Here is a 55,353-nt window from a genome sequence, read left to right as displayed (position 1 = left end):
TCTGGCGCGATGGCGACGGGTCGGCCGTCCAGCGTCAGCGTGCGCGTGCCCTGGGGCGCGGTGCCGAGCGCCAGCCCGCCCTGGGTCAGCGTCGCGGGCAGGCCGAACGGGCTTGCCGCCTGCGGCGAGGCGGCGGCGGTGAGGACCAGCGCCGCGAGCGAAGCGATCACCCCCGGCTCAACCTGCCATCGCGCGCGTGGCGTGCTGGGCCGTGGCATAGGCCTGTTGCTGCGCCACGCTCCAATAGCGCAGTTCGTCGAGGGGGATATGCTCGCCGCTGACCGCGCAGGGAACATAGTCGCCCCGGGTCAGCACGCGAAAGCTGTTGGCAAGATAATGGAGGCGCGCGGCGCGATCGGAATTGGACATCAGCATCGGGCAGGCTCCGGGTTGGGGTCAGAGCAGGCTGGGCTGCTCGGGCTTGGGCGCAGTGTAGGATTTGCCGCCGCTGCGCTCAACCCGCGCATCGACCGGGCCGTCCTGGAAGTGGAGCGTCACGGCCTGGGCGGCGCGCGCGCCCTCGGCCGTGCCGATCACCTTGCCGCTGCCGCGGGCTTCCACCCAGGCATAGCCCTTTTTGAGCGGCAGCTCGGGGTGGACGAGTTCCAGATGGCGGGCGATGCCCGACAGCCGCTCGGTCGCGGCGCGCAGGCGCTGGTCGAGCATTGCGGGGCGAAGCGCGCCGGCCGAACGGTCGAGCTGTGAGCGGGCGACGGTGACGCGGCGCTCCAGCGCACGGTCGAGGCGGGCGCCGAGATCGTCCATGCGCTGGCGCTGCGGGCCGAGCAGCGCGTCGCGGCGCGGGAGTACGCGAACCAGCGCGGCGAGGCGCTCGCCGGCGCGCTCATGGTAGCGGCGGACGCAGCGATCTGTGCGGTGGGCGAGCGTCGACACGGTGTGGCGGACGTCCGCCAGCACCGGAACGGCCATCTCGGCGGCGGCGGTGGGCGTCGGCGCGCGCAGGTCGGCGGCATAATCGCAGAGACTCGTATCCGTTTCGTGCCCGACCGCCGAGATAACGGGAATTGTGCAGTCGGCGACCGCGCGGACCACCACTTCCTCGTTGAAGGCCCACAAATCCTCGATCGAGCCGCCGCCGCGCGCGACGATCAGCAGGTCCGGGCGGCGCACCGGGCCGTCGGCGGGCATCGCGTCGAAGCCACGTACGGCGCGCGCGACTTCGGCGGCTGCGCCCTCCCCCTGCACCTTGACCGGCCAGACCAGCACATGGCTGGGGAAGCGGTCGGCGAGGCGGTGGAGGATGTCGCGGATGACGGCGCCGGTGGGCGAAGTGATCACGCCGATGGTGCGCGGCATGTACGGGAGCGGCTTCTTGGTCTCGCGGTCGAACAGCCCCTCGCCCGCCAGCTTGGCCTTCAGCTTCTCGAACAGCGCCATCAGCGCGCCTTCGCCGGCAAGCTCCAGCCGCTCGATCACGACCTGGTATTTGGAGCGACCGGGATAGGTGGTGAGCTTGCCGGTGGCGACGACTTCCAGCCCATCCTGCGCGGCGAAGGGGATGGTGGCGGCGGCACCGCGCCACATCACGCCGTCGATCACGGCGTCGGCATCCTTAAGGCAGAGATAGGCATGGCCCGAGGCAGCGCGTTTCCATCCCGAAATCTCGCCGCGCAGGCGGACATGGCCGAACTCGCCCTCGACCACGCGCTTCAAGCGCTGCGAGAGTTCGGACACGCTCATGGCCGGTGCGTTGTCCCCGGCGACCGGCTCGGCTACGAGCCGCCCGAATGACGTATCAACAAAGGGGTCGGGCATGAACGTCCTGCTATTGGGATCGGGGGGCCGCGAACATGCGCTCGCCTGGAAGCTGGCACAGTCGCCACTCCTGGAAAAGCTATACGCCGCGCCGGGCAATCCGGGAATAGCGCAGCACGCATCGCTGGTCGACATTTCGGTCGGCGATCAGCGCGCGATCATCGATTTCTGCCTGCGCAATTCGATCGGCTTCGTGGTGATCGGGCCCGAAGCGCCGCTGGTCGACGGACTGGCCGACAATCTGCGCACCATGGGCATCGGCGTGTTCGGACCGAGCAAGGCGGCAGCCCAGTTGGAGGGGTCGAAGGGCTTCACCAAGGATTTGTGCAAGCGCGAGAAGATCCCCACCGCAGGCTATGTGCGGGTGCAGTCGCGTGATGGCGCGCTCGCCAGCCTGGAGGATTTCCCGCTGCCGGTGGTGATCAAGGCCGATGGCCTGGCCGCGGGCAAGGGCGTGACGGTCGCGTTCAGCCGCGAGGAGGCCGAGGAAGCGGTGCGCGGCATCTTCGCGGTGCCGGGCGGCAGCGCGGTGATCGAGGAGTTCCTCGACGGTGAGGAAGCTAGCCTGTTCGTGCTGACCGACGGCACGCACCTGATGCCGTTCGGATCGGCGCAGGACCACAAGCGTGTAGGCGACGGCGACACCGGCCCGAACACCGGCGGCATGGGCGCATACAGCCCGGCCCGGGTGCTGACTCCGGCGCTGGAGCAACAGGCGATCGACGAGATCGTACGGCCGACGGTGGAAGCGCTGGCGCGGATGGGTTCGCCCTATTGCGGGGTGCTCTATGCCGGGCTGATGCTCACCAAGCAGGGGCCCAAGCTGATCGAGTATAATGCGCGCTTCGGCGACCCCGAAGCCCAGGTGCTGATGATGCGGCTGGAGGACGATCTGCTCGAGCTGATGGTCGCCGCGGCCAAGGGCGAACTGGGCGACCGCCCTGCCCCGCGCTTTTCGGACGCAACTGCGCTGAGCGTAGTGATCGCGGCGAAGGGCTATCCAGGGACGCCCGAGACCGGCGGCGCGATCGGCGGGATCGCAGCGGCGGAGGCAACTGGCGCGCGCGTGTTCCAGGCGGGAACCCGGATGGACGGCGCGCAGCTGGTGGCGAGCGGTGGGCGCGTGCTCAATGTGACGGCGACCGGCGCCACCGTGGCGGAAGCGCAGGCGGGGGCGTATCGCGCGGTGGATGCGCTGGACTTCCCCAGCGGCTTTTGCCGGCGCGACATCGGCTGGCGTGAGGTGGCGCGCGAGCAGGGTTGAGGCGGGCGCGCCTGGCCGGTAGACGCGTACGTCTTGCCGGCCGGGCGAAGCCCCATAGCTATGAAGCCCCATAGCTATACGGCGAAGGAGTTCTCGAAATGATCCAGCGTCACCGCTGAAGCGGCACGACATCCACGGCGGAGCGATCCGCGCACTGGACTCCTGTTTCGAGAACATCATGCAAAGACTGAACAACAAGACGTGCGTCGTTACCGGCGCGGCGCGTGGCATCGGCCGTGCCATTGCTGTGCGCTTCCATGCCGAAGGCGGCATCGTCATCCTGACAGATGTGGATCAAGCGGCGGGCGCTGAAGCGGCCGAAGCGATCGGGTGCCGCTTCGAGCCGCTCGATGTCGCGAACGAGGCCGATTGGGCGCGCCTGGCCGAGCGGGTTCCGGCAGCCGATGTGGTGGTCAACAATGCCGGTGTTACCGGCTTCGAGACCGGCATGGTGGCGCACGACCCCGAACATGCCAGCCTGGATGACTGGCGGGCGGTACACCGCGTCAATCTGGACGGGACCTTCCTGGGCTGCCGTTACGCGATCGGCGCGATGAAGGGGCGCGGGACCGGATCGATCATCAACATATCCTCACGCTCGGGGTTGGTGGGCATCCCGCTTGCCGCCGCTTACGCCGCTTCCAAGGCTGCGATCCGCAACCACAGCAAGACCGTCGCCCTCTATTGCGCGCAGCAAGGCTGGCAGATCCGCTGCAACTCGATCCATCCAGCGGCGATCCTGACGCCGATGTGGGACCCGATGCTGGGCACCGGCCCAGAGCGAGAGGCGCGGATGAAGGCAGTGGTGGCGGACACGCCGTTGCAGCGATTCGGTTTGCCCGAAGAGGTGGCGGCGCTTGCCGTCACGCTGGCCTCGGATGAGGCGACCTATGTCACGGGCACCGAGATCAACATCGACGGAGGATTGCTCGCGGGCTCCGCCGCAGCACCCGGCTGACCGCTCGCGCGACCGCCATGCTCAAGACCCAGAGGATGGCGGTCGCGCAGGATCGTTGCATTACGGCCACAGCTTCCGTAATTTCGTTGCGCCGCATCAATGTGTCTCTTTCGTTGCAGAATGTCTCGGGCATGATGGTCCTTCCGGGGAGGGGGCTCCCCGACGGGAGGAACGTTCATGCGCCGTTCGATCACCACGCTGCTTTCGCTCACCGCTTCCACCTTGGCCTTCGCCGCTTCGGCGCAGGCCCAAACCGCGGCGACGCCGCCGGTGTCTGACCCGGTGGAGGGGGCGACGCCGCAGGACGCGGTGCCCGACGACGATCCCGCCAACACCGTGGTCGTCACCGGCACCCGCGCCGCGAACCGCACCGTGGCGGACAGCCCGGTGCCGATCGACGTGATCTCGTCCGAAGCGCTGCAAAGCTCGGGCTTGGGCGAGGTCAACAAGATCCTCAACAACCTGGTGCCCTCTTTCAACTTCCCCCAGCCATCGATCACCGACGGCACCGACGTGATCCGCCCGGCGTCGCTGCGCGGCCTGGCACCAGACCAGACGCTGGTGCTGGTGAACGGCAAGCGGCGCCACGTTTCGGCGCTGCTCAACGTCAACGGATCGGTCGGGCGCGGTTCGGCGGCGGTAGACCTTAATACCATCCCGTCGCTGGCGATCGACCGCATCGAAGTGCTGCGCGATGGTGCGTCCTCGCAATATGGCTCGGATGCGATCGCCGGCGTGATCAACGTCCAGCTCAAGCGCGCCAATCATGGCGGGCGGGCGCAGGTCAGCTACGGCAAATATGTCACCACCATGGAAGGCGTACCCAATGTCACCGGGCTGCTGCTGACCGGCGGCCAGCCGACATTCGACCCCGCCGACACGCGCATCCTGGCTGCGTCGCGGAACGGCGAGCGCAAGGCGAACGACGGCGACCTGTGGACGCTGGGCTTCAACATCGGCCTGCCGATCGGGGCCGAGGGCTATGTGAACCTGACCACCGAATATCGCGACCGGCAGAACACCAACCGCGCCGGGTTCGACCTGCGCCCCAACTACAACCGCCCCGGCGCCGCGTTCGACGCGCGCGAGATCGGCTTCAACCGGCTGAACTTCCAATATGGCGATCCGCAGACCGAGGACGTCAACGTCTTCGTCAACGCCGGGGTGCCGCTGGGCACGTTCGAGCTCTATGCCTTTGGCTCCTATTCCACCCGGGACGGGTTGAGCGCCGCGAACTTCCGCCAATCGTCCTCGGCGAACAACCGCGACTGGTCGACGATCACCCCGGCGACCACGCCGAACGCGGGCAATTTCGTGCCGCTGCGTCCCGATGGTTTCCTGCCCTTCATTCACTCGAAGCTGGAGGATTACTCCGCGGCGATCGGCATCCGCGGCGATGTCGGCGGCTGGTCGACGGACCTGTCGGTGGTCTATGGCCACAACCAGTTCGATTACCGGACCGAGAACAGCCTCAACACCTCCTACGGCCCCCAGTCGCTCAGCAACTTCGATTCGGGCGGGCTGGCGTTCGGGCAGCTGACCGCCAATCTCGACGTGAGCCATGAGTTCGAGCTTGGTCTGGCCAAGCCGCTGACCTTCGCGCTGGGCGCCGAGTACCGTAAGGACGACTTCAACATCCGCCCGGGCGAGACCCAGTCCTACGCGATCGGACCCTTTTTCCGCGCGGCGTTCGCGACCACTGCGGCGAACTGCGCGACGCAGGGCGGCGTCTATGCCGCAGCGACGGGCATCTGCAGCTTCCCCGGGCTCGGGGCGCTGGTCGGCGCGCAGGGCTTCCCGGGCTTCCCCGAATCGGCGGCGACCGATGTCAGTCGGCACAGCTATGCCGGCTATGTCGAACTGGACACCGACCTGTTCGACGGGTTCACGGTGACCGCGGCCGGGCGCTACGAGCATTTCTCAGACTTCGGCGAAACGTTGAACGGCAAGCTGGCCGCCCGGTACGAATTCACCCAAGGCTTTGCGGTGCGCGGATCGGTGTCGAACGGCTTCCGCGCGCCATCGCTGCACCAGCAATATTTCACCACCACCTCGACGAACTTCATCGGCGGCGTGCCGGTGGAGATCAGCACCCAGCCCGTCACGAGTCCTGTGGCGCAGGCATTGGGCGCGCGCGAGCTGGAGCCGGAAAAGTCGTTCAACTGGACCGCGGGCGCGACGCTGAACCCGTTCCGCGGCTTCAACCTGACCGCGGACTACTACCACATCAAGATCGACGACCGGGTGGTGCTGACCGAAAATCTGGGCGCGGCTGGCAGCGGCACCGCAGCGGTGAATGCGGCGGTGAAGGCGATCCTGGACGCCAATGGCTTCCAGTCGGTGGGCGCGGCCCGCTTCTTCATCAACGGGCTCGACACCACCACCGAAGGTGTCGACGTGGTCGGCACCTATCGCTTCGGGGTGGAGGGCCTGGGCAACTGGTCGCTGTCGGCGGCGTATAACCGCAACACCAACAAGATCACCCGGCGCATCAGCGACCTGGGCCCGCTGGCGCAGATCCCCGGGCTGATCCTGTTCGGGCGTGTGGAGGGGATCCGCTTCACCAACGGCCAGCCTAAGGACAAGGTCGTGCTGAGCGCCGATGGGTCGCTCGGCGCGTTCGGCATCACCGCCCGGTCCACGCGCTATGGCCAGGTGATCGCGCCCGGCGCGGCGACGCCGCTTACCGCGCCGACCAGCCTTACCGCTTATGGTCCGGACGACCTGTTCCTGGAGCCGAAATGGGTGACCGACCTGGAAGTGCGTGTGACGCTGAAGGAACACGCGACCTTCGCGTTCGGCGCCAACAACCTGTTCGACGTGTACCCGACCGCGCGGCCGACGGGCGCACGGCCGAGTGGTGTCGGCGGCTTCTATCCGGTCGACGCCTATTACCAGCCCTATAGCGGCTTCTCGCCCTTCGGGTTCAACGGGCGGTTCCTGTACGGGCGTTTCTCGACGCAGTTTTGACCGGGGCGCCTCCCTTGCGGGCAACGCAAGGGAGGGTCAGCGGCTGGCGAGCTGGACGCCGTCGCGGTTATAGACGTCGTCGCGCAGGACCAGCCGCCCGCCTTCGACGCCGGTGGTCAGGTAGGTGATGTAGACCGGCACCGGATCGGGCAGATCCACGCGGCGCTCGGGCTTGCCGGTGCCCATCGGCACGGGCTTGCCGAACAGCCAGCGGGCGAGACGCGGCGCATCCTCCAGCCGGACGCATCCGGCGCTGAACATGCGCGAATCTTCCTTGAGCAGCGTCTTCTGCGGCGTGTCGTGCAGGTAGATGCCCAGCTTGTTGGGGAACATGAACTTGACGCGGCCCATCGCATTGCTCGGTCCGGGCAGCTGGCGGACGCGCAGCTGCTGGGCGTTGCTGGCGACCGCGTTCCAGTCGACCTGGGTAGGCGGCACCACCGTGGCATCGTCCGACCAGTCGGACAGGACCTGATACCCCTTGGCCTTGAGATAGGGCACGCCGTCCTGGAGCACATTGGGTGCGACCCGCTCGGCCACCAGGTCGGGCGGCACGTTCCAATAGGGGTTCACGCTGGCATAGCGGATCAGCGCCGCCATCATCGGCGTCTGCTGGTCGGGACGGCCGACCACCACCTTCATGGTGCCGGCGACGCGGCCTTTCTCGTACATCCACAGCCGGGCAGCCGCGACATCCACCAGGACGTAGCGGTCGCCCATCTTCGTCGGCAGCGCCCGGGCGCGGTCGAGATTGAGGCGGACGAGGCGCATATCGGCCTCGGGCGAGTCACCATTATATTCGGCCGCCGCGGCGTTGCGCAGGCGGGCATAGACCGGGTTCATCCAGCCGACCGATTCGAGGTGTTCGCGCAAGGAAGGCGCACGCGCAGCCTGGCTCAGCAGGGTGTCGGCAGTGGTGCGTTGCGGCGCGAGCTCGGCGTCGTTGTACAGCATGCCGACGTCGCGGGGCCGCTGCATGTCGCGGGCAAGCGTCACAAAGGCGCGGGACAACAGCATCTCGGCCCTGGCAAGGTCGCGCGGAGACCCGCTCATTGCGCGGTCGAGCGCCTTGGCGATGGTGCGTGGGCGATAGGTATCGGGATCGAGGCCGTCGAGATCGGCAGTCTCGATCAGGGTCAGCAGCGTCGCGGCTTCCGGGCCGACCATGTCGTCGCGGATCCACAGCGGCTCATAGGCGCGAGCGCGGTAGAAGCTGCGGATCTCACGCGATCCGGAGTCCGCGCCCTCCATTGCGTCGATCAGCGCGGGCGAGGTCTGCGCGGCGGCCGAAGATGGCGCCAGCGGAACCGCGGCGGCAAGGAGGATGGCCAGGAAAGGTGCGCGCACCCGGATGGACCGGGCGCGCGCGAAGTTGGTGTTGGTCATGTTTGGACCTTTAACGGCCCCGCTCGCCCGCGCCGGCCGGAGCGGGCATGGGTGCCGGCGCCGGTGCATAGTCGGGAAGCATCTGTGCCTGGTCGAGATGGCTCTGGATGATCGGCACGGTGCGCGAGGCGGCCATGCGGAACGGCTCCATGTCACCCTGCGACGCGTAATTCTGATGCAGCATCAGTGCCTGCTGGTGGGCGGCGATCTGCTCACGCTTGTAGGCGGCGTCGAAATCCATCGGGCCGGCCGACTGCAGGCGCGCCATGGCGTCCATGTGCGGCGGCAGCATCTGCGGCGGCGGCGGGTTCATGCCGGTCTGGCGGGCGACGGCCATCAGGTCCGCGGTGGTGCGGGTGTGATGGTCGATCATCATCTGCGCGAATTGGCGAACCTGCGGGTTCTGCGAGCGCTGCAGCGCGAGGCGGCTCGATTCGATTTCGAAGAGGTCGCTGCTCGCAGCCATGGACATATAGCCCGGCGCGCTCAGCGGCGACATCGGATCCGCCGCAGCCACGGGCTCATCGACATCGTTGGTGGACGTACATCCGGCTAGCATTATTGCGGCACCCGCCGCGACCAGAAGGGCTTTCATCTAAAATCTCCCTGCGTTCCCACCCGCGGCCTGACTACGCGCTCAAAACGGGGTGGTTCCACCTCAGCAACAGAATCAAACAAGCGCGCCCGCGACGAACGGAGGCGCTGGACGGGCTCTTTTGGGCCGCTATGCAGTTGTGACGCTACGGAATTGCTTGAGCCTGGAGGGGCATGTGAACGAACAAATGGCTTCGCCGACGCCGGCGTCGATCCTGAACGCGGGGCAGGACTGGCTGACGCTGCCGTTCGTGCTGATCGGGCTGGGGATTGTCCTGGCGCTGCTGATCCTGTGGTGGGGCGCGCGGCTGGCGTCGCGACGGCGGCAGGGCCGCGAAGAACTGGAGGAGCGCGGCGAAACGCATTATGCCGGCAGCCCGGCGCCGGCCCCACCCGCGCAGCCGCCCGTCGCCCCTTCCCCGCCGCCCATCGACGACACCGGCCTGCCGGCAAGTCCGCCCGTGGCGGAGCCCGTGCGCGACCCCGCCCCGGCGCCGCAGGGGCAGCCGCCGGTTGCCTCCGGCCCGCCTCCGATCACAGCGGCAGAGCTGCCGGCGAGCCCGCCTGCCGCAGAGCCCGTGCGCGAGCCGGCGCCCCTGGCCGACGAGCCGATCGCAGCGGCAGCCGCAATGGACGCCTCGCCCGCAAGCGTCGCCGCATCGGGTCCGGCGCCGGTGTCGAGCGACGATGCGGACGATTTCACCCGCATGAAGGGCGTCGGGCCCAAGCTGGCCGAGCGGCTGCGCGCGCTGGGCATCACCCGGTTCGCGCAGATCGCCGCGCTTACCTCGAGCGAAGCAGCGGCGCTGGATGCGCAGCTCGGCACCTTTCAGGGCCGGTTGCAGCGGGACCGCTGGATCGAACAGGCCGGGTTCCTGGCGGCGGGCGACACCGCCGGCTATGAGGCGCAGTTCGGCCGGTTATAAGCCGCCGACGGAGCGTAACGCGCGGCTCCGGCCGCGCCGTCAGTCTTCCTGACGGACCAGCAGCTTGTCGATCTTGCGGCCGTCCATGTCGACGACTTCGAAGATCCAGCCCTGCTCGGTGAAGGTCTCACCTTCCTGCGGCAGGTGCTTGAGGATCGCGAGCGCGAGGCCGGCGACGGTGGCATAGTCGCGGTCCTCAGGCAGCTCGAGGCCGATGCGTTCGGCCAGCGCGTCCGCCGGCATCTGCCCCGAGACCAGATAGGAGCCGTCCTCGCGCACGATCAGGTTCGGGTGCTCGCCGGGCTCCGCGTCCGACGCGAACTCGCCAGCGATCGCCGCGAGCAGGTTGGCCGGCGTGACGATGCCTTCGAAATGGCCATACTCGTCATGGACGAAGCCCATGGGAACCTCGGCACGGCGCAGGGCACCCAAGGCGTCCATCGCATCGACCTGGTCGGGAAGCACCGGCGCGGGGCGCATCAGTCGGCGCAGATCGAGCGCCTCGCCCCGGAACAGCGCGGCGGCGATGTCGCGCGCCTGCACGACGCCGATCACCGAGTCGATCGACCCTTCCGCGACGGGAAGGCGGGTGTGCGGCGTCTGCAACAGCGCCTCGCGGATGCCGGCCGCGTCGAGATCGACGTCGAGCCAGTCAACATCGGTACGCGGCGTCATCACTTCGCGAACCGGGCGGTCGGCCAGTCGGACCACGCCCGAGATGATCGAACGCTCATGTTCCTCGATCACGCCGGATTTAGAGGCTTCGGCGACGAGCAGGTGAAGCTCCTCGGCCGTGACGCGGTTCTCCGATTCGCGCTTGAGGCCGATCAGGCGGAACACCAGCGCGCTGGAGCGGTCGAGCAGCCACACGACCGGCGCAGTGATGCGGCTGAGCCACAGCATCGGCAGCGCCATGACGGCGGCAATCGGCTCGGGCGAGCGCAGCGCGAACTGCTTGGGCACCAGCTCGCCGACGATCAGCGAGGCATAGGTGGTGATGGCGATCACCAGCGCGATGCCGGCGGTTTGCGCCGTCTCTGCGTCCAGCCCGAGCAGCCCCTGGAGCCGCTGCGCCACCGGCGTGCCGAGGCTGGAGCCGGAATAGGCGCCCGCGACGATGCCGATCAACGTGATGCCGATCTGCACGGTGGAAAGGAACTTGCCGGGGTCAGCCGCCAGGCGGATCGCCGTGGCTGCGCCCTTGCTGGTACGCGCCATCCCCTCCAGCCGCGCCGGGCGGGCGGATACGATCGCCAGCTCCGACATCGAGAAAATGCCATTAATGGCGATCAGCACGAGGATGATCGCGACGTCGATCCAGGGAAAGGGGGCGTCCATGATGTGCGGACGCCATACAGGCAGAGTCGGGGGCTTCACAACAAACTTGTAGCGGTCTTGCTGGTTGTGATGCCGGAACAAGCGCCGCGAGCGGCGGGTTGGACGAAGATCCAAGCGAAACAAAAAGGAATGCAGGAATGATGCGCAAGGCATGGCTGATGGCTGGACTCGCGGCCGCAACGCTGACGACGGGCTGTGTGACCGATCCCGTCACAGGCGAGCGGCGCGTGTCCAAGGCGGCGATCGGCGGCGGCGTGGGCGCGGTCGGCGGCTATCTGTTGGGCGACCTGGTCGGCGGGCGGCGGGACCGTACCGAAAAGATCCTGGGCGCCGGCATCGGTGCGCTCGCGGGTGCCGGCATCGGCGCATATATGGACCGCCAGGAGCAGGAACTGCGCCGCCGCACCGCGGGCACCGACGTACAGGTTATCCGCCAGGGCGACGATCTGGTGCTCAGCATGCCCTCTGGCATCACCTTCGCCACCAACCAGGCGAGCGTCCAGCCGCAGTTCCGACCGACGCTCGATCAGGTCGCCGATGTGCTGCGCGAATATCGCCAGACCTATGTCGATGTGTACGGGCACACCGATTCGACCGGCAGCGATGCTTATAATCTGACGCTGTCGGAACGGCGTGCGACCGCAGTCGCCGATTACCTGGCCGGGCGCGGCGTCGAGACTGCACGCCTGGCGACCCGCGGCTTTGGCGAGACCCAGCCGATCGCCAGCAACGAAACCGAAGACGGCAAGGCCGCGAATCGGCGCGTCGAGATCAAGCTTGTCCCGGTGACGCAGGGCAATTTGGGCTGACGTTTCCCAATCCTCCTCTGAAAGGGGAGGATTGGTGCTCCACTACCGCCGCGCCCGGAAGAACGCTCGCAACAGCCCGCCGGCCTCGGCCTCACCAATGCCGGGATAGAGTTCGGGCCGGTGGTGACAGGTCGGCTGGGTGAAAAAGCGCGGGCCGTGCTCCACGGCGCCGCCCTTTGCGTCACCGGCGCCCCAATAGAGCCGCGCGATTCGGGCATGGGCGATCGCTCCGGCGCACATCGCACAGGGCTCCAGCGTCACCCACAGGTCGCAGTCCTCCAGCCGCTCGCGTCCAAAGATGCGTGCCGCCTCGCGGATGGCGAGCATTTCGGCATGCGCAGTGGGGTCATGCAGCGTGCGCGGCGCGTTGGCCGCTACCGCAATGACCCGGCCGTCCCGCACCACCGCCGCGCCAACCGGCACTTCGCCGCGCGTGGCGGCATCGGCAGCGGCGGCGAGCGCCAGGCGCATCGGTTCGGGCAAGGGAAACATGGCCCCGGCCTATCGCGCCTGGGCCCGCGCGTCACGCCTCAGGCTGTGACCGGACGCGGAGCCTCCCCGCGAAGCACGCTCCACAGCGCGAACGCCATGCCGGGCAGATAGCCGAGCACCGTCAGGCCACAGGCGATGGCGAAGTCACGGCCTGCGCCCCTCGCCAGGTACACGCCCAGCGGCGGCAACAGCACCGCCGCTGCGATTCGCCCCGGCGTCGCGCCGCTCACTGTGCCGGCACCGGCGTTGGCGCAGGAGCCGCTTCCGGCGCCTTTTGCACTTCAATGGTCGGCAGCGAGACCGTGGTGTTGCGCATCTCCACCGTGGGCACTTCCATCGTGCGGTTGCTGCTGCCGATCGCGACCTTGCCAGTTTCCGCCGACACGGTGGGCAGGCGCCCGCCATAGGCGTCCAGGCTGATCATGCCGGTGGCAAGCAGGCCCACCACGACCAAGGCCGCCAGCCCGAGCAGGACGAGGATCAAGCGCATGATTCAGGTTTCCTTTCAAATCGGCTGCGTAACCAACGCATGGCGCCCCGCCTGGTTGCCTGCGCCGCCCCACCGCCCTATTTGGACCTTATCGCATGGGGTGACAGGGCACCTTCATGCGGAGAATCGGTTGACGCCCCACCGCTTAGGCGGTACTGGCGCGGCCTTTCCGGCTTAGGCCGCAACTCAGGATCTGAAGCGATGTCGCGCATTTGCGAGCTGACCGGCAAGGGCCGGCAGGTGGGACACAACGTCTCCCACGCCAACAACAAGACCAAGCGTACCTTCCTGCCCAACCTGCAGAACGTGACGCTGATCTCCGATTCGCTGGGCCGCAGCATCCGCCTGCGCGTGTCGACCCACGGTCTGCGTTCGGTCGAGCATAACGGTGGCCTGGACAACTGGCTGCTTAAGACCCGCGACGAGGACCTCTCGCTGCGTGCACGCCGCCTGAAGCGCGAAGTGCGCAAGGCTGCGACCCAGACCGCCGAAGCGGCCTGAGTGGCGGGGCACCGAAAGGTGCCCTCCCCATTCGCCGGTGCCTGAGTGCACCGGAGGCGCACCCCCGCCCCTGCGGGAGTTTACGCGTTTGTGCCTCGGGCGCTCGCAGGAGCGGCCGGGGCTTTCGTCGTTGCGCGAGGGTTAGGCTCAGAGCGTAAGCTTGAACTTCAGCAGCAGCGACTGCTCCCAGATCTCGCCATTATCGTCCGACGCGATCCATATGATCGTGTCCGCCCCTTCCTGGCTGACCGCCAGCGCTTCGTAATTGTCGTGCAGCAGCGGCGGGGCGAGCGTGGCGAGTTCGCGGCCGCGCAGCACCTGTCCGGCGCGCAGGCGGCGCGGGTCGATCAGCGTCAGCTTGGCGGTGAACAGGTCGGGGATGGAGAAGCGCCGGTTGAGCACGAGCACGCGGCCGTCGGGCAGCTCGGCCATGTCGACCGGATCATAGCCCGCCGGCGGCACATACAGGAAGGACATCGGCTCCCGCCCCTTATCCGTGGGATCGCCGGCAAAATGCAGCCCGCGACGCGCAGCGGAATGCTCGTCGTCCTTGGGCCGGGCATCCTCGCTGATGACCAGGAAGCTGCCGTCGCGCCGCCGCAGCATCGCCTCTGGCCCTCCGCCGGTCGGCCAGTCGCGCATGGCCTTTGGCATGGCATGCGCCTCGGCACGGCTGAACGCGCCGTCGAAGCGCCAGATGGCGTTTGCCCATTCGAAACCGACCCAGACCTGACCGGTCGCAGGATCTGCGGTCATCGACTCCGCGTCGCGCTGGCGCTTTTCCCAGCCGGTCCCCGGCCCGCCGGGCAAGTCGGCGAACGACACCTCCCGCGGGCGCCAATCGGCTCCCATGCGAAACTGCACGAGGTTGCCATAGTCGCTGAGCAGAGTGAACCGGTCGCCCTGGATCAGCATCGCTGAAAAGCTGCCGAACACGGGATCATCGCTCGTCAGCCGCACCCCGCCCAGCCAGGTCAGCGCACCCACTTGCGTGCGTTCGGGATGGCCGGGGTCCAGCACCACCGGGTGCGCGGCCATGTTCGGGCGATCGCCCAGCATCTGGCGGATGCTCGCCGTCGAACTTGTCTGCGTGAACAGGGAAACCACGGCCAGGAGCGGAAGAACGCCACGCATCGGCGCGGTCATAGCCCTTTGCGCGGCCCGAGCCAGCGCTTTGAAGATGAACAGGAGATAACAGTTCTGTTCAGGAACGCGTCAATGCAACCAATCCATGGGTGGCGCATTGTTCGAACGAGCAGTTTCCCTCGCGTAGCGTATCGAGGGGATAGGGGTCGGTACCGATAGGCACCGGCCCCTTTTCCGTTGACCCTGCCGAGCGGCAGTAAGCGGGGATCGAACGACCCCCGCCCGCACCGTCAATACATGTGCTGCCCGCCATTGATCGACAGCGTCGATCCGGTCACGAACCCGGCCTCTTCCGAGCAGAGGAACGCGACGCCGCGGGCGATCTCGCTCGCTTGGCCCAGGCGCCCGACCGGGATCTTGGCGACGATCTTGTCCAACACATCGGCGGGAACCGCAGCCACCATGTCGGTGTCGATATAGCCCGGCGCGATTGCGTTCACGGTCACGCCGAACCGCGCGCCTTCCTGTGCAAGTGCTTTGGTAAAGCCATGAATGCCGGATTTGGCGGCGGCATAGTTCACCTGACCATATTGGCCCGCCTGGCCGTTAATCGACCCGATGTTGACGATGCGGCCCCATTTGCGCTGGCGCATGCCGGGGAACGCCGCATGCGCCATGTTGAAGCAGCCGCCCAGGTTGATGCGGATCACGTCCTCCCACATGTCGCGGTCCATCTTCAGGATGGTGCCATCGCGGGTGACGCCGGCATTGTTGACCACGATGTCGACCGGGCCGAGATCGGCGGCGACCTGCGCCACGCCCGCTGCACAGGCATCGAAATCGCCCACGTCCCAACGATAGGCCGCGATCCCGGTGCGCTCGGTAAAGGCCCGCGCCTTCTCCTCATTACCCGCATAATTCGCAGCAACGGTTACGCCCAGTTCGTTGAGCGCCAGGCTGATCGCCTCTCCGATGCCGCGCGTGCCGCCGGTTACGATTGCTACGCGTGCCATATCTGCATCCCTCTCTTGATCCCACCGACGCTACGTAGCGTCGGTCCAGCCTGCAAGTTCCCGTTGCAAAATGTTGCGCAGCATCGCGACGCCGCGTTCCGTAGCGTTTAGGCACGGCAGATAGGCAAAGTCGGTGCCGCCGGCCTGCTCGAATGTCTCACGCCCGCGGATCGACAGCTCTTCCAGCGTTTCGACGCAATCGGCGGAGAAACCGGGGGCGACCAGCGCAACGCGCTTGATCCCCTTGGCCGGCAGCTCGGCAAGCACGGTGTCGGTGGCGGGCTCGAGCCACTTGGCCCGGCCGAACCGCGACTGGAAGGTGACGATCAATTCGCGGTTCAGTGCCTCGCTCAACAGCCTTCCAGTCTTGCGGCAGTGGCAGTGATAGGGATCGCCCAGGTGCAGCGTCCGCTCGGGCATGCCGTGGAAGCTGGCGAGGATCGCGTCGGGGGTGAAATCGAGCCGGGCGAGCGACTCCTCCACCGAAACGGCAAGCGCCTGGATATAGGCGGGATCATCGTAATAGGGCGGCAGGGTGCGCAAAGCCGGCTGCCAGCGCATCTTGGCGAGCCCGGCAAACGCCATGTCATTGGCGGTCGCAGTCGTCGCTGCGCAATATTGCGGGTAAAGCGGCGCCACGAGGATGCGTTCGCACCCCTGCGCCTTCAGTGCGGCAAGCCGGTCCTGAATAGCCGGATTGCCGTAGCGCATCGCATAGTCGACGATGACGCCGTCGCCGAACGCGCCTTCCAGCTTCTGCGCCTGCTCGCGGGTGATCGCGGCGAGCGGCGACCCCTGCTCGCTCCACACCTGGGCATAGGCGTGCGCCGACTTCTTCGGCCGCGTCGTCAGGATGATGCCGCGCAGGATTGGCTGCCACACGATCTGCGGGATCTCGATAACGCGCCGATCGGACAGGAACTCGCCCAGATAGCGGCGGACCGACCGCGCGTCGGGCGCGTCGGGCGTTCCCAGATTGACCAGCAACACGCCTATGCGCGGCGCGGGGATCGGCGGGTGGTCGGCGGGGCGTTTCATTCAAGGTCCGATAGCAAGGGGAGGCGGCGGAAGCGTATGCCGGTAGCCGCTTGCAGGGCGTTGGCAATTGCGGGCGCCACCGGAGCCACGGCAAGCTCGCTCACCCCGCCTGGATCCTCCGCGCTGGGCACGATCTCCACCGTGATCTCCGGCGCGTCAGCGAGCGTCGGCAGGCGGAGTTCCGACATGTCGCGCACATCGGCGACATTTTCGCTGAAGCCCGTCGAGGCGCCGATTGCGGCGGCCAAGCCGAACAGCAAGCCACCTTCGATCTGCTGCGTGACGAGGTCCGGGTTGATCACCCGGCCACAGTCCACCGCGGCGACGATCCGGTCGACCTTTACGCGGCGTTCGCTGGTGAGATGCGCCTCGGCGAGCACGGCGATGTACGATCCGCGGAAGGCGTGGCAGGCGATCCCCTGCGCGCTGCCGGGCTGCCCGCCCTGCCAGCCGCCCAGCTGCGCGGCCATTTGCAGGCAGCGGGCAAGGCGAGGCTGCTGGCCGAGCATCGCCATGCGGAACGACACCGCCTCCTGTTGCGCGACATGGGCAAGTTCGTCCACGAAGCTTTCGGTGAAGAAGCAGGTGTAGCTATGTGCGCCCGACCGCCAGTATCCGGTGGGCACGCCGATGTCGGCGGAGTGGTGGTCCACCGCCAGGTTGGGAATGGCATAGGGCGGCACGGCGCCAGCCACCGCTGCCGGATCGCCCGAGTGGAGCTTGAGCGAGGCGGCGGCGAGCGGCTGTTCGCCAAGCAGGCGCTGCGAGAGTTCGCGGCTGGTCTCCGGCGCGGCTACCTTGGCGAGCCAGCCGGTAAGGCGGTTCGCCTGGTCCAGCTTCGCCGCCATGCGTCCAGCAACGGCGGGGCGGTAACGGTCGTGGCGGAAGTCTTCGCCGCGCGGCCAGGTGAGCTGCACCGGCCGTTCAAGATGCCTGGCGAGGCGGGCGGCCTGGCGGGCGATCTGCACTTCCAGCTTGGCGCCGAACGACCCGCCGGCAAGCGTCGGATGCACGGTGGCCACGTTCTCGTCGACGCTGATTTCATGCGCGGCAGCGGCGCGGGCCAGAGCGGGTGCCTGGGTCGGGAGCCAGAGGGAAAGGCGTCCGTCCTTCCACTGCGCGGTGCAGGTCATCGGCTCCAGCGTGGCGTGGAGCGCAAGGCCGACGCGGTAGTCGGCGGTGATCAGGCGAGCGCCGCGGAAGTCGGCGGCAAGGTCGCCCGTCGAGGCGAGACGGGTGCCGTCGCCGTTGAGCGCGCCCGACAGGGCATCGTCGATCGTGTCGCTGTTCACCACCCGCGCAGGGGTGCGGAAGCGCGGGCGCATCGCGTCGAGCGCGCGGTCGGCGGCCCACCAGTGATCGGCTACCGCCGCGACCCAGTCGTCGGTGGTCACCACTGCGCGCATGCCCGGAATCTGGTCGGCGGCGGCGCGGTCGAGCTTGAGCAGCGCAGTGTCGCCGGTCGGACCCATGCGGATCGAGGCATGGAGCATGTCGGGCAGGCGTATATCGGCGGCGAACAGGGCGGTGCCGTCGACCTTGGCAGGCGCGTCGAGCCGGGGCACGGCGCGGCCGGTCAGCCGGTCCTCGCCAGCACGCAGCGGCAGCGGATCGGGCAGGCTTTCGCCCGCTGCATCGGCAGCGAGTTCGCCGAAACCGAGCTTCTGGCTGCCATTCACCACGAAACCGCGGCTGGTGGTCAGCGTCTGCCAGTCGGCGTTCCAACGCGCCGCCGCGGCCTTTTGCAGCAGCACGCGGGCGGCGGCACCGGCCTGGCGCAATTGATCCTCGAAGCTGCGGATCGAGGTGGAGCCGCCGGTCAGCATCAGCGTGTTGCGCGTAGCATAGCTGCGGCGCAGCGAGTGCGGGACGCGGGCGAACGCCGCTTCGAACAGGGTCTCGGCGGCGAGCGGATTGGCGTATAGCGGATTGAGCGGCGCAGGCTCGACCCCGACCAGCTTCCAGTCGGCGCCGAGTTCGTCGGCGACGATCTGGGGCAGCGCGGTATAAACCCCCTGCCCTTCCTCCAGCTGCGGCACGGCGACGGTGACATGGCCGTCGGTGCCGATCTTGATCCAGGCGCCGAACAGCGTCTCGCCTTCAGCCGCGGTCAGATTGGGCAGATAGGTGCGTGGCCATGCGGCCCAGGCAACCAGCAGCCCCGCGCCCACGCCGCCGCCGATCAGCAGCGTGCGGCGGTCGATCCTCCCCGAGGTGCCATGGTCTGGAGCCATGCAGCACGCTCTATCGCGCCGCCCGCGCGCTTACCAGCGCTTCGGCCTTGGGTTTGACGCATGGCTGTTCTATCGCAGCCCGACACCCATCAACGGGGAACCGACGATCGTGCTTTCAACCATTCTTGCCGCCGCTGCCGGCAGCCATATCCATTATCAGGACCTAGGGCTCGATCCCGTAGCGCTGTCGCTCGGCTTCTTCACGATCAAATGGTATTCGCTGGCGTACATCGCCGGCATCCTGATCGGCTGGTGGTACCTGCTCAAGCTGCTGGACCAGCCCGGCGCCCCAATGGCGCGGCGCCATGCCGACGACCTGGTGTTCTACGCGACGCTCGGCATCATCCTGGGCGGGCGGCTGGGCTATGTGATCTTCTACGCCCCCGACATGCTAACCCGGCCGATCCAGGTGTTGAAGCTGTGGGATGGCGGCATGTCGTTCCATGGCGGCGTGATTGGCACCACGGTAGCGATCATCATCCTGGCGCGGCGGCACGGGCTCAACTGGCTGCGCGTGCACGATTATGTCGCGTGCGCGGTGCCGTTCGGACTGTTCTTCGGGCGGCTGGCGAACTTCGTGAACGGCGAACTTTGGGGCAAGCCCGCCGACCTGCCCTGGGCCATCGTGTTCCGCAACACGGTGGAGCCGGGCATGATCGAGCCTGCGCGCCATCCCAGCCAGCTGTATGAAGCCGGCCTGGAAGGCATCCTGCTGTTCGTGGTGCTGTGGTTCTTCTTCTGGCGCACCGATTCGCGCTACCAGCCGGGCAAGCTCGTCGGCATCTTCGTGCTGGGCTATGGCCTGTGCCGCTTCTTTGTCGAATTCTTCCGCGAGCCCGATCGCCAGCTCGTCTGGCTGGTCGAGCAGACCGGGCTGCACATGGGCCAGTGGCTGTGCATCCCGATGATCGCGGGTGGCGTGTACCTGATCGGCACGTCCAAGCGCCGGCGCCAGCGGGTGGAGCCGATCGCGGGATCGGAGAGCGTGGCCTGAGCCGAGCGATCCGATGACCGACACGACCACCCCGCCCGAGCCTTTGCTGCCCGAACGCCTCGCCCGCGCGATCACCCTGGGCGGGCCGATCCCCCTGTCGCAGTTCATGGGGGCGGCGAACGCGCATTATTACGGCACGCGCGATCCGCTGGGCACGCGCGGCGACTTCACCACCGCGCCCGAGATCAGCCAGATGTTCGGCGAACTGGTCGGCGCCTGGCTGGCCGACCTTGCCGCGCGGGCGGGCGTCCAGAACCCGCGCTACGTCGAGTTCGGTCCTGGGCGCGGCACCCTCGCCGCCGATGCGCTGCGGGTGCTGGGCGAGGCTGGCATGCAACCCCCCGTGCATTTCATCGAGAACAGCCCGACCCTCCGCACCGCGCAGGCCGAACGGGTGCCGGACGCCGAATGGCATCTCGACCTGGTCGGCGTGCCCGAGAACGGGCCGCTGCTGGTGGTTGCCAACGAGTTTTTCGACGCCCTGCCGATCCGCCAGCTGGTGGCGACCGGCGATGGCTGGCGCGAGCGGCTGGTCGCCTGCCAGGACACGTTGTTCCTGCCGATCGCCGGCGACCGCAGCTTCGACATGATCATCCCGCCCGATCTGCGCGAGGCGGCGCCTGGATCGATCCTGGAAACTTCTCCGGCAAGCGTCGCGGTACTGCGCGGGCTGGCGGCGCGGCTGGAGAAGCAGGGGGGCGCCGCGCTGATCATCGACTATGGCTATGTGGGCCCCGCGATCGGCGACACGCTCCAGGCCGTGCGCGGGCATCGTTATGCCAATCCGTTCGACGCGCCCGGCGAGGCCGACCTGACCGCGCATGTCGATTTCGGCACGCTGAAGGAAGCGGCGGAGGCCGAGGGGCTGGTGGTGCACGGCCCGGTGACGCAGGGCGCTTTCCTGTGTGCGCTCGGCATCGAGGCGCGCGCCGAGGCATTGTCGCGGGCGGCGCCCGAGCGCGCGGAGCAGCTGGCAATCGACCGCGACCGGCTGATCGGCGACGAGGCGATGGGCGAGTTGTTCAAGGTGATGGCCGTTACGGCGCCCGGCTGGCCGGTGCCGGCGGGGTTCGCATGATCCGCTACCGCGACGCCGAGGCGGGCGACGTGTCGGCGATCGATGCCGTCTTCCGCGAAAGCTTCGTCGCCACCTTCGGCCACCTCTACAAGCCGGAGGACCTGGCCGCTTTTCTAGGCCAGTTCACCCTCGAAGCCTGGACGAAGGAACTGGCGACGCCGGGGATGGCCGTCCGACTGGCCGAGGACGATGCGGGCGTGGTCGGCTTCTGCAAGATCGGGCCGGTGACGCTGCCGGTGGAGGCAGGGCCGCCGACGACCGAGCTGCGCCAGCTCTATCTACGCGAGCGGGGCAAGGGCACCGGCGCGGCGCAGGCATTGGCCGCCTGGGCGATCGCGTCGGCGCGGGCACAGGGCGCCACGCGCATGGTGCTGAGCGTCTATGTCGACAATCACCGCGCCCGGCGCTTCTACGAGCGCCACGGCTTCCAGGAGATCGGGCGCTACGAATTCCGCGTCGGCGATCATATCGACGATGATCGCATCATGAGCCTGGACCTGTGAGCGTCGAGGTGATCCGCGCGCGGGCACTCGATGGGGTGGCGCATGGCTTTCTGGGGCGGCGCGGTGGCGTGTCGGACGGCGTGCATGCCGGGCTGAACGTGGGCGTGGGATCGCAGGACGATCCGGCGGTGGTCGAGGAGAACCGCCGCCGCGCGCGCGACGCGGTGCTGCCGGGCGGACAGTTGGTGACGCTGTACCAGGTACATTCGGCGGACGCGGTCACGGTGCTGGAGCCCTTTGAGGAACGGCTGCGGCCGCGCGCCGATGCGCTCGTCACTAATCGGCCTGGCCTGGCGCTGGGCATCCTCACCGCCGATTGCGCGCCGGTGCTGTTCGCCGACCGCGAGGCGGGCGTGGTTGGCGCCGCGCACGCCGGGTGGAAGGGCGCAATCGGCGGCGTGACTGACTCCACTTTGGCGGCGATGGAGGCACTGGGCGCCCGGCGCGAGCGGGTGGTCGCGGCAGTGGGGCCGTGCATCGCGCGGGCGAGCTATGAGGTGGATGAAGGTTTTTTTCGCCGCTTCGCCGAAGCCGATCCGGAGAATGAGCGCTTCTTCGCCGACGGCCGCCCTGAGCATTTCCAGTTCGACCTGGAAGCTTATGTCGCGCACCGCCTTGCCGCGGCGGGGGTTCGCACGGTCGAAATGCTGGGGCTCGACACCTATGGCGATGCCGACCGCTTCTTCAGCTACCGCCGCGCGACGCATCGCGGCGAGCCCGATTATGGGCGGCAGATTTCGATCATCGGGCTCACCTGAATGTTCCCCGGCGAAGGCCGGGGCCCAGTCGCCACGTCTTCTCGAGGGCAGACCATCCTCAGTTAATGCGCCGGCGCTGGCCCCGGCCTCCGCGGGGGAACTGCTGAGGGGCTGAACAAGTAGTATCCTCAGGCGACGCCGCCCCTCCCGCGCAGCGAGGATTGAGGCGCCAGCGAATCTGGTTACACTTGTAACCAACAATCAATCGGAGACCAGCATGACCGACGAAACCGAAGCCGACCTGACCGGCGGCACTGCGCGCCGGCGGCCCAAGGCCAATGTCGAGCAGGTCGGCGGGCGCAAGCTGAAGCCCTCCACGCTGATGATGGGCCATGGCTATGATCCGGTGCTTTCGGAAGGATCGCTCAAACCCCCGATCTTCCTCACCTCCACCTTCGTCTTCCCCAACGCCGCGGCGGGCAAGCGCCACTTCGAGGGCGTGACTGGCAAGCGTCCGGGCGGTGCCGAGGGCCTGGTCTATTCGCGCTTCAACGGCCCGAACCAGGAGATTTTGGAGGACCGCCTGGCGCTGTGGGAAGAGGCCGAGGACGCGCTCGCCTTTTCATCCGGCATGTCGGCGATCGCGACACTGTTCCTGTCGATGACCAAGCCCGGCGACACCATCGTCCATTCGGGACCGCTTTATGCCGCGACCGAGACGCTGATCGGCCGCATCCTCGGCAAGTTCGGCGTGAAGTGGCTCGACTTTCCGGCCGGCGCGACGCGCGAGGAGATCGACGCCGTGCTGAGCGAGGCGGCAAGCGGCAATGTCGCGCTGATCTATCTCGAAAGCCCGGCGAACCCGACCAACGCGCTGGTCGATGTCGAGGCGGTAGCGGCGAGCCGCGACGCGATCTTCACTGGCGAAAACAAGCCGCCGATCGCGATCGACAACACCTTTCTGGGCCCGCTTTGGGCCAAGCCGCTCGATCAGGGCGCCGACATCGTCGTCTATTCGCTGACCAAATATGCCGGCGGGCATAGCGATCTGGTCGCGGGCGGCGTGCTGGGGTCGAAGGAGCACATCAACACCATCCGGCTGATGCGCAACACCATCGGCACGATCTGCGATCCCAACACCGCCTGGATGCTGCTGCGCAGCCTTGAGACGCTGGAACTGCGCATGAGCCGGGCGGGCGAGAATGCCGCCAAGGTGTGCGAGTTCCTGGCCGCGCACCCGAAGGTGGAGAAGGTCGGCTATCTCGGCTTCCTCGACCGCGGCGACGATGCGCGTCAGGCCGACATCTATCGCCGGCACTGCACCGGCGCGGGATCGACCTTCTCGCTGTACTTGAAGGGTGGCGAGAAGGAGGCGTTCGCGTTCCTCGATTCACTCAAGATCGCCAAGCTGGCGGTGTCGCTGGGCGGCACCGAGACGCTGGCGAGCCATCCTGCGGGGATGACCCACCTGTCAGTACCCGAGGCGCGCAAACAGGCGCTGGGGATCACCGACAATCTGGTCCGCATCTCGATCGGCGTTGAGGATGCCGACGACCTGATCGCCGACTTCGAGGAAGCGCTGAAGGCGGTGTAACCAGTCCCGCAGCTGTTCCCCGGCGAAGGCCGGGGCCCAGTTGCGGCGCACTCTGGGAGGGGGACTGACCTTTTCTCCTCGTCATCCCGGCCTTGAGCCGGGATCCCGCTTCTTCTGCGGCTCAACAGGCAGCGGGACCCCGGCTCAAGGCCGGGGTGACGGATATGGGAAGGTCACTCCACCTTCCGGAGTTCACCGCCTTACCCCCCGATCACTCCAAACAGCAGGTCGGCCATCGCCGCATCATCCTTCACCGAAGGATGCCCATGGCACCCCGTCAGCGCCAGTGGCCCAAACTTCACCGGCGTCGCTCCCGTTGCCTTCGCCACCGCTTCCACATCGGCATAGAAGCGCTCCGGCGCCATGAGGATCACCCGCGCCTGGCGCTGCCGCGCGCGCAGTTCCTTGACGAACGCCACATAGCGAGCCCGGTAATCCTGGCGCAGCGCGGCGTCATCCTTCCACGCTTCCCCCGGCTTCAGCGCAGTCGAGAAGTCATTGGTGCCCAAATTAATGACGATCGTCTGGGGCCGCCATGCCGCATCCGTCGCCGCGGCGGCCGCCTCGCCCGGGATAGCGCGAGGGTAGAGCACGGGCAGGCTCATGCCCGGCGCGAGACCGCTATAGTTGCGGACGATGCCACGCCCGGAAAAGGCGACGATGCGGTAGTCGGCATTGAGGCGCCGGGCGAGGACGGGACCGAACGCCGCTTGCGTGTCGGTGCGGTCGTGGACCTGTTGTTCGGTGCAGGTCTGGTCGGCGGAGATGTTGCCATAGCCGACGGTGTAGCTGTCGCCGATGAATTCGATCTGCCGCGGATTGGCCGCGCGCCGGGCAATGGCGTGGCCGGTTCGCGTGAAGAACCCCAGGAAGCGTGAGCTCCCCTCCTGGCTTTCGGTCAGCTTTTCGAGGCGGACGATGTGTTCGCCCTGCCCCAGTTTGGTGAACGAAACCCGCGCTTCGCCAGCCTTGGTGAGGGTGGCGCGTTCCTTGCCGTCGATCAGCACGCGGAAATGGTCGTGGCTGGTCTCGACCGCGACGCTCACATCGTCGCCGGTGAAGCGCCCCTCAAAATAGACGCCGGGCCAGCCGAACCGCCCGTCGGCGGTGACGCGCCCCGCGCTATGGGCCGGGATCGGCATGTCATCGGGGATGGCGAGGAAGGTGGCGAGCAGGGCGAGGCTGAGCATGCGACGATGCTAGCTCCTCGCCGGTACGCGCGCCACCTCCCTCGCTTTGCAAGAGGGAGGTGGGTGGGGTTCAGCCCCAGAGGTGAGTGCGGTACGCTTCGAAGCAGCGCTCGCCGCATTTGAGGCGGATCAGCGCGCCTTCGGCCATGGCGGTGGCGCGGCGGGGGTCTTCCTCCACGGCAGGGCGGATAGCTTCGCGGTTCCAGTCCTCGCTGTGCTTGACGTCGAGCACAGCGTGGAGCGTGAAGTAGCGCGCTTCCTTGGCCGTGAGGCCGACGCGCTTGAGGCCTTTGGCGACCAGATCTGCGCGGATCGGAGCGGTGAGTTCGATCACGCCGAGCGCACCGACCGAATGCCAGGCATAGCGGCGGTTGGTCGCCATCGCCGTCATCGCGTTGGCGAGCGACAGGCTTTCCCAGACGGTGTTTTCGATCACCGGTTCGACCTGGAGCGTGTCGACCAGCGCGTCGAGCATCGGGCCATGCATGCCCTTTTGCGTGCCATGGCCCATCTCGTCCCAATAGTTGCGGGCGAGTTCGAGCTTGGGGCGGGTCGGCAGCTTGACCTGCGTCATCGCGACCAGATCGTCGAAGCCCGCTTCGCCCGCGGCTTCCTGTTCGAAGAACCAGCGCAGTTCTTCCTTGTCGGCGCTCTCGGCGAGCCAGGGGAAGAGCGGATCGCCCTGACCTGGGCCGACCTGCTTCAGATTTTCGAACCAGGCGATGAAGCCCTCGACATCGGTCGGCGCGGCGGCGGCTTCGTCGGCGACTTCGGCGCGCAGTTCTTCGAGGAACGCGCCTTCCAGCCGCTGCATGCGCAAGTCGCGGTCGAAGGTGCGCTGCCAGTCGTCGCTGGGAAAACCGGGCTCGAGGCGCTCGCGGTTCCAGTGCGCCAAGCCGCGTTGAAAGCTGTCGGTAAGGAATTGCGAACCCGACGTCAGTCGGAGGTCGCGAATGCGTGTAGCCATGTGAGTTTCTCTCTCCTGCGGTAAGTCAAACCGGCAAAGGAGGAAGATGGTTCCGCAGAATGACATGGGCGGCGAGCCAAGTCACTGTAACGTAACTGCAATGTGGCGGGCTTGGAACCCAGCGTCTGCCATGCTCTAACTCCTGCATGCACCAGCAGTTCCGCCGCGCCGCGACCGCGCTTGCCGCCCTAGCCTTCGCCGCCGCCCCCTTGCGGGCCCAGGAAACCGAAACCGCGCCCTATGCGGCAGCGGACCCGTTCGTCGGCACCGGTGGCGAAGGGCACACCTTTCCCGGCGCCGTGGCGCCATTCGGCATGGTGCAGTTGAGCCCGGATACCGACACCGGCTGCCGGATCCGCGAATGCTATGGCCACGCGGCGGGCTATCGCTACGACGATCCCACGATCCAGGGCTTCTCGATGACGCACTTTTCGGGTGCGGGGCATTCGGACTTGGGCGACTTCCTGATGATGCCGGTTTCCGGCGACACCGTGCCGCTGGAGCCCGGCGACGCCAAGCAGCCGGGGTCGGGCTATCGCTCGCGCTTCGACCATAGCAGCGAGACCGCGCGGCCGGGCTATTACGCCGTGACCCTCGCCGACAGCGGCGTGCGCGCGGAGATGACTGCCGGCACGCGTGTCGGCGTACAGCGCTACGCCTTCCCAGCGGGCAAGGCGGCGCACCTGCTGCTCGACCTACGCAGTTCGCTGTACAACTATCCCGGCAAGATCCTGTGGTCGAGCGTGCGGCTGCGCGCGGACGGCACCATCACCGGCATGCGCGAGACGCGTGGCTGGGCGCCCGGGCGCAAGCTCTATTTCGCGATCCGTCCTTCCGCCCCGCTAACCGGCCACGCCTTCTTCAACCGCGAGGAGAAGGTGCCGTACAAGGGCTTTCAGGGACCGAGCCGCGGCGCCGACGATACTGCGCAGCTGCACGGGCAGGCGCTGGTGGCGCGGCTCGACTTCGGCGTGCTCGACCAACCGCTGGAAGTGAAGGTCGCAATCTCCAGCGTCGACGAGGACGGGGCGATCACCAACCTCGACAGCGAAGTCGGCGGCTTCGACGCGATCCGGACCAGCACGAAGGCGGCGTGGGAGCGGGCGCTGGGGGCCATCGAGGCCGAAGGCCCTGCGCCGATGCGCAAGACCTTCTACTCCGCGCTATACCATACCCTGATGGCGCCCAGCGTGCTGTCGGATGCCGACGGGCGATATCGCGGGCCCGACGATCAGGTCCACCAGGCCAGGGGGTTCACCTTCCACTCGACCTTTTCGCTGTGGGACACGTTCCGTGCCGAACACCCCCTGCTGCTGCTGGTCCAGCCGGAACAGCGCAACGCCGACTTCGTCAACTCGCTGATCGCCAGTCGGGAAGCGAGCCCGTTCGGCATCCTGCCGGTGTGGCAGTTCCAGGGACGCGAGACCTGGACGATGATCGGCTATCACGCGGTGCCGGTGATCGCCGACGCGTATCTGAAGGGCGTGCGCGGGTTCGACGCCGCCAAGGCGCTCGACGCGATGGCGGCGAGCGCCCGCTACGCGCCCTATGGCGGCTTGGGCGATTACATGAAGCTGGGCTACGCGCCGATCGACCGCGAGCCCGAGGCGGCGTCGAAGACAGTCGAGTACGCCTATGACGACTGGACGATCGCCCGGATGGCGCGGGCGATGGGCAAGGCAGACGTCGCCGCCGAGTTCGAGAAGCGCGCCGGATATTGGCGCAACAGCTTCGACGCGAAGACCGGCTTCCTGCGTGCGCGGAAAGCCGATGGCAGCTTCCGCACGCCGTTCGATCCCACCGCGATCAATTACGGCAGCGACTATACCGAGGGGAATGCCTGGCAATATAGCTGGTTCGTGCCGCAGGATCAGGCCGCGCTCTTCCGCACGCTAGGCGGCGACGCCGCGGCGGTGAAGAAGCTCGACGCGATGTTCGAGTATGACAATAGCAAGGTGGATTACAGCCATGCCGAGGACATCGCCGGGCTCATCGGCCAGTACATCCATGGCAACGAACCCAGCCACCACGTGGCGTATCTCTACAGCTACGCCGGCCAGCCCTGGCGCACGCAGGAGCGGTTGAAGCAGATCGTCGACAGCCAGTACAAGCCCACCCCCGACGGCCTGTCGGGCAATGACGATCTGGGGCAGATGTCGGCCTGGCTCGTGTTCACGTCGCTGGGCTTCTATCCGGTTGCCCCGGGATCGAACGAATATGTGATCGGACGCCCATTCCTGAGCCGCGCGACGTTGAACCTGCCGAACGGCAAGCGCTTTGCGGTGGTGGCGGAGGGACTGTCAGAGGCGAACCGGTATGTCGTGCGGGTGACGCTGAACGGGAAGCCGCTGGAACGCAGCTACCTCCGGCATGAGGAGGTGGTAGCGGGCGGCGAACTGCGGTTCACGATGCAGGCGGCGCCGAACAAGAGCTGGGGCACGAGCCAGGCGGCGCGGCCTTATTCGATGAGTACACGCTGAGGGTCAGCCGGCGGGTAACCCCCGTTCCCCGGCGAAGGCCGGGGCCCAGTTGCCGAGTTCCTAGAGAGGCAGGACATAACCGCGAATGCGTCGAAGCTGGGCCCCGGCCTTCGCCGGGGAACTTGTTTAGTTTCCTTCGTCACCCCGGCCTTAAGCCGGGATGACGGGGAGACAGCCTCAGCCGTCGCCGACGCGTTCGATGTCGGCGCCGACGCCCTGGAGCTTTTCCTCGAGCCCTTCATAGCCGCGGTCGAGATGATAGACGCGGTTGACCTGGGTCTCGCCCTCGGCGGCGAGGCCGGCCAGGATCAGGCTCATCGAGGCGCGCAGATCGGTCGCCATCACTTGCGCACCGGTCAGCTTCTGGACGCCGTGTACCTTTGCGGTGCGGCCATGGACCTCGATATTCGCGCCCATGCGCGCCAGTTCGGGAACGTGCATGTAGCGGTTCTCGAAGATCGTCTCGGTGAAGGTGCTGACGCCGTCCGCCATGCACTGCATCGCCATGAACTGCGCCTGCATGTCGGTGGCGAAGCCGGGGAACGGGGCAGTGGAAAGCGTCAGCGGCTTGATGCCGTTGGGCGCGGCGATGCGGATTGCGTCGGGTTTTTCCTCGACCGTGATGCCCGCCTCCACCAGCGCGTCGAGCGTCGCGCGCATGTCGTTCGCCGACGCGCCGACCAGGTCGAGATCGCCGCCGGTGATCGCCGCGGCACAGGCATAGCTGCCCGCTTCGATCCGGTCGGGCATGACGCTGTAGGTCGCGCCGTGCAGGCGGTCGCGCCCTTCGATCACCAGCCGGTCGGTGCCGATGCCGTCGACCGAGGCGCCCATCGCCACCAGCAGGTTGCACAGGTCGACGATCTCGGGCTCGCGCGCAGCGTTATCGAGCACGGTGGTGCCGCGCGCGGTGACGGCGGCCATCAGCACATTCTCGGTCGCGCCGACCGACACGACGGGGAAGCGGTACTCGCCACCCTTCAGCCGGCCGCCGGGCGCGGAAGCCTTCACATAGCCCGCGGCGAGCTCGATCTCGGCGCCGATCGCCTCCAGCGCCTTCAGGTGCAAGTCGATCGGTCGGTTGCCGATCGCACAGCCGCCGGGAAGCGACACCGTCGCCTCGCCTGCGCGGCCGACCAGCGGACCAAGCACGAGAATCGAAGCGCGCATCTTTCGCACGATGTCATACGGTGCCACCGTCGAGCTGAGATTGCCCGCACGGGCCGTCATGACTCGGCCGAATTCGTTGGGCCGCGTTCCTTCGACCGAGGTCGACGCGCCAAGAACATTCAGTAGATGTCCGAAGCTGTCGACATCTGCGAGACGTGGCAGGTTTCGCAGCGTAAGCGGTTCATCGGTCAGCAAGGCACAGGGCATCAGCGTCAGCGCGGCGTTCTTCGCGCCCGAGATGGTGATCTTGCCGGAAAGGCGGTTGCCGCCGCGAATAAGGATACGGTCCATGGCCGGCTTCTACTCGCTCCCGGGCGCGGTGCAAGCGGCAGGCCGTTGGTGGGGATTGATCGACTTTAATGCATTGATTCCAAGGTACTGCTTTGCACGGGGCCGGTGGGGGGTAGCGAACGCGTGGCGATTAGTTGTTTCGCTGAAATCTTGAGTGCGCTTGTCGAACTGACGGCAGGCGAGCGCGCGACTCTCGATAAGCTCGAGTCACGCCAGCGGCAGGTACGCCGCGGGGCGGTGTTGCAGCGCGAGAATGAGCCGTGCGGCGAGATGTTCATCCTCCGCAAGGGGCTGATGATGAGCTATGTCCTGCTGGACGATGGCAGCCGGCAGATCCTGCGCTTCCTGTTCCCCGGCGACATGCTGGGCATGTCGAGCGCGATCTATCGTGAGGCGCCAGAAACGCTGGCGGCACTGTCCGACTGCACCGTGGCGCCGTTCGACCGCACCGCGCTGGCCGACATCATGATCGCGCATCCCCGACTGTCGGCGCTGATCATGGTGCATGTCCAGATCGAGCGCGTGGCGCTGACCGACCGGCTGGCGGCGCTGGGTCGCACCAGCGCCAAGGCGCGCGTGGCCGCACTGCTGCTCGAACTTCGCAACCGGCTGCGTGTGTCGGACAAGGGCATTGTCAATGCTTTCGCGCTGGGGCTGACCCAGGAAGAAGTGGGCGATGCCACCGGGCTGACCGCGGTGCACGTCAACCGCATGCTGCGCCAGCTGGAAGAAGACGGCCTGATCGCGCGCGAGGCAGGCAAGGTCACCATCGTCGACGAACGCGCGCTGACGCGGGCCGCGAATTACGTGAACCGGTATGAAGGGTTGGACCTGAGCTGGCTGCCGGCGGCTTGAGAGCGCGGGCTCGCACCAGGCACTGAACACTTCCTCCGTCACCCCGGCCTTGAGCCGGGGTCCCGCTGCCTTGCCCCACAGAAGAAGAAGCGGGATCCCGGCTCAAGGCCGGGATGACAGAAAGTATAAATGAAACCAGTTCCCCGGCAAAGGCCGGGGCCCAGCTTCGGCTCAGTCAGCGAGCGAAGACGTCCCTCGCGGACGGCATTGCAGCTGGACCTCGGCGTGCGCCGGGGAACGGAAAGACGCAAACCAACGCCAATCTCGGCGACGCTGAGCGTTCAGCCTGCAGCGCGAACCGCTAAACCCTCACGCCTTCTCCAGCGTGCACTGCAACGGGTGCTGGTTCTGCCGGGCGAAGTCCATCACCTGGCTCACCTTGGTCTCCGCCACTTCATAGGAGAAGACCCCGCACACGCCCACGCCGCGCTGATGGACGTGGAGCATCACCTGCGTCGCCTCTTCCATCGTCATGCGGAAGAAGCGCTGGAGGACCAGCACGACGAACTCCATCGGCGTGTAATCGTCATTGAGCATCAGCACGCGGTACGGCGTCGGCTTCTTGGTGCGGCTACGGGTGCGCGTCGCCAGACCGACCGAGCGGTCGCGGCCGTCATTGCCATCGTCATGGTCGCCGTCTTCGGCCATCTGGATCACGGAATTTCCTGGTTCGACCATCACGTTGCGGAAAATATGGATTTGCCTGGCGGGAGGCAAGCCTGCGCGCGTGCGCGGCACGGCTTGCAAAAGGAAAAGGGGCGGTCGCCGCGTGGTGACCGCCCCTTTCAATGTTCAGACGCGAACGGCTCAGGCCGCGGTCTTCACCTTTTCGACGGCAACCGCCACGCGGTTCGACAGCGGCTGGGCCGCGTCGCTGGCGAGCTTGATCATCGCTTCGGTGTTCTTCGAGGTTTCGGCGACATAGGCGTCGAACACGCCGCGCACGAAATCGCTCTGGAACTTGAAGAAGTCGGTCGGCGACTTGATGGTCGACAGCGTCTTCATCGCCGAGGTGGCGTTCTCGAACGAACGGCGGCCATAGTCGGCTGCGTCCTGACCGAAGCTTTCCAGGCCCTTGGCGGCGATGCGGCTCGATTCGACCAGCGCTTCCAGGTTGCCCTTGGCGAAGTCGCCGGCTTCCTCAGCGAGCTTGGTCGACTTCTCGACGGCGGCGCGGGCGCGGTCGTTGAAATCGTTGAAAAGTGCCTGCGCCTTGGCGCCGTTCTCGATCGTGGTTTCCATGGTGCTGACTTCCTTGACGATGCTCTCCCGCGTCGCCTCGCTGGCGGATGCGGATTCGTTGACGATGTGCGCGGCGGCGGCTTGTGCCGGCGCTTCCGCGGCTTGCGTTTCGACTTCCTGCGACGCTGCTTCCACTGACGGTACCGGTCCCGACTGGTTGATCGGGGCGCCTGCCTCGATCAACGACACCGGCTCGGCCTTCTCAACAGTGGCCGCAACAGCCTCAGCCACGAGCGCGCTCGGCTGGGTGGTACGCACTGCGGGCTTGCCCGCTTTGGGTCCCTTGGTTGCCATGCGAATCGTTCCCTTGGATGATTGCTGCACTGCAATATGTAAGGGTTAATTGCATGCGCCGCAACCCCTCTTGTGCAGTGCAGCAACATCAGATTACTCTACGTAATCAATAGGATTAGCGCGTGCGCACATAGCTTCCAGGCGCGTCCTCGATGGCCGGCAGCGCACCTTGCCCGGGGATACGTGCAGCTTCTGCATCTACCTTTTCGGGATCGATCGTGGTCAGCCATGCGGCCCAGTCCGGCCACCAGCTGCCCTTCACTTCGGTCGCGCCCTCGATGAACTCCGCGAGCGTCTCCACGGGCGCGTCGTTGGTCCAATACTGGTATTTGCCGGCCGAAGGTGGGTTCACGACGCCCGCGATATGACCGGAGCCCGCAAGCACGAAACGCAGCGGCCCCTTGAAGTGGTGCGTGATCTTCCACACCGATTGGGCCGGCGCGATATGGTCCTCGCGCCCCGCCTGGACATAGGTCGGCGTGCTGACCTGCCCCAGGTCGATAGGCGTGCCGCTGACCGAAAGCCCGCCGGGCGTCACCAGCTTGTTGTCGCGGTAGAAGTCGGTGAGGTAGCTCAGGTGCCAGCCTGCCGGCAGGTTGGTGACGTCCGAATTCCAGTGGAGCAGGTCGAAGGGCACATAGTCCTGCCCCAGCAGGTAGTTGTTGGTGACATAGTTCCAGATCAGGTCGCGCCCGCGCAGCAGGTTGAAGGTCGCGGCCATGTAGCGCCCGTCCAGGAAGCCCTCGGCGCCCAAATTCTTGATCAGCGCGAGTTGGTCGTCGCCCACGAACATGCGCAGATCGCCGGCTTCGCTGAAATCCACCTGCGCGGTGAAGAAGGTCGCGCTCTTGACCTTTTCCGCCTCGCCCCGCGCGGCGAGCAGCGCCAGCGTTGCCGACAGCGTGGTCCCGGCAACGCAATAGCCCACGGCATGGACGCCCTCTACGCCCAGCAGTTCGCGCACCGTGTCGATCGCGTCGATCTGGCCGCGCTCGACATAGTCGTCCCACACCACGTCCTTCATGGTCGCGTCCGCGGACTTCCACGACACCACGAACACGGTGATCCCCTGCTCCACTGCCCAGCGGATCAGGCTTTTCTCCGGCGAAAGGTCGAGGATGTAGAAGCGGTTGATCCAGGGCGGGAAGATGATCAGCGGGGTGCGATAGACCTGGCTGGTGGTCGGCGAATATTGGATGAGCTCGTAGAGGGGGGTTCGCTTGACCACCTTGCCCGGGGTCGCCGCGATATTGCGCCCGATCTCAAAGGCTTGCGCGTCGGTCTGGGTCAACTGCCCCTTTGCGAGGTCGTTCAGCATGTTCTGAAGACCCTTCAGCAGGCTCTCGCCTTTGGTCTCTACGACACGCTCTAGTACCTGCGGATTGGTGGCCGGAAAGTTGCTCGGGCTCATCGCGTCGATGAAGCCCTTGGTCGCGAAGCGGATCTGCTCCTTCTGCTTGGGATCAACGCCTTCCAGCGCGTCGACACCCTTCAGCAGATGGTCAGCAACGGTGAAGTAGCTCTGGCGCAAGAAATCGAACACCGGCTGCTCACGCCATTGCGGCGCCTTGAACCGTTTGTCCTTGGCCTGTTCGGGCGTTTCCTCGAACGGCTGCGCATTGGCCGGGTCCAGGAAGCGCTGCCACAGCTGCATGGTATCGGCCCAGAAGCCCGCGCTCGCCCGCATCGCGGCCGTGGGATCGAACATCGCCGCCATCGGACCGGCGGCCGGCTTGGCGCCCATCAGGTCAAAGCCGTTTTCCAGCATCATCTGCTGCGCGCGGCCAAGCACCCAGGTCCAGTGCTGGAGTTCCTCCAGGCTGGGTTTCGACGTGGTGGTATCGGCCATGCGTTCCTCTCTCGCGTCGCTATCTGCGCGACCCATGCAACTCGGCGTTCCCGAAGCTGCGCATATGCCCTATCAACGCAAGGGCGGCGCGTTCGGGTGCCGCCCCTCTAACGAAGAGATGGACATGTCCGAAGAGTTCTACCGCATCAAGCGCCTGCCGCCCTACGTCATCGCCGAAGTGAACGGCATGCGGGCCGCGGCGCGAGCGGGGGGCGAGGACATCATCGACCTGGGCATGGGCAATCCCGACCTGCCGCCCCCGCAGCACGTCATCGACAAGCTCTGCGAAGTCGCGGCCAAGCCCGACGCGCATGGTTATTCCCAGTCCAAGGGGATCCCGGGGCTGCGGCGCGCGCAGGCGAACTATTATGGCCGCCGCTTCGGCGTCGAGGTCGATCCCGAGACCGAAGTGGTCGTCACCATGGGATCCAAGGAAGGCCTTGCCAGCCTCGCCACCGCGATCACCGCGCCCGGCGACGTAATCCTGGCGCCGAACCCGAGCTATCCGATCCACACCTTTGGCTTCATCATCGCCGGCGCGACGATCCGCGCGGTGCCAACCACGCCCGACGACGCGTATTTCGAAAGCCTTGAGCGGGCGATGAACTTCACCGTGCCGCGTCCAAGCATCCTGGTGATCAATTATCCGTCGAACCCGACCGCCGAGACGGTCGACCTGGCATTCTACGAGCGGCTGGTCGCCTGGGCGCGCGAGAACAAGGTCTGGATCATCTCGGACCTCGCCTATTCCGAGCTTTATTATGACGGCAAGCCGACGCCTTCGATCCTGCAGGTGAAGGGCGCCAAGGACATCGCCATCGAGTTCACGTCGCTCAGCAAGACCTATTCCATGGCGGGGTGGCGAATCGGCTTCGCGGTCGGCAACAAGCATCTGATCGCGGCGATGACGCGGGTGAAGTCGTATCTCGACTATGGCGCGTTCACCCCCGTCCAGGCCGCCGCAGTGGCCGCCCTCAACGGCCCGCAGGACATCGTCGAAAAGAACCGCGAACTCTATCACAAGCGCCGCGACGTGCTGGTGGAGAGCTTCGGCCGTTCGGGCTGGGATATCCCCTCACCCCGCGCGTCGATGTTCGCTTGGGCGCCGCTTCCCCCGGCACTCGCCCATCTCGGCAGCCTCGAATTTTCCAAACAGCTGCTGACCCACGCCAAGGTCGCAGTCGCGCCAGGCGTTGGCTATGGCGAGAATGGCGAAGGCTATGTCCGCATCGCCATGGTCGAGAACGAACAGCGCCTGCGCCAGGCCGCGCGCAACGTGAAGAAGTATCTCCAGTCGATGGGCGTCAACGTACCCTCGACCAAGGCAGGATGAACGTGCGCGAGGGGTTCCGTTTCTCCACCCGGTTCCGCGTGCGCTATTCGGAGATTGACGGGCAGAAGATCGTCTTCAACGCCCGCTATCTCGATTATGCCGATGTGGCGCTGACCGAGTTCTGGCGCTGGGCGGAGCTGGATGCGCTGGGCGCCGAGTGGAGCGACGCGGAGTTCAACGTCGTGCGCTCCACCGTTCAGTACAAGCAGCCCTTCCGCTTCGACGACATGGTCGAGGCGTTCGTCCGCGTGGACCGCGTCGGCACGTCCAGCATGACGCTGCGCATCGATCTGTGCCACGCCGACACCCGCGATCTGCATGCCGAAGTGGAGATCGTCAGTGTCCATCTGGACACCGCCGAGCGCCGCTCGGTACCGCTGCCCGATCAGGTACGCGCACGACTGACGGCACTGAACGGCTGAACGCCGCGCTATTTCGTTGCAAATCAGCGGCTCGCGGCCCCATTTAGGAGCCGTGCTGCGCCAGTATGAACTTGTAGACCGGGTCCTGTCCTACGACCCCGACGCCGATGAGGCATTGCTCAACCGGGCTTATGTCTTTTCGGTCAATGCCCATGGCACGCAGAAGCGGGCCAATGGCGACCCATATTTCAGCCATCCGATCGAAGTCGCGGGCATCCTGACGGACCTGCACCTGGACGACGAGACGATCGCCACCGCGATCCTGCACGACACGATCGAGGACACGGTAGCGACGCCGGAGGAAGTCGAGCGGCTGTTCGGCGCCAATGTCGCGCGCATGGTCGACGGCGTCACCAAGCTGAGCAAGATCGAGGCGCAAACCGAGAGCGAGCGCGCCGCGGAGAATCTGCGGAAATTCCTGCTGGCGATGTCGGACGACATCCGCGTGCTGCTGGTCAAGCTGGCCGACAGGCTGCACAACATGCGCACGCTTCACTTCATCAAGAACGAGGACAAGCGCCGGCGCATCGCGCGCGAGACGATGGAGATTTATGCCCCGCTCGCCGAGCGGATCGGCATGTACGAGTTCATGAAGGAGATGCAGACGCTCGCCTTCAAGGTGCTCGAGCCCGAGGCGTATGAGTCGATCACCCGGCGCCTGGAATCGCTGAAGATCGAGGGCGAAGACCGCATCGCCAAGATTTCGTCCGGACTGAAGCTGCTGCTGGGGCGCGGCGGCATCGAAGCCGATGTGACGGGCCGCGAGAAGCATCCTTATTCCATCTGGAAGAAGATGTCAGAGCGGCATGTCAGCCTGGAGCAGCTCTCCGACCTGATGGCGTTCCGGGCGATCGTCGACACCGAGGAGGAATGTTACCGGGCGCTGGGCGTGATCCATCGCCGCTGGCCGATGGTGCCCGGGCGCTTCAAGGATTACATCTCGACCCCCAAGCGCAACGGCTATCGCTCGCTGCACACCACGATCATGCACGCCGGCGACACCCGCGTGGAGATCCAGATCCGCACCCGCGACATGCATGCCCAGGCCGAGTTCGGTCTCGCATCGCACTGGGCGTATAAGCAGGGCGCGGTACGGCCCGACACGCAGGTCAGCTGGATCCGCGACCTCATCGAGATCCTGGAACATGCCGAGAGCCCGGAAGAGCTGCTCGAGCATACCCGCATGGCGATGTACCAGGACCGGATCTTCGCCTTCACCCCCAAGGGCGAGCTGATCCAGCTGCCCAAGGGGGCGACGCCGATCGACTTTGCCTATGCGGTCCACACCGACCTGGGGGACCAGGCGGTAGGCGCCAAGGTCAATGGCAAGGTCGTGCCGCTGCGCACGGAGATCGCCCAGGGCGATCAGGTCGCGATCCTGCGATCCAAGGCGCAGGAGCCGCAGCCCAACTGGCTGAACTTCGCCATTACCGGCAAGGCGCGGGCGGCGATCCGGCGGCACATCCGCCACAAGGAACGCGACGAGACCATCGCGCTGGGCCGCAAGCTGTACGAGGAAATCGTCCAGCGCCTGCCCACCCCACCGGGCGAAGCGGCAATGGGCGACGCGCTCAAGCGGCTCAAGATCGCCGACGAAGCGGCGCTGATGGAAGCGATCGCGCGGCGCCAGGTCACCGATGCACAGGTGATGGACGCGGTGATGCCGGGATCGGCCGATGGCGCGGAGCATGAGATGCCGCCGCAGAGCCACGCCATCGACATCAAGGGGCTGACCCCAGGCGTGGCATTCCGCTTTTCCGAAGGCTGCCGCCCGGTGCCTGGCGACCGGATCATCGGCATCCGCCGCGCGGGTAAGCCGATCGAAGTGCATCGCATCGATTGCGCGGCGCTGGCCGACACTGGTGAGGAAGACTGGGTCGACCTGACCTGGGGTGACAAGGCCGAAGGAGGCACGGCCACCATCCTGGTCACGCTGAAAAACGAGCCAGGCGCGCTCGGCGCGGTCGCGACGCTGATCGGCCAGCACAAGGCGAACATCCTAGGCCTGCGCATGGACAGCCGTGACACGACCTTCCACACGAACACGGTCGACCTGGAGGTGCGCAACGCCGCGCACCTGATGCGGCTGTTGGCTGCATTGCGGGCAGCGGACGCCGTAAGCGACGCCGAACGGGTATAGTGACGCGCGGCATCGAGCGCGCTAGACACCGCGCCCATGAAGCGGCCCAAACTTTCCGTCGTCGTCCCCTGCTACAATGAGGAAGGGTGCCTCGACATGCTGCACGCGCGGATCTCCGCTGCGGCGCGGGATGTGGTGGGCGAGGATTACGAGATCGTCCTGATCAACGACGGCTCGCGCGACGGCAGCTGGAGCGTGATGCAGCGGCTCTCCGCCTCCGATCCGCATCTGGTCGCGATCAACCTGTCGCGCAACCATGGCCACCAACTGGCGCTGACCGCTGGTCTCGACCTGTGCGCGGGCGAGGAGATCCTGATCATCGACGCGGACCTTCAGGATCCGCCCGAGCTGCTGGGGCCCATGCGCGAGCAGATGCGCGCCGAGGGTGCTGACGTGGTCTATGCCGTGCGCCGCAAGCGCGAGGGCGAGAGCCTGTTCAAGAAGCTCACGGCTGCCGTGTTCTACCGCATGCTGGACCGGATCACCGACACACCGATCCCGCTAGACACCGGCGACTTCCGGCTGATGACGCGGCGTGCGCTCGACGCCTTCCTGTCGCTACCCGAGCAGGCGCGCTTCATTCGCGGCATGGTCGCCTGGGTGGGCTTCCGCCAGGTACCGTTCGTGTACGATCGGCACGAGCGGCATGCCGGCGAGACCAAATATCCGCTGGGCAAGATGGTGCGTTTCGCGCTCGATGCGATCACCGGCTTCTCCACTGCGCCGCTGCGCTTCGCCAGCCATGTGGGGCTGCTGCTGACCGGCGCTTCGCTGCTGCTGATGCTCTACATCCTGGTCGGCTGGGTGATGGGCAATGCCGTGCAGGGCTGGACCTCGACCATGCTGGTCGTGGTGTTCCTGGGCGCGGTGCAGATGTTCGTGCTCGGAATGATCGGCGAATATCTCGGCCGGCTGTACGTCGAGTCCAAGCGGCGGCCGCTGTACCTGGTCGCCGATGTGGCAGGGCCGGTGAAGGGCCATGCCTCGCTCGGCTACCGCTTCGAGGATTCAGGCGAAGTGCGCGTGTCGCCGCAATCGGTGCGCAGCGACGCTGCGGAGTAGCGCGCCGAAGGTTACTTCGGCGAAGCCAGCACGATCAGGGAGAGCCCCGGCGTCAGCGGGACCCGGCCAACCAGGTGGCGCTCCAGACCGAAGATCTTTTCGAACACGGCATTGAGCGGCTTGGGCGGCGGTGAATCGTCGCTGTCGTCCTTGCCCATCAGCTTGCCGGCAAAGCGCGCCGCGACCGCCACCGGAAACAGCAGCGAGTTGAAGTAGCCAAGCTTGTGCGGACGAAGGCCCGCCGCATCGAGCGCCTTGGCAAGCGACGCTTTGGAATAGCGGCGCTTGTGGTGGTTCACCACGTCGTGCGCGCTCCACATCCATTGATGCGCAGGCACGGTGATCAGGATCTTGCCGCCCGGCTTCAGCGCACGGGCGATGGCTTGCAGCGCAGCGACATCGTCCTCGACATGCTCGACCACGTCGAGCACCGCGACCATGTCGTAGCTGCCGGGCTCGACGCCATCGAGCTCGGGCAGCGGCGCGGAGCCAACCTGCTTGCCCAGTCGCTCGCTGGCCTTTGCCGCAGCGGCCTCATCGATCTCGATCGCGTCGACTTCGCCATAGCTGGCGAGCATTGGCAGGTTGTGTCCCGTGCCACAGCCAATCTCGAGAATGCGCGCCTGCGCCGGCAGCTTTGCCTCGCGCGCGAGGAAGTCGGAAAGAATGTCGCGGCGGGCGCGATACCACCAATGGGTGGTGTCATGTGCAGCCATGCGATCGTAGACGACGCGGTCCATATCAGCCGAATACCCAGAAGCGGTTAAGTGCAAAGGTGACGAGCGGCGTCACGAACAGGATCGGGACCAGCGGCCACCACCAAGGGCCCGCCAGCATCGCATCGTCGGTCAGGATCCACACGAACATCGTGTTCAGCCCGAAGCTCACCAGCGACACGGTGAAGAAGCGCCAGCTGGTCTTCGACGCCTCCGCGCCGTGCCCGCGGAAACTCCACTTGCTGTGGAGCAGATAGCCCGAGGTCATCGCGACCAGATAGCCGCAGATATTCGCCACCTGTTCGGAGGTAATCCCAAGCCCCGCGAGCGGCGAATAGACCAGCGTGTAGAGGCCTGTGGTGATCCCACCGGCGATGACGAATCGGATCAGCTGGCCGAGCAAACCGCTCTCCACCAGGGTTTCCATCCGTCGTTGAACCGCGCTCACTTCAGCTTGCCCTCGCCCAAGCCGCCGCCCTAATGCGGGACACGGAGCGAGGAAAGTCATTTTGAAGCTGAAGGCAGTGGGCGGGTTCCGCCTGGATCATGAATTGAACCGCCATTGGCTCGGCTGGATGCTCGCCTTCTGGGGCTGCGTCGTCGCCTGGTACCTGATCCAGCGCGAGGGCAACATTCATTGGCTCGTCCTCACCGATACCGACGACAATCTGCGGCTGGCGCAGGTACGCGCGCTGCTGGCCGGCCAGGGCTGGTATGACCTGCGCCAGTACCGGCTCGACCCCGCGCTCGGCGGGTTCGACATCCACTGGTCGCGCCTGGTGGACCTGCCGATCGCCGGACTGATCCTGTTGCTCCGTCCCTTCCTGGGCGTGGAAGCGGCAGAGCGCTGGGCGTGCGGATTGGCGCCGTTGCTGCCGCTCATCGTGACGATGACCGCGCTCGCGCTGACCGTTCGCCGGCTGGTGTCGCCTTATGCCTGGCCGATGGCGATGCTGGTGCTGATGAGCTGCACCTCGACCATGGCGATGTATGCGCCGATGCGGATCGACCATCATGGCTGGCAGCTGGCCTGCCTGGCGATGGCAGTGGCGGGGCTGGCCGACCCGAACCGCGCACGCGGCGGCGCGACGGTGGGCCTGTCGAGTGCGGTGTCGCTGACCATCGGGCTGGAGATGCTACCCTATTGCGCGATGGCCGACGGGATCATCGTGCTGCGCTGGATTTGGGACCGTGCGGACGCGCGCCGCATGGCGGTGCATGGCCTTACCCTGGCTGGGGGATCGGCGATCGGCTTCGCGCTGTTCGCCTCCGACGCCAACCAGGTGCTGCGGTGCGACGCGCTCACCCCGGTCTGGCTCAGTGTGATGGTGGCGACCGGCAGCCTGTTGTTCGCCATGTCGCTTGCCCCGGCGAACAGCCGCTGGGTCCGCTTCGCACTCGCCGCAGTGGTGGGCGGCGCCATTGTCGTTGGCTTCGCGCTGTTCTTCCCGCAGTGCCTCGGCCGGCCCGAACAGGTGTCGGACGAACTGGCGCGGACCTGGCTCAACAATGTCCGCGAGGCGCGGCCGATCTACAAGCACCCGCTCAAGAACGTCTTCCCGATGGCGGCGCTGCCGGTGGTGGGGATCATCGGCGCGCTGCTCGCGACCTGGCGGGCGCGGCGGACCGCCGCGGCGTCAGCCTGGGCGGCGATCGCGCTGTTCACGACCTTCGCCGGTGCGATGCTGCTGTGGCAGGTGCGCGCAGGCCCGGCCGCGCAGATGCTCAGCGTGCCCGGCGCCACCGCGCTCGCCTGGATCGCGATCCCCTGGTTCCTGAAGCGGACCAATGTGGCAGTACGCATCATCGGTGCGCTGGTGGTATTCCTGATCGCGACCGGCCTGTTCGCCGGACTGACGCAGAAGCTGCTGCCGGCCGACAAACCGGCCAAGGGCGTGCCGAGCAAGGTGGGCAAGGCCAACGCGGCATGCGCGCGCCTGTCCTCGCTGCTGCCGCTCAACGCCTATCCCAAGGCCACTCTGTTCAGCCATGTCGACATGGGACCGCGGCTGATCACCACCACCCATCACGACGCGATCGCCGGTCCATATCACCGCAACGGCGCGGCGATCCTGGACGTGCACCACGCCTTTACCGGCCCGACCAGCGAGTTCCGTGGCATAGCAGCCCGGCACAAGGCGCAATATCTGCTGATCTGCCCCGATATGTCGGAAACCACGATCTACCGCTCACGCGGCCCCCGGGGCTTCTTCTCGCAACTATATCGGGGGCAGGTGCCGAACTGGCTGGAGCCGATGGCGCTGCCCGCCAACTCACCCTTGAAGCTGTGGCGGATACGCTATGACCTGCCCGACGCGCCGGTCAGTGGCCGGTCGCGGCCCGCCCAGCGACCAGCGAGGCCGTGATCCCGTCGATCACGAACTGAGCGGCGAGCGCGGCGAGCAGCACCCCGAGCAGCCGTGACACCACTGCCTCGATCTTGGCGCCGACCAGCCGCATGAGCGGACCTGCGGCAAGCAATGCGACAAGGGTGAGCAACAGGATCGCGATCATGGCCGCAAGCACCACGATGCTATGGCCCAACCCCTGCGTCTGCGACATCAGCAGCATGACCGAAGCGATCGAGCCGGGCCCGGCGATCATCGGCATGGCCATCGGGAAGATGGAGATGTCGGTGATCTCCTCATCCGCCTTCACCTTTTCGGCACGGTCCTCGCGACGTTCAGTGCGGCGCTCGAACACCATCTCCAGCGCGATCAGGAACAGCATGATGCCGCCGGCGATGCGGAAAGCATTGAGGCTGATGCCAAGCGCACGCAGCAGCGCTTCGCCGAACAATGCGAAGCCGAACAGGATCGCGGCGGCGACCAGCACCGCGCGAACCGCCATGGCGCGGCGATGTACCGCGCTCGCCCCCGTCGTCAGCCCCGCAAAGATCGGCGCACAGCCGGGCGGGTCGATCACCACGAAGAACGTGATGAAGGCGGAGACGAACAGCTCGATCATGGGCGAACAGGCCGATCGATGCTGGCGAGAACATCAGCCGCCAGCGGCACGCCCGCATTGCGGTGCGCGGCGACCAGCGTGTTGCGCAGCAGGCAAGCGATGGTCATCGGGCCGACACCGCCCGGAACGGGGGTAACGGCGCCTGCGACCGCCATCGCGCTGGCAAAGTCCACGTCGCCGACCAGCTTGCCATCGACTCGGTTGATGCCGACGTCGATCACGGTGGCGCCGGGCTTGATCCATTCGCCCTGCACGAAGTTGGCACGGCCGACCGCGGCGACGACAATGTCCGCGCGGGCGACATGGCCGGCAAGGTCGCGGGTCCGCGAATGGGCCAGGGTCACGGTGCAGCTCGCTTGCGTCAGCAGCGCCGCCATCGGCTTGCCGACGATGTTGGATCGACCGATCACCACCGCGTCCAGACCCGACAGGTCGCCAAGCCGATCCTGGAGCAGCATCAGGCAGCCGAGCGGCGTGCAGGGCACGAAGCCGTCGATTCCCGTCGCCAGCCGACCGGCATTGACCGGGTGAAAGCCGTCCACATCCTTGTCGGGGCTGATGCGCAGCAGCACTTCCTGCTCGTCGATATGGCGCGGCAGCGGCAGCTGGACGAGGATGCCGTCCACCGCCGGATCGGCGTTCAGCTGTTCGACCAGCGTCAGCAGGGCTTGCTGCGAAGTGTCGGTAGGCAGGCGATGCTCGAAGCTTTCCATGCCGGCCTCGCGCGTCGACTTGCCCTTGGAGCGGACATAGACCGCCGAGGCTGGATCTTCGCCGACCAGCACCACGGCAAGGCCGGGTGCGCGCCCCGCCGCCGCCTGGAAGGTGGGAACCTGCGCCGCGACGCGGGCGCGAAGGCCCGCCGCGAATGCCTTGCCGTCGATCAGTTCAGCCGTCATGCGCCTCCCCATAGAGGCTGCGGGCGATCTGTTCCAGCGTTGCAACGTCTCCGACGATGGCAAGCCGCTTCAGCCGCGACGTTTCACCGGCGAGCAGCGTGACGGCGCGGCGTGCAACGTTGAACTGCTTTGCTACCAACGCGACCAGTGCAGTGTTCGCCGCGCCTTCCACGGGCGGCGCGGCAAGGCGGGCGGCGAAATGGTCCGCGGTGCCCGCCGCGAGCATGTCGCGCGACGCCCGCGGGGTCACGCGGACGGCGATCTCGATCCCGTCAGCGCTGCCCCGCCAGGCGGGCACTCAGCCCGGATAGCCCGGATTAGCGATCTGCATCATCAGCCAGGGAATCAGGTAGTTGTTGAGGATGTAGAGGATCAGCAGCACGACCAGCGGCGAGATGTCGAGCGCGCCGAAATCCGGCAGCACCCGGCGGATCGGGCGATAGACCGGCTCGGTCACGACCTTCAGCCCGTTCCACAGCGAGCGGACGAACTCGTTGTACGTGTTGATCACGTTGAACGCGATCAGCCAGGACAGGATCGCCTGGGCCACGATGATGAAGGTGAAGACCGTCAGTAGCAGCTGCACGATCTGCAGGAGCATGATCAGGAAGGAATTCAAGATTGTCTCCGCGGAACTCGGTTGATCCGACGATATAGGAAAGCTTTGGCGGGAAACACCCTCAAGCGTGGACGAGCGTGCCCGCGCCGCGCCGGGTGAAGATTTCGAGCAGAAGCGCGTGGGGCACGCGCCCGTCCAGGATCACCGCCGCGTCGACACCGGCCTCCACTGCCGACACGCAGGTCTCGACCTTGGGGATCATGCCGCCCGAGATCGTGCCGTCGGCCTTGAGCGCAGCGATCCGCTGCGCGTCCAGGTCGGTGACGAGGTCGCCCGACTTGTCGAGCACGCCGGCGACGTCGGTGAGCAGGAAGAAGCGGGCCGCGCCGCACGCGCCCGCGATAGCGCCGGCCATGGTGTCGGCGTTGATGTTGTAGGTATGCCCGTCGGCGCCCAGCGCCACCGGCGCCACCACGGGGATGAAGCCCTGCGCCGCCAGCGAGTGGAGGATGGCGGGATCGACCGAAACTGGCTCACCGACAAAGCCCAGGTCGACATGCCGCTCGACGCCCTGGAGCGGATCGGCGCCGCGGCCTTCGACCTTGCGGGCAGTGACGAGCGCGGCGTCCTTGCCCGAAATGCCCACGGCCTTGCCGCCGGCCTGGCCGATCCAGCCGACGATTTCCTTGTTGATCGATCCGGCCAGAACCATTTCGGCGATGCGCGCGGTCTCCGCATCGGTGACGCGCAGCCCGCCGACGAACTGCGACTCGACGCCCAGGCGCTTCAGCATCGCGCCGATCTGGGGCCCACCGCCATGCACGACGATCGGATTGATGCCGACCGCCTTGAGCAGCACCACGTCGCTGGCGAAGCGGCGCTGCAGGTCCGGATGCCCCATAGCGTGGCCGCCATATTTCACCACAAAAGTCGCGCCGGCATAGCGCTGCAGATAGGGCAGCGCTTCAGTCAGCGTTTCTGCCTTGGCCAGCAGCGCGGGATCGGGTCCGTGATCGGTCATCCGCGCCCCTTAGGCGCGGCGAACCCGGCCCGCAATCTTCCTCAAAGCGCGCGGCGGCGATCGAGCATGCGGCCAATGCCAACGAACACATAGATCAGCAACGGCACCAGCACGGCGCTGAGCACTACCTTTGCCACCATCTGGCCGACCAGCAGCGGACCGATCGGGAACTCGTTATAAAAGGCGAGCGTCACGAAGATCAGCGTGTCGACGATCTGGCTGAGCACGCCGGCAATGCCCGCGCGCAGCCACAACAGCTTTCCCTGCCCGCCCTTCAACGCGCTGAAGATCGTCACGTTCAGCGTCTGCGACACGCCATAGGCGACGATGCCGGCTCCCCAGATGCGCCACGTCGCGCCCAGCACGACCTGAATGGCGTCACGATTTTCCGGGATCATCTCGGGCGAGGCCGGCAGGGCATAGACCAGCCACGACAGCACCATGGAGGTGAGCAAGGGGACGAAACCGATCTGCACCAGCCGGTTCGCCGTCGACCGGCCATGCAGTTCGGCCACCGCGCTCGACACCGCTACCAGCAGCAGGAACGCGAAGATCCCCGCCTCCACGGCAAGCGGGCCAACGCCGACCCATTCGCCGATCCGCGACAAGGGGCCCAGTGACACCTGCTTGTTGCCGAGCACGCCGGCGATACACACCATTCCGCCGTAAAAGATCGAAAGCGCGAAAAGCGAGCGCGTGCCCGCGGGCCGGGAAATGTCCATCCGCGCGACGCTAGCGGCAAAGCGGTCGCTCCGGCAAGATGCGTGCGATCCCGCTACTGGCGAGAATCCGCGCAGCGTGTATGGTCCCGCTTTCGCTGGCCAATTCGACGCGCCGGCCTTGGGACCCGCTTTCACCGCATGAATCACTTCCCGATCGGCATCTTCGGCGTGCTGGCCATTCTGGCGATCGCCTATGCGCTTTCCACCAATCGCCGGGCGATCCGCTTTCGGGTGGTGGGCGCCGCATTCGGGCTTCAGGTCCTGATCGCAGTGCTGGTGCTGCGCACCGGCTGGGGCCAGGCAGTGCTGCACGGCATGTCGAACGGCGTGTCGGCGCTGCTGGGCTATGCCGGCGAAGGCACCAGCTTCCTGTTCGGTCCGCTTGCCAGGCCCGAACTGGGCGGCACCAGCTTCGCCATTGCCGCGCTGCCGGTGATCATCTTCTTCGCCGCTTTGGTGTCGATCCTCTACCATCTGGGCGTCATGCAGTTCGTGATCCGCTGGATCGGCGGCGGCATCGAAAAGGTGATTGGCACCAGCAAGGTCGAGTCGCTGTGCGCGGCTGCCAACATCTTTGTCGGCCAGAGCGAATCGCCGCTGGTGATCCGTCCCTATCTGGCACGGCTCACCCCGTCGCAGCTATTCGCGGTGATGAGCGTCGGCATGTCGGGCGTCGCGGGCACGATTCTCGCCGCCTATGCCAGCCTGCTCGGGCCGGCCTCGCTCCCGTACCTCCTCGCCGCCTCGTTCATGGCGGCGCCGGGCGGGCTGCTGATGGCCAAGATCATCATGCCCGACACGCCCGCCGCGCCGGAAGGCGAGCTGCCGCTGGGCGATGATCCGGAGGAAGAGATCATCAAGGTCGCCGAGCACGACCTGGAGGAAGAGCGCGCCGCCAACCTCATCATGGCGGCGGCGAGCGGTGCGTCGACCGGCGTTAAGATCGCAGTAGCGGTCGGCGCGATGGTGCTGGCGTTCGTGGCGCTAGTGGCGCTGGCCAACGGGCTGCTGGGTGGCGCGGGCAACTGGGTCTATTATGTCAGCGGCAATGCCGACTGGGCCATGTGGTTCAAGGATCTGAGCTTCCAGAAGATCATCGGCACGGTGTTCGCGCCGGTCATGTACCTGCTCGGCATTTCGTGGCGCGAGGCGGTGCAGGCCGGCGGACTGTTCGGGACCAAGGTGGTGCTGAACGAGTTCGTGGCGTTCATCCAGCTGGGCGCCACGCCCGATCTCGCCCCGCGCACCAAGGCGATCATTACCTTCGCGCTGTGCGGCTTCGCCAATTTCAGCTCGATCGCCATCCAGATGGCCGCGACGGGCAGCCTGGCACCCAACCAGCGGGCGATGATCGCCAGGCTCGGCTTGCGTGCGCTGGTAGCGGGAAGTCTCGCCAACCTGATGTCGGCGGCACTGGCGGGGCTGTTGCTGCCCTGAGCCGATGGCCGGCAGGAGCCTTCGTGTTCGCTGCGTCTACGCCGCCTGCCTGCTGGGCGCGACCTACAATCATGTCGTGATCGTCGCACGGCACGGACTAGCGTGGGACTATGGCGGTGTAGGCTGGGTGAGTGCGGCGTTCTGGACGTCGCTCACCTTCTTCGACCCGCTCGCCGTCGCATTGCTGTTCGTTCGCCCACGCACTGGCGTCGTCGCCACCGGCATCATCATCGTTACCGACGTTGCGCACAATCTGTGGATCGTGGCGCATTTCGCTCCTCGCGGGAGGTTCTTGGCCTCAGTCGCTGCCGATCCGTTCATGGTATCGCAGATTGCCTTCCTGCTGTTTGTCGGTGCGACTGCCCGCTTGGCATGGCCTCCGCCCCAAGAGGCAGTCGCACACGGTCAGCGCGTCGGCACGGGCTCCGCGCCCGAATAGTCGTAGAAGCCGCGCTTGGTCTTGCGGCCGTACCAGCCCGCTTCGACATACTTCACCAGCAGCGGCGCCGGGCGGAACTTGGGATCGCCTGTGCCCTCGAACAGCACGCGGGTGATCTCCAGGCAGGTGTCGAGGCCGATAAAGTCGGCCAGCGTGAACGGGCCCATCGGATGGTTGAGGCCGAGTTGGCAGGCCGCATCGATGTCCGGAATCGTTGCAACGCCCTCACCCAGCGCGAAGCACGCCTCGTTGAGCATCGGCATCAGCACGCGATTGACGATGAAGCCCGGCGCATCGTTGGCGTGGACGATGCGCTTGCCCAGCCGCTGGCCGAACGCTTCCACCGCATTCACGGTCGCGTCGGCGGTGGCGAGGCCGCGGATCAGCTCGATCAGGCCCATCACCGGCACGGGGTTGAAGAAGTGCACGCCCATGAAGCGCGCCGGATCGGGCGCTGCCTGGGCAAGACGCGTGATCGGGATCGACGACGTGTTGGAAGCCAGGATCGCGTCGGGGCCGAGCACCTTGCCCACCGCCTCGAAGATGGTGCGCTTGATCGCCTCGCGCTCGGTCGCGGCTTCGATAACCAGATCGCAAGGCGCCATGCCGGAGACGTCATCGAGCGGCTGGATCAGGTCGAGCGCGGCCTGCGCGTCGGCCGCGGTGATCTTTTCCTTGTCCACTGCGCGGGCAAGCTGCTTGGCGATGCCAGCCTTGCCGGCCTCGGCACGGGCGAGGTCGACGTCGGACAGCAGCACCGTATAACCCGCCTGCGCCGATACCTGGGCGATGCCGGCACCCATCTGCCCTGCCCCGATTACGCCTACCGTTCGCATCATCCGTCTCCATGCATTGCTTTGCGGTGCCCCTACTCCGCCCGGGGCATCGCGGCTAGACTGGCGCAATGCTGACGATCGCCCTGCTGCTCGCCGCCCTTCAGGCTGTTCCTACGCTCGGCACCGAAAAGGGGTTCGGCGACTGGGACGTCGCCTGCGACAACATTCGCGCATGCGAGATGACCTCGCTGATGCGCGAGGATGCCGAGTGGCCGGACGATGGCCCGCTCAACGTGTCGATCGCCCGCGAAGCCGGCGCGGCGGCAGGGTTCGCCGTAACGATCGACACCGGTTCGGCGAAGGGACCGGTTACGGTCAGGATCGACGGATCGGAACTGGCCCGCGCCACGCCGACCAATGGCGCTATCCGCTTCAGCGGGGCCGAAGCCGCGCGGATCGTGGCGGCGATGGCGAACGGCACCGCCATGCGGATCGAGCATGGCGGCAAGCTGCTGACGACGGTGCCGCTCAGCGGATCCTCGGCTGCCTTGCGCTTCATCGATGCCGAGCAGGGGCGTGCGGGTACCGTCACCGCGGCAGTGGCCAAGGGCACGCGACCAGCGTCGAGCGTGCCGGCCGCGATCGCACCGCCGCAAGTGGCTGCGCTGCGTGCTTCGGGCAAGCCGACCGTGATTACCAAGGCGATGCAGGCGCAGATGGAGAAGCTCGCCGGCTGCGATGAGGAAGGGGACGCATCGCAGGAAGTCACCACCGCATCGCTGGGCGGCGGGGCTACGCTGGCGCTGCTGCCGTGCATGTCGGGCGCGTACAACACGCTGCTGGTTCCCTTCGTGGTGCGTCGTGGCAGCATCGCGCCCGCCGATATCGACTACAGCAACGAAGGGACGGACAGCGCGCCGATGCTGTTCAACGCCTGGTGGGAAGAAGATCGAAGCATTCTGAGCAGCCGGGGCAAGGGCCGCGGGATCGGCGATTGCGGCGAGTCGGCGGAATATGTGTGGGACGGACGCCGCTTTCGCTTGGTCGAGCTGCGGTCGATGGAGCAGTGCCGGGGATCGACCAACTGGCTGCGGCGCTGGACGGCGCAGCCAGTGTTCCGCTGATCACGGCGCGCGCGCGACCGGCTGCGCTTCGGCCAAAATCAGGCTGAACCAGCCCTGCGGATCGGTCCATTCGCGCACCGGCGTCCAACCGCCGGCGCGCAGCATCAGCCGAGCGCCGCGCTCGCCATATTTGTGGCTATTCTCGGTGTGGATCGTCTCGCCCGCGGCCATGGCAAAGGAGCGGCCCTCGACTTCGAAGGCGACGTCGCGGGTGGCCTCCAGGTGCATTTCGATGCGCGAAGCTTCGTCGTTCCAGATCGCCCTGTGGCGGAAGGCGTTCACCGGCACGGTGCCGGCAAGCTCGCGGTTTATGCGCTCCAGCAGGTTCAGGTTGAACGCGGCCGTGACCCCCTGTGCATCGTCATAGGCGGGCACCAAGATGTCAGGCGACTTCACCCGGTCCATGCCGATCAGCAGCCTGGCGCCTTCGCCCAGCCAGGTGCGCATCACCCGGAGCAGGTCGACGGCCTGATAGGCGTCCATGTTGCCGATGGTGGAGCCGGGGAAGAACCCCAACTTAGGCAGACCCGCGACCTGCTCGGGCAGCGGCACCGGACGGAGGAAATCGGCCTCCAGCGGCAGCACCGCCAAGCCAGGAAAGTCTGCGGCGAGTTCGCGCGCCGACTGGCGGAGGAAATCGCCCGAAATGTCGATCGGCACGTAAGCGGCGGGATCGATGCAGCGCAGCAGGATCGGCGTCTTGGCCGAGGAGCCCGAGCCGAACTCCACCACCGCCGCGCCCGGCGCCACATCGAGTTCGGGGCAGATCCGGTCGAGCAGCGCGGCTTCGGTGCGGGTGGGGTAATATTCGGGAAGCGCAGTGATCGCCTCGAACAGTTCGGAGCCCCGGCGATCGTAGAACCACCGCGCCGGGATCGCGCGCGGCCGAGCGGCGAGGCCGCTCAGCACGTCGGCCCGGAAATGCGGGTCGGCCAGGCTCGCCTCCCCATGGCTCGGCTTCAGCATGGTCAGAGGTCCTTCGCCAGGCGGACGCCAGTGAACTGCCAGCGCTGGTGCGGGTAGAAGAAGTTGCGGTAGCTCGCCCGGGCATGGCCGCGTGGCGTGGCGCAGCTCCCCCCACGCAGCACGAACTGCCCGCTCATGAACTTGCCGTTATATTCCCCCACTGCACCGTCGGGCGCACGGAAGCCGGGATAAGGGCGGAAGGCACTGCCGGTCCATTCCCACACATCGCCGAAAAAGGCAGGGCCGCCGGTCGACGGGCGCGGCTCGACCGGGCCTGCGCTGTCGAGCTGGTTGCCACCGTTCGGGTCGTGCACAGCGGCGGCCGCTTCCCATTCGAACTCGGTGGGCAGGCGCGCGCCGGCCCAGCTGGCATAGGCGTCTGCCTCATAGAAGCTGACGTGAGTAACCGGCGCGGCGGGGTCGATCGGGCGGCGCCCATCCAGGCCGAAGCGGGTCCACACGCCATCCTGCTGGTACCAGTATAGCGGCGCGTCGACTCCCTCGCGCTGCACCCATGCCCAGCCATCGGAGAGCCAGTGGCGCGGCTCGCGGTAGCCGCCGTCGGCGATGAAGCCGGCCCATTCGTCGTTGGTGACGGTCCGGTCGGCCAAGGCGTGGGGATGGAGCAGCGCGCGGTGCCGCGGTCCTTCGCAATCAAAGGCAAAGTTTAGAGAAGTTGAGGCCATCGCGCCGATTTCGACTTCGCCGGTGGTCCCTTCGATCCAGCCGGTGGGCCCGGGCATGGCGACGGGCACCTTTGGCGCGCCCGGCCACACCGCCGGTTCGAGCGGGTTGACGGAGAAATGGTGGAGGATGTCGGTGAGCAGCAGCTCCTGGTGCTGCTCTTCATGATGACACCCCAGCGCCACCAGCGCCTCCGCCTCGGGCGGAAGATCGGGCAGCGCGGCAAGCACCGCCTCGGTCACCGCGGCGCGATAAGCGAGACTCTCGTCGAGCGAGGGACGCGACAGCATGCCGCGGCGCGGGCGGGCATGGCGGACGCCTTCGGCTTCGTAATAGCTGTTGAACAGGAACGGGAAGCGTTCGTCGTGGATGCGGTAGCCGGGCACATGATCGCGCAGCACAAAGGTTTCGAAGAACCAGCTGGTATGCGCGAGGTGCCACTTAGCGGGCGAAGCATCGTCCATCGACTGGATCGTCGCATCCGCGTCGGACAATGGTGCGACAAGCGCTTCGGACAGCGCCCGCACCTGCGCGAAACGCAGCGCGAGTGCCGAACAAGCCGGGGCCGGGCCGCGCTCTGTTCGCATGATGTTCTCGTACTCCGCGGCGGCAAATGAGTCAACGCCGCATGATCCAGGTTAGCGGGATGCGCCTGGAACCCACAGAACGTCTCCGCCGCCGCGATGGTTCACCAATCGTGCAGCCACGAACAAAAGATCGGACAGGCGGTTGAGATAGCGCAGCACCTCGCCGCGCACCGGCGCGGTTTCGTTTGCCGCCACGGCACTGCGCTCGGCACGCCGCGCGATGGCACGGGCGAGATGCAGCGCGGCCGCTCCCCCCTCGCCCGCCGGGAGTACGAAGCTGGTCAGCGGCGGCAATTCGGCGTTGAGCCGGTCGATGCTTTCCTCCAGCCAGTCGATCTGGCTCTGAACGACGCGGAGCGCACCTGCGATCTCGGGCGGTGTGGCCAGATCGGCGCCAAGATCGAACAGGTCGTTCTGGATACGCGCGAGCAGATCGTCAAAGTCACCGGCACCAAGCGCGGCGCGGGCCACACCGATCACGCTGTTCGCCTCGTCCACATCGCCGATCGCGGCCATCCGGGCATCGCTCTTGGCGACGCGGGATCCATCGACCAGGCCGGTGGTGCCGTCGTCGCCGGTGCGGGTGTAGATCTTGTTGAGCTTGACCATGCGAGCCGAAGTAGCGGCCCTACCGGTCAAAAGCGAGGACGTGGTTGCGCCTCAGCTGCCGGCCGAGGCGAACAGCAGGATGATCGCGATCAGGCCGATCGCCAGCGCCTGGAGCAGGATGCGCTGCTGCATCAGCTTGTTGGATTTGAGCGCGCGCTCGCTGGGCCCGTCGCCCTCCAGATCGGCCTGAGTCGTGCCGGCCATGTTCACCAGCCCCCGGATGAGGACGAACAGGACCGCGAGGATCACGGCCACGAGCAGGAGGACGAGGAAAAGGTTCATGGTGTGAGCCTACGCCTTTGCCGCGGCGAATCCAACCGGAAGCAGTCCGGCGCGCAGGCGATCGGCCAGCGCGCGCCCATCCTCGCCAGCCAGCCGCAGCGACTCCAGCGTGGGAGCGCCATGGCGCTTGGCGAGGCGCTGGCCGTCGGGGCCGCTGAGCAAGTCGTGGTGGCGATATTCGGGGGTCGGCAGATCGAGCAGCGCCTGGAGCAGCCGGTGTACATGCGTCGCCTCGAACAGGTCCTTCCCGCGCACGACATGGGTGATCCCCTGCGCCGCGTCGTCGAGCGTGACGGCAAGATGATAGCTGGCTGGCGCATCCTTGCGGGCGAGGATCACGTCGCCATGCGAGAGGGGGTCGGCGCGCACCCGGCCAGCGAAGGCGTCGTGCCACCATAGATCCTCCCGGAGCGCACGCTCCACATCCAGGCGCCAGCTGTGCGGCCGGGAAAGGTCAGCGTCCGCGCGCCCACGGCAGGTGCCCGGATACACCGCCCCCTCCCGCCCATGCGGGGCGGACAGGCTGGCGGCGATGTCGGCGCGGGTGCACACACACGGATAAAGCAGCCCCATGCCGCGCAGGCGGTCGAGCGCGGCTTCGTACAGGTGCAGCCGCTGCGACTGGAAGGTCACCTCCCCATCCCATTCCAGCCCCAGCCATTCCAGGTGCCGCAGGATTCCATCTACATGCTCGCGCCGGCTGCGGGTGCCGTCGATATCCTCGATCCGCAGGCTGAAGCGCCCGCCCTGCGCACGGGCAAAGTCATGCGCGGTAATCGCCGAGAATGCGTGGCCCAGATGCAGCCGTCCGGTGGGGCTTGGTGCGAAGCGGGTATGGACGGTCATGGTTTCGGGGCCTTGACCGCGAGTCAGCGGCTGTGCTGTCATGACGGCGTCACGCTTGTTGGCAAAGACAGCGCGGCGTAACAATCAGGGCGAGGGACTGCATGTACCATCCCGATCTGATCCGCCATCCGGACAGCTGCCCCGCGCTGGTGCTGAACGCCGACTATACGCCGCTCAGTTATTATCCGCTCAGCGTCTGGCCATGGCAAACCGCGATCAAGGCATTGTTCCTCGAACGCGTCGACGTCGTCTCCTATTACGAACGCGAGGTGCGAAGTCCCACCGCGAGGCTGAAGCTCCCTTCGGTTATCGCGCTCAAGCAATATGTTCGACCTTCGCAATTCCCCGCCTTTACCCGTTTCAACCTGTTCCTGCGCGACAAGTTCAGCTGCCAATATTGCGGCTCCCCGCGCGACCTGACCTTTGATCACGTGATACCCAGGGCCCAGGGCGGCCGCACCACTTGGGAGAATGTCGCGACGGCCTGCGCGCCATGCAACCTCCGCAAGGGCGGACGCACTCCCAAAGAAGCAGCGATGCCGCTCCATATCCGGCCGATTCGTCCGACCAGCTGGCAGTTGCAGGAACATGGCCGCCGCTTCCCCCCGCACCACCTGCATGAGACCTGGCGCGACTGGTTGTACTGGGACGTCGAGCTGGAGGCTTGAGCATCACGCTGTATCACTTTACTAGCACACGTCGCCGTTAAGCCTTTGAAACCGGTACGGCGATCTCCTAGGATTAGTGGATGGCGCGTGACTCCGGCTCTGACGACACAAGATTTACCCTGCGGCGGCGCGTGTCGGAAGACGAGGGCGAAGCGGCGCGGGACTGGCGCCCGGTAAGCGCCCCGCGCCCCGAACCGCTTGACCTGACGGGCGGGCTGCCGTCGTTCCGCGAAGCGTTTCCCAACGCCGGCACGTCCTATCGTCAGGCGCCGCCAGCGCCGCCACCTCCGCCCACGCCGCCGCCGCCCGAAGCCGGCGCGTACGAGCCGGAGGACTATTCCACCAACCTGCCCGCCCCGCCCCGCCGTCGGCGCAACGTCCTGCGGTGGATCAGCCGCGGCATCGCCGCGCTGCTCCTGCTGTTCTTCGTGGCGGTGGGCTGGCTGGCGGTGACAGCACCGCTGAACAAGTCGCTCCAGCCGCCGGTGCCACCTTCCATCACTCTGCTGGCGAACGACGGCACGCCGATCGCGCGGCGCGGCGGCGTGATCGGCGATCCCGTCGACGTGTCCAAGCTGCCCGAGCATGTCCGCGACGCGTTCGTGGCGATCGAGGATCGGCGTTTCTACAGCCATTGGGGCGTCGATCCGCGCGGCATTCTGCGCGCGGCATGGCACAATACCACTTCGGACGGCCGCTCGCAGGGCGCCAGCACGATCACGCAGCAGCTGGCGAAGAACGCGTTCCTGACCATGGACCGCACCGCGACCCGCAAATTCCAGGAAGTGTTGATCGCCTTCTGGCTGGAAGCCTGGCTGACCAAGGACGAGATCCTGTCGCGCTACCTGTCGAACGTGTATTTCGGCGACAATGCCTATGGCCTGCGGGCCGCTTCTCAGCATTATTTCAGCGTCGAGCCTGAGCGCATGACGGTGAGCCAGGCGAGCATGCTCGCAGGGCTGGTCAAGGCGCCTTCGCGGCTGGCCCCAACCAGCAACCTGGCCGGCGCGCGCG

General features: G+C 66.8%; 56 protein-coding genes (2 of these 56 only partly in view). 23 read left to right on the top strand and 33 right to left on the bottom strand.

Going from position 1 to position 55,353, the window contains the following annotated elements; all coding sequences use genetic code 11:
• The 3 genes in view from LQ953_RS14445 to xseA are tightly spaced (at most 21 nt apart) and all read right to left on the bottom strand, a layout consistent with a single transcriptional unit that may run on beyond the window.
• A protein-coding gene (locus LQ953_RS14445; protein WP_231031617.1) for a M23 family metallopeptidase crosses the window boundary here: on the bottom strand, window positions 1-170 show its 5' end (the start). Its footprint begins 637 nt before the window's first position; the window shows 170 of its 807 coding nt (coding positions 1-170); the start codon lies at window positions 168-170; the stop codon falls past the left edge of the window.
• A gap of 7 nt (window positions 171-177) precedes the next feature.
• The gene (locus LQ953_RS14440) at window positions 178-375 is read right to left on the bottom strand and encodes a DUF2093 domain-containing protein (protein ID WP_231031616.1); all 198 of its coding nucleotides are present in this window, start codon (window positions 373-375) and stop codon (window positions 178-180) included.
• Between the two features lie 21 nt (window positions 376-396).
• Window positions 397-1,776 (bottom strand): exodeoxyribonuclease VII large subunit, encoded by a 1,380-nt coding sequence (gene xseA, locus LQ953_RS14435; protein WP_231031613.1) that lies wholly within the window; start codon window positions 1,774-1,776, stop codon window positions 397-399.
• Between xseA and purD the strand changes: the two genes are divergently transcribed.
• From purD to LQ953_RS14420, 3 genes are all read left to right on the top strand, one after another.
• The gene (gene purD / locus LQ953_RS14430; protein ID WP_231031612.1) at window positions 1,775-3,040 is read left to right on the top strand and encodes a phosphoribosylamine--glycine ligase; all 1,266 of its coding nucleotides are present in this window, start codon (window positions 1,775-1,777) and stop codon (window positions 3,038-3,040) included. The two genes, xseA and purD, sit on opposite strands and share 2 nt — an antisense overlap.
• Before the next feature lie 178 nt (window positions 3,041-3,218).
• Window positions 3,219-3,998, top strand: a complete 780-nt coding sequence (locus tag LQ953_RS14425; protein WP_231031610.1) for an SDR family oxidoreductase — start codon at window positions 3,219-3,221, stop codon at window positions 3,996-3,998.
• A gap of 177 nt (window positions 3,999-4,175) precedes the next feature.
• Entirely contained in the window at window positions 4,176-6,968 is a 2,793-nt protein-coding gene (locus LQ953_RS14420; RefSeq protein WP_231031608.1) for a TonB-dependent receptor plug domain-containing protein, read from the top strand.
• A 36-nt stretch (window positions 6,969-7,004) separates the two neighbouring features.
• On the opposite strand, the gene LQ953_RS14415 is transcribed toward LQ953_RS14420, so the two are convergent.
• Window positions 7,005-8,354 (bottom strand): L,D-transpeptidase family protein, encoded by a 1,350-nt coding sequence (locus LQ953_RS14415; RefSeq protein WP_231031607.1) that lies wholly within the window; start codon window positions 8,352-8,354, stop codon window positions 7,005-7,007.
• Between the two features lie 10 nt (window positions 8,355-8,364).
• A complete protein-coding gene (locus LQ953_RS14410; RefSeq protein WP_231031605.1) occupies window positions 8,365-8,949 on the bottom strand; it encodes a DUF4142 domain-containing protein in 585 nt (194 codons plus the stop codon).
• Between the two features lie 175 nt (window positions 8,950-9,124).
• Here LQ953_RS14410 and LQ953_RS14405 point away from each other — a divergent pair, with 175 nt between their 5' ends.
• On the top strand, window positions 9,125-9,874 hold the full coding sequence (locus tag LQ953_RS14405) for a hypothetical protein (protein ID WP_231031604.1): 750 nt from the start codon (window positions 9,125-9,127) through the stop codon (window positions 9,872-9,874).
• Window positions 9,875-9,913: 39 nt separating this feature from the next.
• On the opposite strand, the gene LQ953_RS14400 is transcribed toward LQ953_RS14405, so the two are convergent.
• Entirely contained in the window at window positions 9,914-11,212 is a 1,299-nt protein-coding gene (locus LQ953_RS14400; RefSeq protein ID WP_231031603.1) for a hemolysin family protein, read from the bottom strand.
• A 137-nt stretch (window positions 11,213-11,349) separates the two neighbouring features.
• On the opposite strand from LQ953_RS14400, the gene LQ953_RS14395 reads away from it, so the two are divergent.
• Complete coding sequence (locus tag LQ953_RS14395) at window positions 11,350-12,021, top strand: OmpA family protein (RefSeq protein WP_443026585.1); 672 nt, start codon at window positions 11,350-11,352, stop codon at window positions 12,019-12,021.
• Between the two features lie 42 nt (window positions 12,022-12,063).
• Here LQ953_RS14395 and LQ953_RS14390 read toward each other — a convergent pair whose 3' ends face one another.
• From LQ953_RS14390 to LQ953_RS14380, 3 genes are read right to left on the bottom strand one after another with little or no spacing between them, the layout of a single operon-like run.
• A complete protein-coding gene (locus tag LQ953_RS14390; RefSeq protein WP_231031665.1) occupies window positions 12,064-12,492 on the bottom strand; it encodes a nucleoside deaminase in 429 nt (142 codons plus the stop codon).
• 59 nt (window positions 12,493-12,551) lie between these two features.
• Window positions 12,552-12,743, bottom strand: coding sequence for a YqaE/Pmp3 family membrane protein (locus tag LQ953_RS14385; protein ID WP_330999442.1), 192 nt, complete (start codon window positions 12,741-12,743; stop codon window positions 12,552-12,554).
• The gene (locus tag LQ953_RS14380) at window positions 12,740-13,003 is read right to left on the bottom strand and encodes a hypothetical protein (protein WP_231031602.1); all 264 of its coding nucleotides are present in this window, start codon (window positions 13,001-13,003) and stop codon (window positions 12,740-12,742) included. Before LQ953_RS14380 ends, LQ953_RS14385 begins: the two co-directional genes overlap by 4 nt.
• 201 nt (window positions 13,004-13,204) lie before the next feature.
• Between LQ953_RS14380 and rpmB the strand changes: the two genes are divergently transcribed.
• Complete coding sequence (gene rpmB / locus LQ953_RS14375; RefSeq protein WP_231031601.1) at window positions 13,205-13,504, top strand: 50S ribosomal protein L28; 300 nt, start codon at window positions 13,205-13,207, stop codon at window positions 13,502-13,504.
• Window positions 13,505-13,651: 147 nt separating this feature from the next.
• Here rpmB and LQ953_RS14370 read toward each other — a convergent pair whose 3' ends face one another.
• From LQ953_RS14370 to LQ953_RS14355, 4 genes are all read right to left on the bottom strand, one after another.
• Window positions 13,652-14,650: an esterase-like activity of phytase family protein gene (locus LQ953_RS14370; RefSeq protein ID WP_231031600.1), complete on the bottom strand. Its 999-nt coding sequence runs from the start codon at window positions 14,648-14,650 to the stop codon at window positions 13,652-13,654.
• 230 nt (window positions 14,651-14,880) lie between these two features.
• Window positions 14,881-15,603, bottom strand: coding sequence for an acetoacetyl-CoA reductase (phbB, locus tag LQ953_RS14365; protein ID WP_231031599.1), 723 nt, complete (start codon window positions 15,601-15,603; stop codon window positions 14,881-14,883).
• A 30-nt stretch (window positions 15,604-15,633) separates the two neighbouring features.
• On the bottom strand, window positions 15,634-16,641 hold the full coding sequence (gene hemH, locus LQ953_RS14360) for a ferrochelatase (protein WP_231031598.1): 1,008 nt from the start codon (window positions 16,639-16,641) through the stop codon (window positions 15,634-15,636).
• On the bottom strand, window positions 16,638-18,875 hold the full coding sequence (locus LQ953_RS14355; RefSeq protein ID WP_231031597.1) for a xanthine dehydrogenase family protein molybdopterin-binding subunit: 2,238 nt from the start codon (window positions 18,873-18,875) through the stop codon (window positions 16,638-16,640). The genes hemH and LQ953_RS14355 overlap by 4 nt, the downstream gene beginning before the upstream one ends.
• 109 nt (window positions 18,876-18,984) lie before the next feature.
• On the opposite strand from LQ953_RS14355, the gene lgt reads away from it, so the two are divergent.
• The 5 genes from lgt (at window position 18,985) to LQ953_RS14330 (ending at window position 23,742) form a co-directional block, all read left to right on the top strand.
• Window positions 18,985-19,869 (top strand): prolipoprotein diacylglyceryl transferase, encoded by an 885-nt coding sequence (gene lgt / locus LQ953_RS14350; protein WP_231031661.1) that lies wholly within the window; start codon window positions 18,985-18,987, stop codon window positions 19,867-19,869.
• A 13-nt stretch (window positions 19,870-19,882) separates the two neighbouring features.
• On the top strand, window positions 19,883-20,947 hold the full coding sequence (locus LQ953_RS14345) for a class I SAM-dependent methyltransferase (protein ID WP_231031595.1): 1,065 nt from the start codon (window positions 19,883-19,885) through the stop codon (window positions 20,945-20,947).
• A complete protein-coding gene (locus LQ953_RS14340; RefSeq protein WP_231031593.1) occupies window positions 20,944-21,450 on the top strand; it encodes a GNAT family N-acetyltransferase in 507 nt (168 codons plus the stop codon). Before LQ953_RS14345 ends, LQ953_RS14340 begins: the two co-directional genes overlap by 4 nt.
• Window positions 21,447-22,208 (top strand): peptidoglycan editing factor PgeF, encoded by a 762-nt coding sequence (gene pgeF / locus LQ953_RS14335; protein WP_231031591.1) that lies wholly within the window; start codon window positions 21,447-21,449, stop codon window positions 22,206-22,208. The genes LQ953_RS14340 and pgeF overlap by 4 nt, the downstream gene beginning before the upstream one ends.
• A gap of 217 nt (window positions 22,209-22,425) precedes the next feature.
• On the top strand, window positions 22,426-23,742 hold the full coding sequence (locus tag LQ953_RS14330; RefSeq protein WP_231031590.1) for a cystathionine gamma-synthase family protein: 1,317 nt from the start codon (window positions 22,426-22,428) through the stop codon (window positions 23,740-23,742).
• A gap of 200 nt (window positions 23,743-23,942) precedes the next feature.
• Here LQ953_RS14330 and LQ953_RS14325 read toward each other — a convergent pair whose 3' ends face one another.
• Both LQ953_RS14325 and LQ953_RS14320 read right to left on the bottom strand, forming a co-directional pair.
• Window positions 23,943-24,932: an SGNH/GDSL hydrolase family protein gene (locus LQ953_RS14325; protein ID WP_231031589.1), complete on the bottom strand. Its 990-nt coding sequence runs from the start codon at window positions 24,930-24,932 to the stop codon at window positions 23,943-23,945.
• A 70-nt stretch (window positions 24,933-25,002) separates the two neighbouring features.
• Window positions 25,003-25,899, bottom strand: a complete 897-nt coding sequence (locus LQ953_RS14320; RefSeq protein WP_231031588.1) for an iron-containing redox enzyme family protein — start codon at window positions 25,897-25,899, stop codon at window positions 25,003-25,005.
• A gap of 146 nt (window positions 25,900-26,045) precedes the next feature.
• On the opposite strand from LQ953_RS14320, the gene LQ953_RS14315 reads away from it, so the two are divergent.
• Complete coding sequence (locus LQ953_RS14315; RefSeq protein WP_231031587.1) at window positions 26,046-28,379, top strand: GH92 family glycosyl hydrolase; 2,334 nt, start codon at window positions 26,046-26,048, stop codon at window positions 28,377-28,379.
• A 177-nt stretch (window positions 28,380-28,556) separates the two neighbouring features.
• On the opposite strand, the gene murA is transcribed toward LQ953_RS14315, so the two are convergent.
• On the bottom strand, window positions 28,557-29,840 hold the full coding sequence (gene murA, locus LQ953_RS14310) for a UDP-N-acetylglucosamine 1-carboxyvinyltransferase (protein ID WP_231031586.1): 1,284 nt from the start codon (window positions 29,838-29,840) through the stop codon (window positions 28,557-28,559).
• Between the two features lie 150 nt (window positions 29,841-29,990).
• On the opposite strand from murA, the gene LQ953_RS14305 reads away from it, so the two are divergent.
• A complete protein-coding gene (locus LQ953_RS14305; protein ID WP_231031585.1) occupies window positions 29,991-30,695 on the top strand; it encodes a Crp/Fnr family transcriptional regulator in 705 nt (234 codons plus the stop codon).
• Window positions 30,696-31,004: 309 nt separating this feature from the next.
• On the opposite strand, the gene clpS is transcribed toward LQ953_RS14305, so the two are convergent.
• The 3 genes from clpS to LQ953_RS14290 form a co-directional block, all read right to left on the bottom strand.
• Entirely contained in the window at window positions 31,005-31,343 is a 339-nt protein-coding gene (gene clpS / locus LQ953_RS14300) for an ATP-dependent Clp protease adapter ClpS (RefSeq protein WP_231031660.1), read from the bottom strand.
• A 159-nt stretch (window positions 31,344-31,502) separates the two neighbouring features.
• A complete protein-coding gene (locus LQ953_RS14295) occupies window positions 31,503-32,231 on the bottom strand; it encodes a phasin family protein (RefSeq protein ID WP_231031584.1) in 729 nt (242 codons plus the stop codon).
• Between the two features lie 115 nt (window positions 32,232-32,346).
• Entirely contained in the window at window positions 32,347-34,080 is a 1,734-nt protein-coding gene (locus LQ953_RS14290; protein WP_231031583.1) for a PHA/PHB synthase family protein, read from the bottom strand.
• Between the two features lie 124 nt (window positions 34,081-34,204).
• Between LQ953_RS14290 and LQ953_RS14285 the strand changes: the two genes are divergently transcribed.
• From LQ953_RS14285 to LQ953_RS14270, 4 genes are read left to right on the top strand one after another with little or no spacing between them, the layout of a single operon-like run.
• Window positions 34,205-35,413 carry an LL-diaminopimelate aminotransferase gene (locus LQ953_RS14285; RefSeq protein ID WP_231031581.1) on the top strand — a complete coding sequence of 403 codons (1,209 nt, stop codon included), beginning with the start codon at window positions 34,205-34,207 and terminating at the stop codon, window positions 35,411-35,413.
• A gap of 2 nt (window positions 35,414-35,415) precedes the next feature.
• On the top strand, window positions 35,416-35,835 hold the full coding sequence (locus LQ953_RS14280) for an acyl-CoA thioesterase (RefSeq protein ID WP_231031580.1): 420 nt from the start codon (window positions 35,416-35,418) through the stop codon (window positions 35,833-35,835).
• Window positions 35,836-35,887: 52 nt separating this feature from the next.
• Complete coding sequence (locus tag LQ953_RS14275; protein ID WP_231031579.1) at window positions 35,888-37,975, top strand: RelA/SpoT family protein; 2,088 nt, start codon at window positions 35,888-35,890, stop codon at window positions 37,973-37,975.
• A gap of 36 nt (window positions 37,976-38,011) precedes the next feature.
• Window positions 38,012-39,037, top strand: a complete 1,026-nt coding sequence (locus tag LQ953_RS14270) for a glycosyltransferase family 2 protein (protein ID WP_231031578.1) — start codon at window positions 38,012-38,014, stop codon at window positions 39,035-39,037.
• A gap of 11 nt (window positions 39,038-39,048) precedes the next feature.
• Here LQ953_RS14270 and LQ953_RS14265 read toward each other — a convergent pair whose 3' ends face one another.
• Window positions 39,049-39,777 (bottom strand): class I SAM-dependent methyltransferase, encoded by a 729-nt coding sequence (locus tag LQ953_RS14265; RefSeq protein WP_231031577.1) that lies wholly within the window; start codon window positions 39,775-39,777, stop codon window positions 39,049-39,051.
• Window position 39,778: 1 nt separating this feature from the next.
• Window positions 39,779-40,168: a GtrA family protein gene (locus tag LQ953_RS14260; RefSeq protein ID WP_231031576.1), complete on the bottom strand. Its 390-nt coding sequence runs from the start codon at window positions 40,166-40,168 to the stop codon at window positions 39,779-39,781.
• A gap of 160 nt (window positions 40,169-40,328) precedes the next feature.
• On the opposite strand from LQ953_RS14260, the gene LQ953_RS14255 reads away from it, so the two are divergent.
• Complete coding sequence (locus LQ953_RS14255; protein ID WP_231031658.1) at window positions 40,329-42,119, top strand: AcrB/AcrD/AcrF family protein; 1,791 nt, start codon at window positions 40,329-40,331, stop codon at window positions 42,117-42,119.
• Here LQ953_RS14255 and LQ953_RS14250 read toward each other — a convergent pair.
• From LQ953_RS14250 to LQ953_RS14225, 6 genes are all read right to left on the bottom strand, one after another.
• Window positions 42,076-42,720 (bottom strand): MarC family protein, encoded by a 645-nt coding sequence (locus LQ953_RS14250; protein WP_231031575.1) that lies wholly within the window; start codon window positions 42,718-42,720, stop codon window positions 42,076-42,078. The two genes, LQ953_RS14255 and LQ953_RS14250, sit on opposite strands and share 44 nt — an antisense overlap.
• On the bottom strand, window positions 42,717-43,619 hold the full coding sequence (folD, locus tag LQ953_RS14245) for a bifunctional methylenetetrahydrofolate dehydrogenase/methenyltetrahydrofolate cyclohydrolase FolD (RefSeq protein ID WP_231031574.1): 903 nt from the start codon (window positions 43,617-43,619) through the stop codon (window positions 42,717-42,719). The genes LQ953_RS14250 and folD overlap by 4 nt, the downstream gene beginning before the upstream one ends.
• Window positions 43,609-43,917, bottom strand: a complete 309-nt coding sequence (locus LQ953_RS14240; RefSeq protein ID WP_231031573.1) for a DUF167 domain-containing protein — start codon at window positions 43,915-43,917, stop codon at window positions 43,609-43,611. Before LQ953_RS14240 ends, folD begins: the two co-directional genes overlap by 11 nt.
• A complete protein-coding gene (locus LQ953_RS14235) occupies window positions 43,918-44,220 on the bottom strand; it encodes a YggT family protein (protein WP_231031656.1) in 303 nt (100 codons plus the stop codon).
• Window positions 44,221-44,299: 79 nt separating this feature from the next.
• Complete coding sequence (gene argB / locus LQ953_RS14230; RefSeq protein ID WP_231031572.1) at window positions 44,300-45,199, bottom strand: acetylglutamate kinase; 900 nt, start codon at window positions 45,197-45,199, stop codon at window positions 44,300-44,302.
• Between the two features lie 41 nt (window positions 45,200-45,240).
• Entirely contained in the window at window positions 45,241-45,921 is a 681-nt protein-coding gene (locus LQ953_RS14225) for a queuosine precursor transporter (protein WP_231031571.1), read from the bottom strand.
• 138 nt (window positions 45,922-46,059) lie between these two features.
• Here LQ953_RS14225 and LQ953_RS14220 point away from each other — a divergent pair, with 138 nt between their 5' ends.
• Together LQ953_RS14220 and LQ953_RS14215 are read left to right on the top strand one after the other, a co-directional pair.
• Window positions 46,060-47,358 (top strand): NupC/NupG family nucleoside CNT transporter, encoded by a 1,299-nt coding sequence (locus LQ953_RS14220; RefSeq protein ID WP_231031570.1) that lies wholly within the window; start codon window positions 46,060-46,062, stop codon window positions 47,356-47,358.
• Between the two features lie 4 nt (window positions 47,359-47,362).
• Complete coding sequence (locus tag LQ953_RS14215; protein WP_231031569.1) at window positions 47,363-47,797, top strand: hypothetical protein; 435 nt, start codon at window positions 47,363-47,365, stop codon at window positions 47,795-47,797.
• On the opposite strand, the gene LQ953_RS14210 is transcribed toward LQ953_RS14215, so the two are convergent.
• The gene (locus LQ953_RS14210) at window positions 47,764-48,633 is read right to left on the bottom strand and encodes a 3-hydroxyacyl-CoA dehydrogenase NAD-binding domain-containing protein (RefSeq protein ID WP_231031568.1); all 870 of its coding nucleotides are present in this window, start codon (window positions 48,631-48,633) and stop codon (window positions 47,764-47,766) included. The genes LQ953_RS14215 and LQ953_RS14210 overlap by 34 nt on opposite strands.
• Before the next feature lie 68 nt (window positions 48,634-48,701).
• Here LQ953_RS14210 and LQ953_RS14205 point away from each other — a divergent pair, with 68 nt between their 5' ends.
• The gene (locus LQ953_RS14205) at window positions 48,702-49,697 is read left to right on the top strand and encodes a DUF1176 domain-containing protein (RefSeq protein WP_231031567.1); all 996 of its coding nucleotides are present in this window, start codon (window positions 48,702-48,704) and stop codon (window positions 49,695-49,697) included.
• Here the strand turns inward: LQ953_RS14205 and egtD are convergent, their stop codons facing one another.
• From egtD to gluQRS, 5 genes are read right to left on the bottom strand one after another with little or no spacing between them, the layout of a single operon-like run.
• On the bottom strand, window positions 49,698-50,663 hold the full coding sequence (gene egtD / locus LQ953_RS14200) for an L-histidine N(alpha)-methyltransferase (RefSeq protein ID WP_231031566.1): 966 nt from the start codon (window positions 50,661-50,663) through the stop codon (window positions 49,698-49,700).
• Window positions 50,664-50,665: 2 nt separating this feature from the next.
• The gene (gene egtB / locus LQ953_RS14195; protein WP_231031565.1) at window positions 50,666-51,934 is read right to left on the bottom strand and encodes an ergothioneine biosynthesis protein EgtB; all 1,269 of its coding nucleotides are present in this window, start codon (window positions 51,932-51,934) and stop codon (window positions 50,666-50,668) included.
• A 51-nt stretch (window positions 51,935-51,985) separates the two neighbouring features.
• Entirely contained in the window at window positions 51,986-52,543 is a 558-nt protein-coding gene (locus tag LQ953_RS14190; protein ID WP_231031564.1) for a cob(I)yrinic acid a,c-diamide adenosyltransferase, read from the bottom strand.
• Window positions 52,544-52,594: 51 nt separating this feature from the next.
• Window positions 52,595-52,825 carry a twin transmembrane helix small protein gene (locus LQ953_RS14185; protein WP_231031563.1) on the bottom strand — a complete coding sequence of 77 codons (231 nt, stop codon included), beginning with the start codon at window positions 52,823-52,825 and terminating at the stop codon, window positions 52,595-52,597.
• Between the two features lie 9 nt (window positions 52,826-52,834).
• A complete protein-coding gene (gene gluQRS / locus LQ953_RS14180) occupies window positions 52,835-53,671 on the bottom strand; it encodes a tRNA glutamyl-Q(34) synthetase GluQRS (protein WP_231031562.1) in 837 nt (278 codons plus the stop codon).
• Between the two features lie 101 nt (window positions 53,672-53,772).
• Between gluQRS and LQ953_RS14175 the strand changes: the two genes are divergently transcribed.
• Together LQ953_RS14175 and LQ953_RS14170 are read left to right on the top strand one after the other, a co-directional pair.
• A complete protein-coding gene (locus tag LQ953_RS14175) occupies window positions 53,773-54,339 on the top strand; it encodes an HNH endonuclease (RefSeq protein WP_231031561.1) in 567 nt (188 codons plus the stop codon).
• Window positions 54,340-54,419: 80 nt separating this feature from the next.
• On the top strand, window positions 54,420-55,353 hold the 5' portion of the coding sequence (locus tag LQ953_RS14170) for a transglycosylase domain-containing protein (protein WP_231031560.1). It continues 1,313 nt past the right edge of the window; only the first 934 of its 2,247 coding nucleotides appear in the window; it begins with the start codon at window positions 54,420-54,422; the stop codon falls past the right edge of the window.

Origin of the sequence: Sphingomonas sp. IC-56 (assembly GCF_021043375.1) — a bacterium.
Taxonomy (GTDB): domain Bacteria; phylum Pseudomonadota; class Alphaproteobacteria; order Sphingomonadales; family Sphingomonadaceae; genus Sphingomonas.
Note: the sequence above shows the minus strand (reverse complement) of the source record. Positions and strands in the feature narration are given on the sequence as shown.

Bases quoted from the DNA above. Each gene is read 5' to 3' on its own strand.
- LQ953_RS14175 (WP_231031561.1), top strand. From the start codon at position 53,773: ATGTACCATCCCGATCTGATCCGCCATCCGGACAGCTGCCCCGCGCTG.
- LQ953_RS14215 (WP_231031569.1), top strand. From the start codon at position 47,363: ATGGCCGGCAGGAGCCTTCGTGTTCGCTGCGTCTACGCCGCCTGCCTG.
- LQ953_RS14250 (WP_231031575.1), bottom strand. From the start codon at position 42,720: ATGATCGAGCTGTTCGTCTCCGCCTTCATCACGTTCTTCGTGGTGATC.
- LQ953_RS14325 (WP_231031589.1), bottom strand. From the start codon at position 24,932: ATGCTCAGCCTCGCCCTGCTCGCCACCTTCCTCGCCATCCCCGATGAC.
- hemH (WP_231031598.1), bottom strand. From the start codon at position 16,641: ATGAAACGCCCCGCCGACCACCCGCCGATCCCCGCGCCGCGCATAGGC.
- rpmB (WP_231031601.1), top strand. From the start codon at position 13,205: ATGTCGCGCATTTGCGAGCTGACCGGCAAGGGCCGGCAGGTGGGACAC.
- LQ953_RS14395 (WP_443026585.1), top strand. From the start codon at position 11,350: ATGATGCGCAAGGCATGGCTGATGGCTGGACTCGCGGCCGCAACGCTG.
- LQ953_RS14210 (WP_231031568.1), bottom strand. From the start codon at position 48,633: ATGCGAACGGTAGGCGTAATCGGGGCAGGGCAGATGGGTGCCGGCATC.
- LQ953_RS14235 (WP_231031656.1), bottom strand. From the start codon at position 44,220: ATGCTCCTGCAGATCGTGCAGCTGCTACTGACGGTCTTCACCTTCATC.
- LQ953_RS14440 (WP_231031616.1), bottom strand. From the start codon at position 375: ATGCTGATGTCCAATTCCGATCGCGCCGCGCGCCTCCATTATCTTGCC.
- egtD (WP_231031566.1), bottom strand. From the start codon at position 50,663: ATGCTGAAGCCGAGCCATGGGGAGGCGAGCCTGGCCGACCCGCATTTC.
- LQ953_RS14330 (WP_231031590.1), top strand. From the start codon at position 22,426: ATGACCGACGAAACCGAAGCCGACCTGACCGGCGGCACTGCGCGCCGG.
- LQ953_RS14190 (WP_231031564.1), bottom strand. From the start codon at position 52,543: ATGGTCAAGCTCAACAAGATCTACACCCGCACCGGCGACGACGGCACC.
- LQ953_RS14390 (WP_231031665.1), bottom strand. From the start codon at position 12,492: ATGCGCCTGGCGCTCGCCGCCGCTGCCGATGCCGCCACGCGCGGCGAA.
- LQ953_RS14255 (WP_231031658.1), top strand. From the start codon at position 40,329: ATGCTCGCCTTCTGGGGCTGCGTCGTCGCCTGGTACCTGATCCAGCGC.
- LQ953_RS14425 (WP_231031610.1), top strand. From the start codon at position 3,219: ATGCAAAGACTGAACAACAAGACGTGCGTCGTTACCGGCGCGGCGCGT.
- LQ953_RS14205 (WP_231031567.1), top strand. From the start codon at position 48,702: ATGCTGACGATCGCCCTGCTGCTCGCCGCCCTTCAGGCTGTTCCTACG.
- LQ953_RS14185 (WP_231031563.1), bottom strand. From the start codon at position 52,825: ATGAACCTTTTCCTCGTCCTCCTGCTCGTGGCCGTGATCCTCGCGGTC.
- LQ953_RS14345 (WP_231031595.1), top strand. From the start codon at position 19,883: ATGACCGACACGACCACCCCGCCCGAGCCTTTGCTGCCCGAACGCCTC.
- LQ953_RS14340 (WP_231031593.1), top strand. From the start codon at position 20,944: ATGATCCGCTACCGCGACGCCGAGGCGGGCGACGTGTCGGCGATCGAT.
- LQ953_RS14265 (WP_231031577.1), bottom strand. From the start codon at position 39,777: ATGGACCGCGTCGTCTACGATCGCATGGCTGCACATGACACCACCCAT.
- LQ953_RS14420 (WP_231031608.1), top strand. From the start codon at position 4,176: ATGCGCCGTTCGATCACCACGCTGCTTTCGCTCACCGCTTCCACCTTG.
- LQ953_RS14380 (WP_231031602.1), bottom strand. From the start codon at position 13,003: ATGCGCTTGATCCTCGTCCTGCTCGGGCTGGCGGCCTTGGTCGTGGTG.
- purD (WP_231031612.1), top strand. From the start codon at position 1,775: ATGAACGTCCTGCTATTGGGATCGGGGGGCCGCGAACATGCGCTCGCC.
- LQ953_RS14370 (WP_231031600.1), bottom strand. From the start codon at position 14,650: ATGACCGCGCCGATGCGTGGCGTTCTTCCGCTCCTGGCCGTGGTTTCC.
- clpS (WP_231031660.1), bottom strand. From the start codon at position 31,343: ATGGCCGAAGACGGCGACCATGACGATGGCAATGACGGCCGCGACCGC.
- LQ953_RS14320 (WP_231031588.1), bottom strand. From the start codon at position 25,899: ATGGCTACACGCATTCGCGACCTCCGACTGACGTCGGGTTCGCAATTC.
- LQ953_RS14290 (WP_231031583.1), bottom strand. From the start codon at position 34,080: ATGGCCGATACCACCACGTCGAAACCCAGCCTGGAGGAACTCCAGCAC.
- LQ953_RS14285 (WP_231031581.1), top strand. From the start codon at position 34,205: ATGTCCGAAGAGTTCTACCGCATCAAGCGCCTGCCGCCCTACGTCATC.
- gluQRS (WP_231031562.1), bottom strand. From the start codon at position 53,671: ATGACCGTCCATACCCGCTTCGCACCAAGCCCCACCGGACGGCTGCAT.
- LQ953_RS14225 (WP_231031571.1), bottom strand. From the start codon at position 45,921: ATGGACATTTCCCGGCCCGCGGGCACGCGCTCGCTTTTCGCGCTTTCG.
- LQ953_RS14220 (WP_231031570.1), top strand. From the start codon at position 46,060: ATGAATCACTTCCCGATCGGCATCTTCGGCGTGCTGGCCATTCTGGCG.
- LQ953_RS14295 (WP_231031584.1), bottom strand. From the start codon at position 32,231: ATGGCAACCAAGGGACCCAAAGCGGGCAAGCCCGCAGTGCGTACCACC.
- xseA (WP_231031613.1), bottom strand. From the start codon at position 1,776: ATGCCCGACCCCTTTGTTGATACGTCATTCGGGCGGCTCGTAGCCGAG.
- LQ953_RS14410 (WP_231031605.1), bottom strand. From the start codon at position 8,949: ATGAAAGCCCTTCTGGTCGCGGCGGGTGCCGCAATAATGCTAGCCGGA.
- LQ953_RS14400 (WP_231031603.1), bottom strand. From the start codon at position 11,212: ATGGACGCCCCCTTTCCCTGGATCGACGTCGCGATCATCCTCGTGCTG.
- phbB (WP_231031599.1), bottom strand. From the start codon at position 15,603: ATGGCACGCGTAGCAATCGTAACCGGCGGCACGCGCGGCATCGGAGAG.
- egtB (WP_231031565.1), bottom strand. From the start codon at position 51,934: ATGCGAACAGAGCGCGGCCCGGCCCCGGCTTGTTCGGCACTCGCGCTG.
- folD (WP_231031574.1), bottom strand. From the start codon at position 43,619: ATGACGGCTGAACTGATCGACGGCAAGGCATTCGCGGCGGGCCTTCGC.
- LQ953_RS14415 (WP_231031607.1), bottom strand. From the start codon at position 8,354: ATGACCAACACCAACTTCGCGCGCGCCCGGTCCATCCGGGTGCGCGCA.
- LQ953_RS14355 (WP_231031597.1), bottom strand. From the start codon at position 18,875: ATGGCTCCAGACCATGGCACCTCGGGGAGGATCGACCGCCGCACGCTG.
- LQ953_RS14315 (WP_231031587.1), top strand. From the start codon at position 26,046: ATGCACCAGCAGTTCCGCCGCGCCGCGACCGCGCTTGCCGCCCTAGCC.
- argB (WP_231031572.1), bottom strand. From the start codon at position 45,199: ATGACCGATCACGGACCCGATCCCGCGCTGCTGGCCAAGGCAGAAACG.
- LQ953_RS14270 (WP_231031578.1), top strand. From the start codon at position 38,012: ATGAAGCGGCCCAAACTTTCCGTCGTCGTCCCCTGCTACAATGAGGAA.
- murA (WP_231031586.1), bottom strand. From the start codon at position 29,840: ATGGACCGTATCCTTATTCGCGGCGGCAACCGCCTTTCCGGCAAGATC.